We start from the raw sequence: 57,671 nt of genomic DNA on the forward strand, positions 1-57,671 counted from the left end.
ATGCGGAATATGATCCCTATAAGACTTTTCCAACAGACCAATCAGATCATCTGTCCTTGGGCTTTTCTGCGCAGCCCTCTCAAGCTCTTTAACAAAACTCGGCCATTTGCCCTCTTTTAGATCGTCTAAAAGTGGCGTTTTGTGTTTTGTACCTGCCATATAAAACCTCCTTTAAGAGTAATGGTACTTAAAATACATAACCAATTCAGAAGAATAATTATGTTATATACAAATCTAGATACTAATACAAAAAAAGTCAATACAAAACAATAAGTCAAAGTGATTTTTTATTTTTTGTGGTTTTATTCTTTTATTACAGCAAAACCACAAATGTTACTTAATAAGTTAAAATTATTATAATATAATTTTTTATTATAAATATTGATTTTTCTATAAATTTATATAACAAAATTATATTATAAGTGAAACTTTAAAAATTACCAATTAGAAATAAATATCTTTTATTTAAAAAAATGTAATATATGCGGAATATTTTGTTTAAAATTCAACCTGTCAAATATGCAAATATTGGCAAGATGATTTGAAACTAATTTAGAGGTATCTTTGTTTTGTGTCAAAATAAGCTTATCTTTTAAGCTTATTTCGCCGTATATTTCGACAAAATCGTACAATTGTTCTACATCGTTAAAGTAAATCATATCAAAAGACGGAAGCCCTTTTTGTTTATACATACGAGCATCTAACTTTATTTTAAATATCTTATTATTATTGCTTAAAGTTTTTGGTAAATCTACGCAACAATCGTGCCCATAAACAAAACATATATTAAAATTAGACAAACTATCAACATCTTTGGTACATTGCAACCCATAATGTCTAAAAAAATCAAAAACATCATCGTTTTCAGTTATAAGCATTGGAAGCGCTCTGATGTCTATTTTTTGTTCAAATAAAGATTCAATTATAGCTTGAGCTATTTTTATATTAGAGATCGCGATAGCTTGAAAATTTATTATCTTTTCTAACGCTTCTTTATTAATATTGTATTTAATATTTAAATCATATATAAGCGGATTGGCGCCAACATCTTTAAAGTTAAAGCACAATTCATCATCAACTGGACTTGGAAGCAAAACTTTTTTATCTTGGAGTAAACCACTCTTTCTATAATAAAAATTAGAAATTTCTCCTACAATAAAAATACCTGGAGGATTATCAAAAAATAACTGATCCTTCAGATCGTTGATTTTGCTTGTTATGTCTGATAGTGTACCTCTTACTTCAAACTCTTTATCTGTTCCAATATTAAAAGCCAATGCTACTTTTGTTTGAGGTGGATAACCTTCTTTAATTAACGAACTACTAATTTTCCCTATCACCCTAACACCCATAAAAAATATCAATGGTAGATTAACAAATTCATTTTTGCTAAATTCAGCTGTTGCTCCTTTGTGTTTAATAGCAGACAAAACACAAAAGCCCCTATTTATCTCTCTGCGTGTTAATATTATACCGCTTTTTAGAGATAAAGCATTTATAGTACTTATTCCGGGTATGATATTAAAATTTATTTTTAAGTCTTCTAATACTTCAATCTCCTCTGCAAGCCTGCCAAAAATTGACGGATCGCCTCCTTTCAGCCTCCCAACTCTAAAACCCATCCTAACATATTTACTTATTAAATCTGTTATTTTATTTTGGTTTAGTTTGTGGTGCTCACATCTTTTGCCAACATCTATTAATATTGCATTTTCTGGTAGAAAATCCAGCAGAGAATGATCCATTAGGTTATCAAACAGGCATACCTCCAAATTTTTTATTGTGTAAATGGCTTCTTGCGTGGCATATTTTTTGTCACCAACACCCGCACCTATAAAGTAAACACTTTTTATAAAGAATTGACGTAAAAAAAGAAAACGCTCATCTTTGTTTCTAAAAACTACACAACTTGAACCTTCGAAGAATGGTTTTTGTAAATCAATAATTTTAACTTTTTCTATATTAAAGCTACTGATCGCTTTATTCAAAAAACAGCCCGGCAACATAATTACATCAAAATCTTCCAATAATTCATTTATATTTTTGAATTCTTTTATAAAAAAAATATCTGCACCCTTGAAGCGATCCTTACAATAAATCCATTGATTAGTTGTTAATACACCTATTTTATAGTATGGAAGATCCTTTTTTTTATAGATTAAAGCATCAAAGTCGCAATTTTCATACATATTTATAAAGAACCAATCTAGAAATTCTGATTCTAAAGCTGTACAGTGTTTAGCATCAATAATGGCGCAATCAATGGATTTTTCGTGTATAAGAGGAATTATTTGTTCTAAGTTTGTAAAAACTTGAAAATTGAAGTTTAAATCAACAAACTTACCAAAAGAATCTAATCTATCTTTTACATAGCTGATTTTATAAGGATTAGCCAAGCTAATAAAACTTTTTACCTCCATAAAACAATTTTTATCATATTAATTTTTTTTAGTCAAACTTAAAGGAGGCTTTTAGCCTCCTTTGCAATTACTTATCTGGTGTAAGCCACACCCAAAGTGCTAATATCCACCCGATAACTCCACATCCTACTAAATAAACAACCGAACCTGTCATTTGTTACCTCCTAAAACGGCCCCTGCATATGAAGTGGCATAGACCATAGTATTGCTGGTATCGCAAAAGTATACAAAGCCGCAAATGTTACTACCCAGCCAACTAATTTTTCGTTCATCCTGCCCTGCATTAATAAACCAGCCAGGTTCATAGCCACAAACCACACAAAAGCAATAGAAAAATGGTATACCCACCTGCCGCCAATGGGTAAGTCGTACGTTAACCAAAACAAAGCATACGCTAAAGTAAGCCACCCAATTAAAATAGCAATTCCGCCCAAAGATTTTTTAGGCAATGAGAATATCTCAAGTATTCCCAAAACAGTAAAAAAGAATGCATACATGCCAGCAAGGCCTGTTACAAAATTTGTAATAAATCCTAGGCCTTGGGCAGAAATCATTGCAATTAAAAAAGGCCACCACATTAAACCAACTACTAAAGTAATGACTCCTACTGTCTTCTCGTTTGCCTTTTTTCTTTCGGGATCCAAATGCATAAAACCCTGAGACAATAAAGCAAACGCACCTAAATAAATAATTGGGGCAATCCATTTGCCAACAGGCGCTGGAACACCTTGACTTGCATTTGCAAAACCACAAAACACTAGCAACACTGCTGCACATAAAAAAAATACTCTAATACCACGAAAAGAATAAGTTTTTTGACTCATACCGAGTCACCTCCTTAAATAAGAAATAATTAATTGCTTTCTAATCTAAGTTACTTTCTAATTGTATAATTTAGTAATATTATTTTATTTGTCAAGAAAAATATTTAATATTTTGGTAAAATATTTATTAGTATTTCTAATCTTTTTCACATTGAATTTTTTATTATATTAACAGGAATTTTAATTAATTTTTTTTGAAACATATTATAAATCAAATTAAAAAATTATTACAAATGATGCCTGTATTATTTCTTATTTCTTTGTATTTTAATCTTGACTTTTTTAGTAATATTTTATATATTTAGTTTATGAATATCATTTCAAGGGAAGTAGATTATGCTATAAGGATTTTGAGTTTACTGTCACATATCGAAAAAACTACAGTGGATGAAATAAGTAAAATACTATATATACCAAAACCATTTGCACATAAAATCGTAAACAAACTTGTTAGAAAAAATTACCTTATATCTTCTCAAGGAAGAGGAGGATATATTGAATTCAATAAAGAATTAAACATTAATAAAATAAGCGTTCTTGATATAATAAAAGACCTTGATGGCTATAAGCATGTAAATCTATGCACAGATAACCCAGAAGCTTGCGAGCTTAACCCATATTGTTCATTCACATACCATCTACAAAAATTAGAACTTTGCATAAACAAAGCTTTAAACGACTTAAAATTAAAAGATATAATTTTTAAAATTTAAGGAGGTAGGGTTTATGGATGTTGAGTTGCTATCAAGGATACAGTTTGGTTTAACTGCGGGTTTTCACTTTATTTATCCGCCGCTAACTATAGGTTTAGGTGTTTTAATTGCAATTATAGAGTTTATGTACCTTAAAACCAACGATGAAATTTACAGAAAAATGGCGGATTTCTGGGCGAAACTATTTGCTATTAACTTTGTCATCGGCGTTGCCACAGGAATTGTAATGGAGTTTGAATTTGGTACAAACTGGTCAAATTATGCAAGGTTTGTGGGTGATATTTTCGGTTCACCTTTGGCTGCAGAAGGTGTTTTTGCATTTTTCTTAGAAAGTACATTTTTAGGTTTGTATTTAGTTGGTAAAAACAGGCTCTCAAGATTTATGAGATTTTTTTCTTTTTTAATGGTTGCTTTTGGTTCAACGCTGTCTGCCCTTTGGATATTAATTGCAAACTCATGGCAGCAAACCCCAGCGGGCTATAAAGTAGAAGGTGGCAGAGCAGTTTTAACAAACTTTTGGGCAGCGGTTTTTAACCCCACAATGCCTTCTATGTATTTACATACAGTAGATGCCTCTTTTATTACTGGCGCAATGTTTATGGCAGGCGTTAGCGCATATTTTTTAATTAAAGGTAAGAATTTAGAGTTAGCAAAAAGATCGCTTAAATTAGCCGTTGTTTTCGGCGTAATCGTATCGATTTTGCAATTATTCCCATTTGGCGATGAAAGTGCAAGGGTCGTTGCAAAAACACAACCAGAAAAACTAGCATCATTTGAAGGTCTTTTTAAAACGCAAAGCAAGGCGCCATTGTTAGTTTTCGGGGTACCTGATCCTTCGCAAAATAAAATGCTTGTAGAAGTTTCTATACCGGGTGCATTAAGCTATCTTGCAGATCATAATGTTAATGCTGTTGTAAAAGGTATTGATGCATTTCCAAAAGACGATTTGCCCCCTATGACACTAACATTTTATTCTTTTCACTTAATGGTGGCTTTGGGTACATTATTTATACTAACTTTTTTAGTAGGTATTTACTTACTCTACAAGAAAAAAATTTATACTACAAAGCCTTTCTTAACAGTTTTGTGGGCTTTTATACCTCTGCCATACATTGCAAATGAGCTTGGCTGGATTACAACAGAAGTAGGTAGACAACCCTGGGCTGTCTACGGTTTACTTAGAACAAAAGATGCGTTTAGTCCACTGCCTGCTGGTGATGTGTGGTTTTCATTAATAGGGTTTACTCTAGTTTATGCAGTTTTGTTTGGAGTATTTTTGTATTTAACCATACATACCGTAAAATCATTTAAAATGGATTAAGGGAGGCTTAAGATGGATCTCAATATAATATGGTTTTTGCTAGTTGGGATACTAATTATTGGGTATGCTATTTTGGATGGCTTTGATTTGGGTGTAGGATCAGTTTACCTATTTGCAAAATTCAAAGAGCGCGATATTGCACGCAATTCCATTGCTCCTGTATGGGATGGCAATGAGGTTTGGCTAATAACCGGTGGAGGAGCTTTGTTTGCTGCATTTCCAATGGTATATGCTACAGCTTTTAGCGGTTTTTATTTAGCTTTGATTTTGCTTTTATTTGCGCTTATATTTAGGGCTATATCACTAGAGCTTAGAAATAACTTTCAATCTGAATCAACAAAAACATTATTTGACTGGGTATTTTCTATATCAAGTATAGTTGCAATAGTCCTTTTTGGTGTTGCTGTAGGTAATGTGTTGTCCGGTTTAAATGTAGACAAAAGTGGCAATTATGTAGGTACTTTTTTTGATCTTTTAAACCCATATTCAATTTTAGTGGGTGTTTTGGCTTTTTTTATGTTGTCTTATCAAGGCACTGTGTGGTTATTTTTAAAAACAGAAGATGAATTCCAGCAAAAAGTCAAGAATTGGGCAAAAATTTACTGGAGTGGCTATCTTATTTTGTTTGTAATTTGCACGCTTTTAACCTACGTCTTGCACAAAAATTTATTCCACAATTACTTAGCTCACCCATTAATGCTTGTCGTACCGCTTCTTGCGCTTATATTTATGCTTGCATCAATCATCAGAATTCAAAAAAATCAAGCACTTTGCGCAATTATAGCAAGCTCCCTATCAATCGCAATGGTTATTCTAACTGCTTACTTAAGTCTTTTCCCTAACCTAATAATTGCCAAAAATCCCGCATATAGCCTTAATATTTACAACGCAGCTTCCTCTCAATTAACACTTGAAACTATGCTCATCATAGCACTTATTGGCATGCCTATAGTATTGATTTATACGATATATTCGTATAGAGTATTTCATGGCAAAACAAAAATTGAAGAAGGCTATTGATTAGCACTTCCGTGCAAGGGTTGAGTTTATCTCAACCCTATTTGTAAATCAAGGAGGTTTTTTGGTGGACAGACAAGAAGCTTATAATTTGCTGTGTGAATACACAAAATCAGAATCACTAATAAAACACGCTTTGGCAGTAGAACAAGCCATGAGATCTTATGCGCAAAAATTTGGCGAAGATGAAAACAAATGGGCAATGGTTGGCCTTCTGCATGATTTTGATTACGAACAATACCCAACTATGCAGGATCATCCATACAAAGGTGCAGAGATTTTAAGACAAAAAGGCTACCCAGAAGATATTGTTAAAGCAATACTGTCGCATGCAAGCTATACTAATGTTGAAAGAGACACGCTAATGGCTAAAACACTATTTGCCGTAGATGAGTTAAGTGGATTCATTTTGGCTTGTGCTTATGTAATGCCGGATAAAAAAATTGCCAGTCTATCTGTAAAAAGCGTTAAAAAGAAGCTTAAGGATAAAGCGTTTGCGCGAAGCGTTAGCAGAAAAGGCATAAACGATTCCATAATAGAGTTAGATATTGATTTAGACGAACACATAGATTTTCTAATAAAATCGCTAAGCAAGATCGCTGATAAATTAGGTGTGTAAATTAGACGATTTAGAAATAAAAATTTTAAAGTACCATAAACAAAAAGGGTGTGATTATTCCAAATCTTTAGCCAAAGAATTAAATATAAAACTATGCGAAGCGTTTATGGTACACAAAAAACTACTTTCTTTAGGATATTTAGAAAAAGTTAGCTCAAGACTTACAAAATATAAAGTAAATAATAAAACAAAAATCATTAAACATAGAAACCATACCTACTACCAGCTTAGCCAAAACGGTAAACAGTTTCTAAAAGATTTAATAAGCTAGTATTTTATTGACAAAAATTACCAAATTTAGTAAAAATAAAGGTTGACATTAAAAGGAGGCAGTGTATGTTTGCTGTAGTCGAAACTGGTTCAAAACAATATATTGTGAAAGAAGGGGATATTTTAAGAGTAGAAAAACTAAATGTTGCAAAAGGCGATGAAATTGAGTTTGATAAAGTTATTATGGTAGATGACAAAATTGGAAATCCCTATGTTGAAAATGCAAAAGTAAAAGGTACGGTCATCGCTCAAGGCAAAGCAAAAAAAATCATTGTTTTTAAGTTTAAAAGAAGAAAGGGATTTAAGAAAAAAATTGGTCACAGGCAACACTTTACGCAAGTAAAAATTACACAGATTTTAGCGTAAATTAACAAAAAAGCAAAAAGGGGGCATTATATGGCACATAAAAAAGGCCTTGGCAGCAGCAAAAACGGAAGAGATTCGATCGGCAAAAGGCTTGGCGTAAAAAGATCTGATGGACAGTTCGTAAACGCAGGTGAGATAATTGTAAGACAAAGAGGTAGTCACTTTCATCCTGGACTAAATACTAAATTGGGCAAAGACTACACATTGTTTGCCCTTGCAAGCGGAACAGTCAAGTTTGGCGAAAAATTAGGAAAAAAAATAATTAGCGTAATAGCCTAAATAAGATGTTCATAGATTATGCCAAAATTACCATAAAATCAGGAAATGGTGGCGATGGTTGTGTAAGCTTTAGGAGGGAAAAATTTATTCCCAAAGGCGGGCCAGATGGTGGTAATGGCGGCAGAGGCGGAGATGTAGTATTTAAAGCTACAAAGCATGAAAACACTCTATTAAAGTTCCGCTTTCAAAAGTTCTTTATTGCCCAAAATGGCCAAAATGGATCTTCAAATAATAAAACAGGCAGAAATGGTACAGATATTATAATAGAAGTGCCAGTAGGCACAGTGATAAAAGAAAATCAAAGCAATGTTTTAGCTGATCTAGATGCAGATCAAAAAGAGTTTATAGTTAGTTTTGGGGGTGCTGGCGGTAAAGGCAACGCCCACTTTGCAACTTCCACAAACCAAACACCCAAACTTGCAACAAAAGGGAAAAAAACGCAAGAACAAGAAATCATCTTAGAGTTAAAACTCATTGCCGATGTGGGCCTTGTAGGTTTTCCAAATGCTGGAAAATCAAGTTTGCTGCAAGCAATCTCCAACGCAACACCTCAAGTAGCTAACTACCCATTTACAACACTTACACCACATTTGGGGTATGTATCGCACAATGATAAAGAGTTTGTGGTAGCAGATATACCTGGACTAATCGAAGGTGCAAGTCAAGGCAAAGGAATGGGCGTTAGGTTTTTGCGCCATATTGAGCGAACCAAGATTTTAATCTTTATTTTAGATATCACAGATAACCCAAAAGAGCATTTTGAAGTTTTAATAAAGGAACTTAAATCTTACGGGCTTGATTTACAAAGCAAAAAATTTGCAATTGCTTTAAATAAAATTGACCTTATCGATAAGATTAACAAAGAAACCTACAAAAAACAATTTAACCCACACAACGTTTACTTTATCAGTGCGCTTAAAAAAACTAATCTCAAGGAGCTTCTTGATTGGATAAACAAGAATATTTAGATTTTAGCAAATATAACAGAATAGTAATAAAAGTTGGCAGTGCAATAATTACTAATAATTACGATATAGACGAAGATAAGATTAACCAGATAGCTCAAGATGTTTATTATTTAAACAAACAAAATAAAGAAGTGCTTATCGTTTCAAGCGGTGCCGTAGCTTGCGGTATGAAAGTATTAAATATCAAGAAAAAACCAGATAGTATTCCTCTAAGACAAGCACTAGCCAGTATTGGTCAACCTTACCTTATGAGCATATATGCAAAAGCATTTGCACGGTATTCAATCAATACATCACAAGTATTGATAAGCATTGAAGATATTTTGAGCAGAAAACGCTTTTTAAATGCAAAAAATACATTTGAAGCCCTTTTCGGTTTGAAAGTAGTCCCTATAGTAAATGAAAACGATTCTGTTGCCATTAAAGAACTAATGTTTGGTGACAACGATAGCCTTTCTTCACACATTTTAAATCTTATAGAAGGAAATTTACTTATTATACTAACGGATGTAGATGGCGTTTACAATAAAGATCCAAAATTATACAAAGATAGCACACTTATAGAAATTGTTACACAAGAAGAAACTTGGCTAAAAAGCTTAAAAGGCAAAAGCAAACTTGGAGAAGGCGGTATCTCAAGCAAAATAAAATCCGCATTTATTGCTTCACAAGGTGGAAAAACTGCTGTAATAACAAACGGAAAAAGACAAAACCCCATTAAAAGCCTAATTTTCGACAAAGCTTTTCCCAAAACAATTTTTTTGCCCAACGATTACGTTAAATCAAAGGTGTATTGGATTAACAACTGTCTAAGCTTAGGCAAACTCTACATTGATAATGGAGCATTCGAAAGTATAAAAAACCGCAAAGGATTATTAGCAAAAGGCATAAAAACCATTGAAGGTTCATTTTCTAAAGGCAATGTCGTTGATATTGTATTTGAAAATAAACGTGTAGCCAAAGGCATTGTTAACTACGACTCAACTGATATTGAAAAAATAAAAGGTATTCACTCAAGCCAGATTAGTTCTATATTAGGTTATAAAGCTCAAGCCGATGTAATAAGTACAGATAATATAATATTAGTAAACGCTGACAAAGGGGAGCCGTATGCAAAACTACATTGAAAACTTGTGCAAAAAAGCAAAAAAAGCCTCACAAATTCAGTTAAGCGAAAAAAACATCAATGCTGTTTTAGAAGCAGTTGCAAATAGTATTGAAAGAAATAAAAACCAGATTATAGAAGAAAACCGCAAAGATATAGAAGCAAGCAATTTATCAAAAGCATTGATAGATAGACTTACTTTGAATGAAAAAAGAATAGAGTCTATAATTGAATCGCTAAACACCATAAAAAACCTAAAAAGCCCTGTAGGAGAAGTTATAAAAGGCTGGAAATTAAAAAATGACCTTGAAATAGAAAAGGTACGTGTGCCTATAGGTACAATTGCTATAATATACGAAGCAAGGCCTAATGTAACTGTTGATGCATTTGCCCTTTGTTTTAAAAGTTCAAATGCCTGCGTGCTAAGAGGCGGTAAAGAAGCATTTAATACAAACAAATATTTAAGCACACTCATTAGAGATACGCTGGAAACTTTTAATATTAACCCTGATTTTTTGACTTTTATCGACAAAACAGACAGAGAAGCAATCAACCATCTCATTAAAATGGACAAGTATATAGATTTACTAATACCAAGAGGCGGAGAATCTTTAATTACCCACATCTCTTACAATGCCACAGTACCCGTAATACAACACTACAAGGGCTTGTGTCACCTGTATATTGATGAGAGTGCAAATATCGACATGGCAATTGAAATTGCAAACAACGCAAAAGTCCAAAGACCGTCTGTTTGTAATGCTATAGAGACTTTACTTGTTCACAAAAACATTGCAAAAAGTTATTTGCCGCTTTTGGCAAAAAAATTTGAAAGTATTATAGAACTTAGAGGTTGTGAAGAAACACTAAAAATTCTACCTTATGTTAAAAAAGCAACGCAAAAAGATTGGCAAACAGAATACTTAGATTACATTCTGTCAGTTAAAATTGTAAATAACATAGATGAAGCCATAGAACATATAAATCAATATGGATCAAGGCACTCAGAAGCTATCGTTACACAAAATTATGCAAATACTGAGACTTTTTTAAACAAAGTTGACGCGGCTTGCGTTTATGTAAATGCCTCAACACGTTTTAGTGATGGTGGAGAATTTGGTTTTGGAGCCGAAATTGGCATTAGTACTTCAAAATTGCATGCAAGAGGCCCAATGGCACTAGAAGAGCTTACAACGTATAAGTACAAAATTAGAGGAAATGGTCAAATTAGGCAATGAGAGTGGCTTTTTTTGGTGGCACTTTTAATCCCATACATATTGGCCATTTAATCAGTGCAATTGAAATAAAAGAGTATTTTTTTATTGATAAATTTGTGTTTATACCAACTGGTGTTCCGCCTCACAAAAAAAACATTGCTTTAAGCGCAAAAAACAGATACGATATGGTAGCTTTAAGTATAGCTGGACTCGGAGGGTTTGAAGTAAGCGATATAGAAATAAACTCAAAAGAAATAAGTTATACTGTAGATACGATAGATTTGCTTAAAAAACAATACAAAGACAATGAGTTATTTTACTGCATTGGAGCAGATGCTTTTTTGGATATTGATACATGGAAAGGCTACAAAGAGTTATTAAATAAAATTACTTTTATAATCATAACAAGACCAAAATACAGCATAGAGCAAATAAAATTAAAATACCATTGGTTAAAGTTTATAGAAGCAAGAAAAATGGCAAAATATCCCCCAAGAAAACTAAGTGCTTATATTTATTACAGAAAAATAGATATATCATCAAGTCAGATTCGCCGACGCGTTAAAGAACACAAAACCATCAGATATTTCGTCCCGTATAATGTGGAAAAAATGATTTTAGAAAAGGGGTTTTATTTAAATGAATGAAATTTTAAACATTCTGTGCGAAAAAAAAATTGAAAATATCAAAATCATTGATATGAGAAAAAACCAGGTTCTATTTGATTATTTTATTATTGGAATAAGCGACTCTTTGAATCAATCGCTAGCTTGCATTGATGAACTTGACAAATTAAACACCATTAACCATGTTGAAAGTGATGAAAAAGGCGACTGGATACTTATAGATTGTGGATCAACTATTATACACTTATTTAGCGATTCCAAAAGAAAAGAGATTGATCTAGAGTATTTGTGGAAAGATATGCCCATCCATACTTTTGAATGCAAGTAAAGTTTATTTTTGTTGGAAAAAAATTTGAGCTTGATAGGTTTTGTCAAGAGTACATAAAACGTATGAAGGTTTTTTGTGATGTTGAAACCTTATATATAAAATCCTCAACACCAAAGTCCGAAGCACTTGTAACACAAAAAAAGATTAAATCTGACGATTTTGTTTTTGTACTTGATGAGAATGGTAAGCAATTAAACTCTTTTGAACTTGCAAAACTCATAGAAACAATCAACAAACCACTTGTATTTGTGGTTGGCGGTGCATTTGGTATAGACAAAGAAGCGTTTAAAAAAAAATTTTCCCTTTCTCTATCAAAGCTTACACTGCCTCATGCAATAGCAAGGTTAATTATATGTGAAAGTGTTTATAGAAGTTTTACAATCATAAACCATTTACCTTACCATAAAGAATGATATACTGGGTAAAAACTCTATCTCAAACAAAAAAAATAGCAAAAGAATTTGCACAAAACATAAAAAACGCTAAACGGCTGATAATCTTTTTACAAGGGGATTTAGGCACGGGCAAAACAACTTTTGTACGTTTTGTTTTATATTATTTAGGCATAAAAGATTTTAGAGGTAGTCCATCATTTTCTATAGCAAACGAGTACTTGCTAAATGATAAAAAGATTATACACATGGATTTGTATAGGGTTGAAACAAAAGAATCGCTCTTAAATATGGGAATCTGCGAGTATTTTGAAGAAAATGCAATTTTTTTTGTAGAATGGCCGAATTTACTTGAAATAAAACCAGATATTATGATAAAATTTATTTTAACAAATACACAAAGGAGCATGGAAATTGATTGGGGCTCAAACTAATCTATATGCAATTATTGGTAAACCCATAAAACACAGTTTGTCTCCTAAACTTCATAATTCTATGTTTGAAAAATACAATATTGATGCAGTTTATGTAGCCTTTGAAGTAAATAACCTAAAACAAGCCATAGAAGGTATAAGGGGACTTGGCATTAAAGGCATTAACATCACACTACCTTTTAAAAATGAAGCAATTCAACTTGTAGACTATCTAGACCAAGAGGCAAAGATTATAGGCTCAATCAATACTATAAAAAATTTAAACGGCGAGCTTTTTGGATTTAACACAGACTATTTAGGTTTTTTTGAAACTATTAAAGATACAGATTGCTCAAAAAATATATGCATCTTAGGCGCAGGAGGAGCATCAAGTGCTTGCATTTACGCATTTTACAAAAAAGGCGTCAAAACACTTAATATCTACAACAGGACATTTAAGAATGCATTCAAACTAAAAGAACGCTTCAGCGATTTAATTACTTTAAATATTATTGAAAAAAAAGATGTATATAAAAGCGAAATTATTGTTAATACCACATCTGTTAGCTTATCGGAAAATGAGTTTGTGCTGGATTTGAATTTATTAAACAAAAATACACTATTGGTTGATATTGTATATAATTCGCCGCTTATAAAACATGCTAAAGCGTTTGGTATAAATGGCATAGATGGCAATAGAATGTTTGTTTATCAAGCATACTGGGCATTCAAAATCTGGACTGGTATAGAGTTTGACATAAATTACGCATTTGAGGTTATAAATGGTAACCACTAGCCGACAATTGCTTGGCACAATGCTTTTATATGAAAACAAAATCACTCAAGAACAGCTTGACAAGGCCCTACAAAAACAAGCTCAAACAGGTGAAATGCTTGGCAAAATACTCATAGAAGAGCATTTAGTAACTGAAGATGAACTTGTAGAATTTTTATCAAAAAAATATGGCATAGAAACGACTGACCTTTCAAAAATACAGCCGCAAAAAGAAGCTATAAACTCAATACCCAGTGAAGTTGCGCGGAAGCATCGTGTGTTTCCATTCTCGATAGAAAACAATACTTTAAAAGTGGCTTTATGCAGTGTAGAGAATGTTTTTTTGATTGATGAATTGAGGTTTCTTACTGGAAAGAAAATATCAATTTACCTTGTCAAAGAAAGCCAAATAAACGAATATCTCATAAGGTACTACGGCACAAGCAAAGAATTAGAGGTGCTTGTTAGAAATGTAACAGAAAGTATTGATAGCCTTGATAACTCAATAGAGCAAATAGAAAGTCTTGATTTTGATGAAACTTCAAATATAGACGATGCGCCTATTATAAAACTTGCAAACAGCATACTTGAATCTGCAGTCAAAGAAGGAGCATCTGATATTCACTTAGAGCCGTACGAAAATACATTCAGGGTTAGGTTTAGAATTGACGGCAAGGCAAAGACTGTCAATACACCACCAAAAACAATTGCTCCAAATCTTATAACACGCTTTAAGATAATGGCAAAACTCAACATTGCAGAAAAGCGCCTTCCGCAGGATGGAAGGATTAGAATACGAGCCTTTGGCAAACTTATTGATTTAAGAGTTTCAACTGTCCCTACTGTATTTGGAGAAAAGCTTGTTATGAGGCTACTTGACAGGGAAAACATAAAAGTTTCGCTAGACAACATAAATATGAGGCCAACCGACTTACAACGCTTCAAACACGCAATAAGCTTACCCAATGGCGTCGTTATAGTTACAGGCCCAACAGGATCTGGTAAATCCACCACGCTATATGCAGCCTTAAATGAACTAAATAAAGAGGATAGAAACATAATGTCCGTTGAGGATCCCGTAGAGTATAACTTAGAAGGTATAAACCAGGTACAGGTAAAAGAAGACATAGGGTTGACGTTCAGTAGTGTCTTGCGCTCATTTTTAAGGCAAGATCCAGACATAATTATGGTAGGTGAAATAAGAGATACTCAAACAGCAGAAATTGCAGTTCGAGCCGCTCTTACTGGCCACTTAGTTTTATCCACTTTGCATACAAATGATTCTGTATCAGCAATTACTAGGCTTATAGATATGGGTATAGATGGGTATTTGATTGCAAGTTCCCTAAGGTTGGTTTTAGCACAAAGATTGGTTAGAAAAATATGCACTCACTGCAGGCAACCTATCAATTTACCCAAAGAAATCTTATTAAAAGCAGGTTTTGACAAAGCAGATTTAGACGATATAAGGCTTTTTAAAGGCAAGGGCTGTTCACACTGCTTAGACACTGGCTACAAGGGTAGAATGGCTATATTTGAAGTACTACACATAAGCGAAGATATAAGGGAAATGATAATTGAAAACAAAGATGAAAACACAATCAGACAAAAAGCACTTCAAGAAGGTATGCTTACACTAAAACAAGATGGATTACAAAAAGTAAAACAAGGCATAACCACGCTTGAAGAGGTTTTAAGCGCAGCTATAAACTAAGAGAGGTAGCCTATGAAACCAAAAGATTTGGTTGAACTCCTAAGGTATATTTGCTCAATCAAAGCAAGCGATTTGCATATAACGGTGGGCTCTCCCCCACGGGCAAGGATTAACGGTGATCTTGTGAATTTAGAATATGATACACTATTGCCCACAGATACAAGGGATTTATGCTATAGCGTTATGAATGAGCTAAACAGGAAGCGGTTTGAAGAAAATTTTGATGTTGATTTTTCCTTTGGCGTGCCAGAATTAGCTCGATTCAGGGCAAATGTATTTATGCAAAGAGGCTCAGTTGCAGGTGCCTTTAGGATAATACCTCAAGAAATACCTGATTTCAACACTTTGGGCTTGGCACCAATTGTAAAGGAATTTGCAAATCTGCCAAAAGGCTTGGTTTTGATTACCGGCCCAACGGGTTCTGGTAAATCCACCACACTTGCTTCACTGCTAAACTTAATCAATAAATCTAGACCAGTGCATATTATAACACTTGAAGATCCTATCGAGTTTACTTACAAACACGATAGAGCGCTTGTCAATCAAAGAGAAATTGGCACAGATGCGTCAAGTTTTGCGCAAGGCCTAAAACACATCATGCGACAAGATCCAGATGTTATACTAATTGGTGAGATGAGGGATGCAGAAACAATAGGAACTGCTTTGACTGTTGCAGAAACTGGCCATTTAGTATTTGCTACGCTTCACACAAACTCAGCTGCAGAAACCATCACAAGAATTGTAGATGTATTCCCAGCATCACAACAAGAACAAATTAGAGTTCAGCTTTCTACATCACTTCAAGGCATAGTAACACAAAGCCTATTAAAGAAAAAAGACAACTCAGGCAGAGTGGTAGCGGTAGAAATCTTAATACCAAACTCTGCTATAAGAAACCTAATTAGAGAAAACAAAATACCCCAAATTTACTCAACAATGCAAATAGGTCAGGATAAAACGGGTATGAAGATATTTAACCAATCATTATTTGAACTTTACTCTAAAGGCTTGATTTCTTACAATGAAGCGCTAAATACTTCTTTAAATAAAGACGAACTTAAAAACATGATGGATAGAATAAAAATTAATATGAGAGGTTAAAATGGCGTATTTTAGGTGGAAAGGCACCATAAATAATGTGAAGCGAAAAGGCGAAGTTACGGCAGGCAGCAAAGAAGACGCTATAATAAAGTTAAAAAAGCAAAATATCAATGTTTTGTCAATAAAACAGTCAGCGCCACCAATTGAGCTAGATTTTTTAAACAATGCTAAACCAAAAGATATTATGATTATGACAAAGCAACTCTCTATAATGTTAAACGCCGGTATTCCTATAGTTTCAGCATTCAACATCCTTATTGAACAGATAAAAAACCCTAAATTAAAAAAAATTATAAGAAACATAAAAGAAAATATTGAAGCCGGCTCTTCTTTTTCTAATGCGCTAAGAGAACACAAAGATATATTTTCGGACTTATACATAAATATGGTGGAGTCAGGTGAAGCAAGTGGTAACTTGGATGTTGTACTGCAAAGACTTGTGATTACTATGGAAAAAGATCTAGAACTCAAACGCAAACTCAAAGGCGCTTTGATTTACCCCACTATGGTTAGCATAGTAGCCGTTGGTGTTATTGCTTTAATATTAACATTCGTAATACCTACATTTAGCAAAATGTATGCAGACAGCGGTATGCAATTACCATTACTAACTCGCATGGTAATTGGAGCAAGCAATTTTTTAAGAGACTATATAATAATTATACTTCTAATTATTGCTATCATTATTGGCGCTTTTGTTATTGCAAAAAAGAAAAGTATCAAGTTTAGGACATATATAGACTCTGTCTTGCTTAAGCTGCCTTTGCTTGGTACACTTATACTAAAAACATCGATTGCGCGCTTTTCTTCAATTTTATCAATGCTTACCTCAGGTGGTGTGAGCATTCTTGAAGCCATAGATATTGGTGCAAAAACCTCTGGCAACCTTATTATAGAAAATGCTTTAAACAAAGTAAAAGAATCGGTAAAAGAAGGATCTAATCTATCAGAACCTATATCAAAAGCAGGGATTTTCCCAGATATGGTATCTCAAATGATCTCGGTTGGCGAAGAAACTGGAAAGTTAGAAGACATGCTTGTTAAAGTATCCCAATATTATGAAGAAGAAGTAGACAACAGTGTTAAAAATCTAACAACAATGCTAGAGCCTATAATAATAGTATTTTTAGGTGTCATAGTAGGAACGCTTGTTATAGCAATGTATTTACCAATATTTAAAATGGGACAGGCAATCAAGGGCGGATAGCAAAAGTGCTTAAATAACGCGTCAAGCTATCACACACAACAAAAACTATATTTTTATCCCTAAACTCTTGCGTTTTTGCCAATCTGCAAGCTACTGCAAAATTTGCACCACTTGATATGCCTGCTAAAATCCCTTCTTTTTGGGATAGATATTTGCTATACTCTATGGCTTCTTCATCTTCTACTAGCTCAACCCTATCAATAAGACCTAAATCCAGATTTCCCGGTACAAAACCTGCCCCAATGCCCTGGATTGAATGGGGCTTTGGAGTATAGTCAATGTTTTTTAAAAAAGAGCTTATAGCTGGGCTATTTTGTGGCTCAACAGCTACACTAATACAATCTTTTTTAACTTTTTTTAAAAATCTTGAAACACCGGTTATCGTCCCGCCTGTGCCCACGACGCTTACAAAAACATCAATATTGCCATTTAAAGCGTTGAATATTTCTGGGCCCGTAGTTTGTTCATGGGCTTTAGGGTTTGATGGGTTGTTAAACTGGTCTGGCATAAAAAATTTATCAGAGGCCTTTAGAAGCTCATTTGCCTTATCAATCGAACCTTTCGTGCCCAATTTAGCGCTTGTTAAAATTACTTTTGCGCCGAATAACTCCATTAGAGCAATGCGTTCTTTACTCATTGATTCTGGCATTACGGTATTTACACCAAAGCCAAACACCCTACCTAAAAACGATAGTGCAATACCGGTGTTACCGCTTGTTGGCTCAATTATTTGCATCCCTTGTTTTAGTTTGCCGCTATCGATAGCATCTTTAATCATAAAATATGCCGCTCTATCTTTTACAGAAAAAGTTGGGTTTTTTGTTTCAAGTTTCGCAAAAAGCCTAGCATTTGTATCAAATTTAACGTTTAGCTCTACTAATGGCGTTTTCCCCAACGTCTCAATGATTTTCATTTTTCCCCCTATACTTTTAATAATTTTATCATTTGCTGGCCTTTATGTCAAAATTTATTAAAAGGCACTTTACAAGAAACTGTTTTTAAGGTATTATAAAAATATGGAAATTTTTGAGATAGTTAAGTTTGACCAAAATGGATTTGTTCCTGTTATTACACAAGACTTTTACAATAAAGAAGTACTGATGTTTGCATATGCAAACAAAGAAGCTTTACAAAAAACGGTTGAAACAGGATATGCCCATTACTTTTCAAGAAGTAGAAAACAACTATGGAAAAAAGGAGAGGAAAGTGGCAATATTCAAAAGATAAAGCAGATACTATTTGACTGCGACGAAGATTGCGTGCTTTACAAAGTAGAGCAAATTGGTTGCGCATGCCATACATTTCATAGAAGTTGCTTTTTTAGAGAGTATTTTAGGGGACAAGTCATAGAAATAGAGCCTCAACTTGGCGAAAACTTTAAAGAGACTGTTTACAATGTACAAAACTCTACGCTAAACGAATTATACGAAACGATACTGCAAAGAAAAAACGATATGCCACAAAATTCATATACTGCTAAACTATTTTCATCTGGCGTAGAAAAAATCGCAAAAAAAATAAACGAAGAGACATTAGAATTTTTATTTGCATTAAAAGAAAACGATGCTTCACATATTATATACGAAGCAAGTGATTGTTTGTATCATTTATTGGTTGGACTTGCTTACAGAAAAATACCTTTGGATGCAATTCTAGAAGAATTAAAACGCAGAAAAAATTTTTCTGGCGAATTTGAAAAAAAGACGAGATGAATGTAGCAATCATACTGGATGAAACGTGGAATAGTTCTTTAACATTTTTAGGGAAAGTTTTTTTGGAAATCTTAAACAAGTCTTGCCAGGTATCGCTTTTGTGTCAACAGGATAGCTATATTGATAAAGCTGTAAAAACTAACAAATACTATATAAAAAATTTGCGCACAAAAAATCCCATAAATTTTTTTAGAAATTTGAATCAAATAAGGAATTATTTCAATGACATAAAACCACAGCTTGTTTTTACTATCAGGGGTGATGCAACATTTTACGCATGCTTATTAAAAAAACATAATAATTTTAAATTAGTTAGAATATTTGGGGAAAGCAGAAAACCTAAGCTTAACAGACACTGCGTGGATTACGTGTTTTTAAGCCCAAAAAAGTTTGAAAATTTTATAAACATACCACATAAAGTAATAAATGGCGTAGTTGATACAAAAAAATTTACTTATAAAAAAGAGGGGGCTCTAAAGATAAGAAAAGAGTTTGGTATTGATGATTCTGCATTTGTATATGGCTTTATAGGCAGAACATCGCCTGTTAAAGGTATATCTTTGCTCCTTGAGGCTTTTTCAAAGCTAACACGCCAGGCAAAACTTTTTATGCTTGTATACGAAACAGAGATAAAAATAAACGATTTACTGCAAAAAATTAAACAATTAAATTTGCAAGATTGTGTTATAATAGAAAGCAACTATAGAGATGACGTAAAAGATATTATCAGCGCTTTTGATGTAGGTGTTGTAAGCTCAATTGGTTCAGAAGCCATCGCGCGTACAAGCCTAGAATATTTATCAGCGGGCAAGCCCTGCATCGTAACTGATGTTGGTTGTTTAGCTGAAGTAGTTAGTCAAGACTGTGCAATTGTATGCAAACCAAATGTAGCAAGCCTATATCAAGCACTAAATGATATTCAAAGCAAAAACTTAACTCAGATGGGTCAATCAGCTTTGAAAAATGCGCAAATGTATTCTATGGAAAGTCTAAAGTTTTTGATAGATGAGGCTTTAAATGAAATTCAAAATTTATAAAAATAAAATCCAATTTAGGAGGCAACACAATGGATGTTTTTGAACAATCAGATAAATACATAGCCAACACTTATCGCAGGGCAAAGGTTTACTTTAGCAATGGCAAAGGCGTATACTTATATGATGAAAATGGCAATGAATATTTAGATTTTTTGGCAGGCATTGCGGTGAACATACTGGGACATTCGCACGAAATTGTAACAAAAACGATATGCGAACAATCAAAAAAACTTATTCATGTATCAAACCTTTATTACATAAAAGAACAAGCCCAATTAGCACAAATGCTAGTGGAGCACTCATGCACTGATAAAGCATTTTTTTGCAACTCAGGCGCAGAGGCAAATGAAGCAGCTATCAAACTTGCGCGTTTGTATGGAAAAAATAGAAAAACCATCCTGACATTTGAGCATTCATTTCACGGAAGAACCATTACAACACTATCAGCAACAGGTCAAAAAAAATACCAGGAGGGTTTTGAGCCTCTAACACCAGGTTTCATATACGCAAAATACAACGACATAGATGATTTCTACAATAAAATAAACAAAGATGTATGCGCTGTTATGATAGAGTTTATACAAGGTGAAGGTGGCATAAATCAGGCGCAAAATGAATTTATAAAAGAAGCAGTAAACTACTGTCAAAAAAACGATATATTGATAATTGACGATGAAATCCAAAGCGGCATGGGCAGAACTTCGAAGTTTTTTGCCTATGAGCTCTATGATTGCACACCAGATATAATAACAATGGCAAAAGGACTGGCAGCAGGCATACCCATTGGCGCTATGCTTGCAAAAGAGCATGTAGCATCTTTCTTCACACCAGGATCTCACGGATCTACATTTGGTGGCAACCCATTTACCTCTAAAGTGGCAAGTGAAGTTCTAAATTTTATTTTTAGCAACAATGTTTTATCCCATGTAAAAGATATGGGCGATTATTTCATCAGGCAGCTATTGAGTTTAAAAGACAAAAAAGCTTCTATAAAATCTGTAAAAGGCGTAGGTCTAATAGTGGGTATATCAATTGATAAGCCGTGTGAAGAAATTATTGAGAAAGCTTTAGAAAATAAAATATTAATTGGCAAAGCTGGAAGCGATACACTCAGGTTTGAACCACCTTTAATCGTAGAAAGACAACATATAAATAAATTGATCGAGTTTTTAGATTCTATATTATGAAATTTGAAGATGACATCCAAAAAGTTTCGGATATTATAGCTACTGTCTTTGGCATAGGCTACACAGCATACGCACCTGGCACAATAGGGTCTTTGTTTGGAATTTTGATATATATGTTTTTAAAAGAAGCTTCGCTTAGTATTTATTTACTGACTGTATCTTGTTTGTTTGTAGTTGGCACAATTGCCAGCGAAATTGTGGAAAGTGCTTATAATATAAAAGACCCTTCCTTTGTAATCATTGATGAAGTGGTAGGCATGCTTGTAACCTTAGCCTTTGTGAGTTATTCTTTTTGGGCTGTATGGGTGGGTTTCTTATTTTTTAGGATTATTGATATATCAAAAATTCCACCGCTCAATTTTTTGGAGCGCATAGGCGGGGGCCTTGGGATTATGCTTGATGATCTAGCAGGCGGCTTAATGGCTGGCATTTTGCTCTATATTATATTCAAATGAGCTATGCGGTTGTATTTTTGGATATACCATATTCTTGCGATTTTTATCTGGATAAAATCAGTTCTGTCGCAGAACTAAGATCACTTGTGGTATCTTGCAGGGATGATTTTAATGAGATACGCAAATCTATAGAATTTGCATTCCAAACCACAAATGGTTTATTTATAGTTTACCCAAAAAGACTGTGGCATAAACTGCAAAAAATTATGCTTGTTAGTTTTGAGCGCCCAAGCGTATTCAAAGATGAAGCCTATATTGTAGCTTCTGGTTTCAAAAAACTATCAGAAGGCATATTTGCAGATATTGTTTATAAAAAGCCCATAGTCTTTGTGCCACAAGAATTGCAAGAAAACTTTAACTTTGAAAGCTTAAAAAACCTTTTTAACACACAAAACCAAATCATTGGCATTTTTGAAGGCAACATAAACACTCAAAACACAATTTTTACTGATGAAGTGTACTCAATGCTGGAGTTAAATAAAAATGAACTTTTAGAATTAAATATTGATAAAGCAAAAATTTTTACACACAACGCTTTAAGCTGTCATATAGCCTTATATAATACCATAAAGGACAAACCGATAAAAATATCTATCATTGACCTATCAAGCGGTGGTTTTTTTGCATCAAAAATAATGTCAATAGAAAATTTTAGAAAGCATATAACGCTTTGCATTGAAAGCTTTAGCGATAAAGCTTTGGAGTATTTTTTTAGCATTGATGAAAACTATAAAAAAAGGTTTGGAAGTTTCAGCGAAACTTTTGCAAAAGAGTTGTCCAGTTTTTCGTTGACTTTAAGTGACGCTGATTTTGCAATAACCGTTACTAACAATTCTGAGTTTGATAAGTTTTTATTTTTTGCCTATTTTAAAGATAATAGCTATAAAATTATTATTAAGGAATTTAGTGGAGCGTATAATACTATTAGAGAAAAGGTAGCTAATTTTGCAATGCTATTTTTGAGAGAATTTGTATTATCAAAAAATTTATGAGAGTATTTGTTGCAATAGATCTACCTTACAATATAAAAAACACTACAAGGTTATTAATAGAACAACTTCAATCAAAAGATAAAAGTATAAAGTTTGCAAAAATCGAAAATTTGCATATTACTTTAAAATTCTTAGGAGAGCTAACAAACGACAATATTGTGCATATTGAAAATTTTTTAAATAAAATTGCATCAAAAAACAAAGCATTTGAGATCAACTTAAAAGAAAGCGGTGTATTTAAAAGTCTTAAAAATCCAAGAATACTGTGGATAGGCCAAAATCACAATGCAGATTTTGAAAATATCACATCAAACATTGATGAGCTTTTTGCAAAAGAGGATCACATCTGCCATATAACACTTGCAAGGCTAAAAAATATTCCAATCCAAAAAATAAAAGAGCTTTTGGAATTAACAAACTTTTTTATCCAAAACAATCATCTACAATTTAGAGTCGAAGAATTTTTCCTTTATGAGAGCATACTAAAATCAAGCGCCCCTATTTACAAGCAAATAAAAAAATTTAAACTGCAAATATAAAATTTTATTTTATTGACTTTTTTAGAAACATATAGTACTAATTATACGATTGATTAATGAAGCAGGAAATTTTATGAGCACTAAAGAAAAAATTCTGGAAAAGGCAAGCGAATTATTTGCTCAATATGGCTACCAGGAAACCTCTATTAGGAGAATTGCCAAAGAAGCAAAAGCAAACGGTGCAATGATTAGTTACTATTTTGGGAGTAAAAAAGCATTGTATGAAAGCGTTTTGTCTGCAAATATGGATGAGTTTTTAGAAAATGTTTGCAAAATAAAAAATGACGATGAAAGAGAGTTTTTAAAAGAATTTATTAAGATACACATAGATGCGTTAAAGAAAAGAGGCAAATATATTTCATACCTAATGCTAAAAGAAAGTGCAACAAATTTTGAACAGGTTAAATCGCTAAAAGACAAATACTTTGAACCTCTCTCAAAAATATTGATCGATGTTTTAAAAAAAGGCATAGAAAAGAAAATTTTCAAACCATTCAACGAACAAATGATGCTTCAATTACTCATTGGCATAAATGTCATGCTTGCTTTAAAAAATACCCAAAACAACACAGAAGAATTATCAAATGTTGCATACAGCATTTTTATGAATGGAGTACGTACATGAGAATTACGATACAGACAATACGTATCAATTATTATTTTTGTTTACAATCCATTTACATTTCGTTTATATGCAATTTACAATCGCACCCTAACATCAAAATGAAAAATTTAAATGGTGGTGTTTTATGAATCAAGTTTGTCTTGCTCTTGCAAATGATAAATTTAAACTTCTATTTATTAAACCAAATTTAAAACCTATAAATGGATCTACATGAAAGGCCTGCTAAAAATTGCCCTTAAGCTTCTTGCAAACGATAGAGGCAAATTCTTTACACTCATTTTAGGTGTTACATTTGCCGTGTTTTTAATGAACCAAATGACTTCTATGTTTGCTGGTATTATGAGAAAATCCACATCAAATGTTATAAACATCGGCGCAAAGATGTGGGTTATGGATCCATCTGTAGAAAACGACAGAAGCTCTATACCACTGCCAGACTATGTACTTGATTATGTAAGAAGCATCAAAGGCGTTGCTATGGCTGTACCCATTTATTTTGGCTCTGGCCTTGTAAAACTCCCAGATGGTACATACCAGGGTGCTAACATTATCGGTTTGGATGATACCACGCTGTTTGGCAGACCACCTATCATAAAAGGTGATTTAAACAAGATTTACAATTCTGATGCCTTTATAGGTGTTGTGGATGCAGACTATAGACGCATAGGCTCACCTGGCATTGGCTCGGTTTTAAGTATTAACGACCACAGGGCGGTAATTGTGGCACTTGCAAAGCCAGCAAGCGGAGGTCTTTTTGGCACACCTACGCTGTATACCACATACACAAGGGCTACGCAAGACTTGCCTCAGACCAGGTATTCTATGTCCTATATTCTGCTAAACCCAAAAAGTAATGCAAACATTCTATACATTCAAGAACAAGTTAAGAAATTAGGCTATAAAGCACTCACACAAAAGCAGTTTGAAAAAACAATAGAGAACTTCTACACGTATAAAACAGGTATGGGTACAAACATCATGATAATGACTTTGATTAGCTTCATTGTGGGCCTATCCATTGCAGGGCAAACATTCTATGCCTTTGTGCTTGAAAACCTAGAAAAATTTGGCGCTCTAAAGGCAATAGGCGCCAAAAAGTACGAGCTTATGACTATGATTTTGTTTCAAGCCTCAGTCACAAGCTTTATAGGATACGGCTTTGGCATTATGATTTCGTCTTTAATGATCGCTGTTTCTAAAGTAAGGATACCAAACTATGCAGCAGTTGTGACCTACCAAAACATGCTTATTGCCTTTTTAATGGTAGTTGTAATAGCTGGTTTTTCAAGCTACATAGGCATAAGAAAGGTTCTTAAAATAGAGCCTTTTGATGTGTTTAGGGGTTAGCATGAAGACAATATTGGAAGCTAAAAATATAGTCAAGTACTTTGGCTCTGATGAGAGCAAAACATACGCACTAAAAGGCGTAAACCTCACAGCTTATTATGGAGAGGTGCTATACATTGTGGGCCCATCAGGCTCTGGCAAAACTACGCTGTTGAGCATAATCTCTGGGATTTTGCGCCCAAACGAAGGCACAGTAACAGTAAAAGACAAAAATATATGGCAGATGAAAGATGATGATCTTGCAGACTTTCGACTAAACCACATAGGTTTTGTCTTTCAAGACTACCATTTGTTTCCAAAGCTTACCACTACAGAAAATGTAAGCATACCGCTATTCTTAAAAAGGCAAAATTGGGATAAATCCCTAAAAGAAGCAAAGTACTACCTTGAAGTTATGGGGCTTGGCTCAAAAGCAGATTTACCCGTGTATAAACTCTCAGGCGGCGAACAGCAGCGTGTGGCAATAGCAAGAGCGGTTGTATCCAAGCCTGATATATTGATTTTTGATGAGCCTACCGCATCGCTTGATGGCGAAACAGGCAGACAGATTATAGCGTTTGTCAAAGAGCATTTGCTGACACAAGAGCGCACCATAATAATCGTTACGCACGATTCTAGGATATTTGAGTTTGCAAACCGTATTCTTCATATGGAAGATGGCAAACTGAAACAGACAACAGACAATGGAAATCATCTTGATGCACAAAAGTGCGATATTAAATTGGAGGCGGAGGCACAATGAAAACTAAGATTATATTTTTGATTGCAAGCGTTGGTATACTAATTGGCCTTGTAAGCGCCTACATATACAATAAGCGCATAAGCGCTCTACCCCCTGTACATGTAGAAAAAAACCCCTATGAAGCTGGCCTATACGCCACAGGCATTATTGAAAGCTACCAGACAAATGGTGAGAATATAAATATCTTTCCTGATGTATCAGGCAGGGTTACTCAGATTTTTGTAAAAGATGGCCAAAGCGTTAAAAAAAGCGAGCCTCTTTTAAAAATAGACGACACACAGCAAAAAAACATTACACAGCAGGCCTACGCTTCAGTGCAAGCAGCTCTTGCCTACCTAAACGAGCTAAAAGCGCAGCCTCGAAAAGAAACGCTTGAGGTTGCAAAAGCCCAGCTTGAGTATGCTGCAGCCCAATTAAAATCAGCGAAAAACCAATGGGGCAAAGTAGAAAAAGCCTATAATTTAAACCCAAACTCTGTAAGCAAAAACACGTACGATACCACAAAGGATGCATATGAGACAGCCAAAGCAAACTGCCAGGTAGCACTAAAACAATATGACCTAACAAAAGCCGGCGCGTGGATATATGACATACAAAATGCGCAAAGCCAGTATGAAGCAGCTCTAAAGTCCTACCTTGCAAATAAAGCGCTGCTTGATAAGTATACAGTTAGGGCCCCAGTTAATGGTGTAGTGTTAAAAGTGGCTACAGCTGTTGGAAGCTATGTATCACCATCTGGCTCATACGGCACATACACGCAAGGCTATGGACCTGTTGTTGCGCTTGGCAACATTGAAAAAGAAATGGAAGTTAGATGCTATGTGGATGAGATCTTAGTACCAAGGCTGCCAAAACCACAAGATATGATAGCTACTGCTTTTATAAGGGGCACAGATAAGAAAATCCCGCTTGAGTTTGTAAGCCTTCAGCCATACACCACACCAAAGATAGAACTATCAAACCAAAGGACAGAACAAGTAGATGTAAGGGTACTGCCTATAGTGTTTAAGTTTAGAGTGCCAAAAGACTTAACAATTTATCCTGGCATGCTTGTGGATGTATATATAGGAGAAAAGAAATGAGACACAGAATAATTTTAGGTTTAACCTTAGCTGCATTTTTATCATCTTGCGCTTTATATAGTTCGCCAAAGAACGTTAAAGTGCAGATACCTTCTAAATTTGAGTACAAAATAAACTCAACCAACTCTACGCTAAGTCAAAACTGGTGGGAAAACTTCAACGACCCAACGCTTAATAATGTAATCAAAACAGCACTGGAAAACAACTTAAACTACAAAATTGCACTAAAAAATATTCAGATTGCGCAAACCTACGTAGGCCAAAACCAATCAGCCCTTTTGCCAACAATCAACGCCACATACTCATCAACACGCAATAAACCTTCTTTAAACCAAAACCTATCTCCGCTGACTAGCTCAAACAAGATATACAACCTTCATCAGGCAGGGCTATCTGCTTCTTACGAGCTTGATGTGTGGCACCAGATACAAAACAGCGTAAACCAAGCAAAAGCCAATGTAAAGCTCTCACAAGCTGATGCCAATGTAGTCAAGCTTACACTGCTAAGCAATGTAGCTCAAACCTACTTTCAGCTTAGCGCGCTTGATCTTTCCATAGAGAACTTCACCAAACAGCTTGAATCAGCAAGAGAAATTCTCAAACTAAACGAGGATCAATACAAAAGCGGCCTTATCAATATAGAGCCCGTAGAAAATGCAAAAACGCAGACAGAAAACATAAAAACAGTCCTAAACAACCTCATAAAGCAAAAGCAAATTACTCAAAACACACTTGCCTACTACCTGGGTAAATACCCAGAAGATTTTTCTATTAAACCGCTCATCAAAGGATTTGACTCACAAATATATGCAAAGCTAATACCTCCTCAAGTACCCTCTACAGTTTTAACCCAAAGGCCAGATGTAAAAGAAGCCATGTACAATGTGCTCTCTTATGCCTATGCCCAGAAGCAGGCGCTTGCAAACTTCTTTCCTGTGTTTAACTTAACCGCCAACTATGGTTATGCATCTACAAACCTTTCAAACTTTATAGAAAATGCAAGCAACGTCTGGAGCTTTGGGTTAAATATCCTAGCACCCATATTTAATTACAAAAAGAATACAAGCATCTATGAGCGCTCAAAGCTTCAATACGAGCAGGCGGTATTAAACTACAGAAATACCGTGATAAACTCCTTCAACGAAGTTGACAGCGCCCTTGCCTCATACAAAAAAGACAATGAAGCGCTGCTTAGTTATCAAAAAAACTATCAATCGGCCAAAAATCTCTACGATATCTATAAAGCTCAATACGAAGCAGGCACGGTAGATTACATAACATACCTAAACTACAGGATAAATTTGCTCACTGCTCAATACAACTTCATAAACCAAAACCTGCTTGTTAGAGAAGACGTCATTAGCATATACAATGCGCTTGGCATGGGACTATCTTCAGATTAGTTTTGAAACCCCCTATTAAATAAGTTTGGGTAACCTCTTTGAAAGGGTTGCCCAAACTTTAGTGCTTTTTATGATTTGACTTTTTAAAAAAAGTGGCTATAATAAAAAAATGTTGACGCGGGGTAGAGCAGTCCGGTAGCTCGTCGGGCTCATAACCCGGAGGTCGGAGGTTCAAATCCTCCCCCCGCTACCAATGTAGCTTACCAAAATTGTTTCTCATCTATTATATAAACTTATAAGTTTGTTTAAATAAAGTCATTTGACAATTAAGAGAAACTATATAAACTAGCCAGAGGTTAGTTAAATTTTTTTTTGGGGGTATTATGGAGTTATTTAGAAAAAAAACAGTTGAAATGATTGAAGATGACACAAGAGAAGGCCAGCCACATTCATTAAAAAAAGCTCTTAACTGGTTTGACCTAATGTTGCTTGGTATAGGTGGTATTATTGGCACTGGCATTTTTGTAATAACTGGCGTTGCAGCAGCAAAATACGCAGGCCCTGCACTTATTGTATCTTTTGTAATTTCAGGTATTGCAAGTGCTTTTACTGCCTTGTCATATGCAGAGTTTGCATCAAGCTTTCCAATTTCTGGATCAACATATAGCTACAGCTATTTGGCACTAGGTGAAATTGTCGCATGGGTAATCGGGTGGGATTTGATATTAGAATACGCCTTTGCGCTACCTGCTATTGCGCTAGGGTGGTCTGGCTACTTTACTGCCCTTTTGCACTCACTGGGTATAAATGTTCCAGCGCAAATTGCAAATTCTTCGTTTGCGGCAGCTGGAGGTATTATTAATATACCTGCTATGGGTATAATATTATTGCTTACATGGCTTGTATATTTGGGTATTAGAGAAAGCGCAACCTTTAATAATATAGCTGTTATTTTTAAGGTATCCGTGATTTTATTTTTTATAGCAGTGGCTGTGTGGCATATAAAGCCTGTTAATTGGCATCCATTTATGCCATATGGCTGGCATGGAGTTATGTCTGGCGCTGCTATAATATTTTTTGCATATATAGGCTTTGATGCAGTCTCTACTGCTGCAGAAGAATCAAAAAACCCAGCGCGTGATATGCCAATTGGTATTATTGGCTCACTGGCTGTAAGCTCTATTTTATATATAGCTGTGGTTGTTATCTTAACGGGAATTATACCATACAAACTGTTAAATGATCCAGCACCTGTAGCAAAAGGCTTAGAATATATTGGTATGAGCTTTGGAGCTGGACTTGTTTCAATAGGCGCACTTGTGGGCATTACTACTGTATTGCTTGTAATGCTCTATGGCCAAGTTAGGATATTTTTTGCTATGTCAAGGGACGGTCTTTTGCCCCCTTTTTTTTTCAAAGCTACATCCAAAACATAAAACACCATATTTGAGCACATGGTTTGTAGGAATAATAACTTCTTTAATAGCCGGGTTTTTGCCCATTGATGTATTGGCTGAGCTAGTCAATATAGGCACACTATTTGCGTTTTTGCTCGTATCTTTATCTGTAATAATTTTGCGTTACACAAAACCAGAGCTACAAAGAAAATTCAAATGCCCATGGGTGCCACTTATCCCCATTATGGCAATACTATTTAGTGGATACTTGATGATATCGCTACCCATTGAAACCTGGATAAGATTTATTGTATGGTTTATTATTGGTTTTATAATTTATTTTACATACTCAAGGTACAATAGCAGGCTAGTTAAACCGTCTTGACCACCTGTAGTTCGATAATGCTATTATAACAGCATTATTTTTTTATATGGGGATTACAGTGTTTTTTGTTAAATTTGCAAGCGGATTGTTTATTTTATTATGCTTTTTTTCTATTGGCACTGGCTAAACTGTCCCCTTTTTTCTTTTAACACATAGGAATAAAAATTTCTTTGAATTTGGTTCTTTTTGCTGGGGATATTATAAATTCTACTTGTTTATAAAACAACATTTTTGAAAATTTAACATTGCATTTTTGCTATAATTATGATACGCTTTTGGCATAAGTAGAGTTGTTTGTATGTTACCTATGAGGAATTAAAACTAATATGTAGCAATGTTTTTTCTAAAAGCTGCATAATGTTTGTATGTTACTTATTAGGAATTGAAGCGTAGTAGCGCCTGGTTCTGGGGACGTGGATTTCGCGCAGGGGCGTTTTACGGAACCTGGGATGGCAAGGCCATGAATCTGGTCTTTTTCCATGGGATCGGGGTTCATCGACGTGAAGGAGCAAAACAATGGAAAATAACACGCAGTACAATGACTTATCGGATGTTTTCGCGGGTGTGGAAAGTAGCTCGCAGGGACTCAGCAGCGCCGAGGCCCAAGCACGCCTGATAAAATTCGGACCGAATCAGCTGCCCCCTTCTCCGCCCAAGCCCTGGTGGCGACGGTTTCTGGACCAGTTTCGCAACCCCCTCATCGCCATCCTGGTCCTTGCCGCCTTTTTGTCCTGGCTCTTGGGGTATCCCGTTGATAGCGCGGTGATCTGGGCGGTCATCCTCATCAATACGATCCTCGGCTTCGTGCAGGAATACCGTGCGGAAAATGCCGTGGCTGCTCTCCAGTCACTCCTGGATCCTCACGTCTCGGTGCTGCGCGATGGCCGCTGGGAGACCCTGCCTGCCGCCAGGATCGTCCCCGGTGATCTATTGGCCGTGCAAGCAGGGGAACGCATCAGCGCCGACCTCGCCCTCGTCGAGGCGGCCCGCGAATTGGCAATGGATGAATCCATGCTCAGCGGCGAATCCTTACCCGTGCCCAAGGCAGCGATGCCCCGGCAACACCGTGCGGCAGCAGGCGCCGCGGAGGAAACACAACGGCAGAGCATGATCTATGCTGGCACCCTGGTTACCACGGGCAGCGGCCTGGGCATCGTGCTCCGCACCGGTGCCACCACGACGATTGGCCGCATTCAGACCCTGATGACCAGCCTGCCGCCCGTGGAGACCCCGCTGCTGCGGCGGGTCAACCGGCTCGCCGGGAGCTTGAGCGTCGCCGTCCTAGTCCTGGCGGCACTGGCCCTTGCCGTAGGGCTCAGCCATGGCCAGGGTCTGGAAAATACCTTGCTGGCTGCCGTCAGCCTGGCCGTAGCCATCATCCCAGAGGGCTTGCCCGCCGTCATCAGCATCACACTGGCCCTGGGTGTCCAGCGCATGGCCCGCCGCGGTGCCATTCTGCGCCAGTTGCCCGCCGTGGAAACGCTGGGATCGGTCACGGTGATCTGTACGGACAAGACCGGAACCCTCACCGAAAACCGCATGCAGGTGGCCACGGCCCTCCTCGCGGAAAGCACCATCCACGCGCCCTTCACCGTATCCTCGCCTCAGGATCGAGAGGCCCTGGCCAAACTGGCGACGGCAGCGGTGTTGTGCAACGATGCGCACTTGGGTGAACAAGGGGAAGGCCTAGGGGACCCCATGGAACAGGCCCTTCTCCACTTCGCCCATCATCTCGGGCTCATCTCCACAGCGATTCGCGAAACCCACCCACGGCGGGATACCCTCCCTTTCCAGCACGAGCGCAAGTTCATGGCAACCACCCATGACGAGGGACGCGTCTTTCTCAAAGGTGCCCCGGAGGTCATCCTGGACCTCTGCGCATGGGAATGGCATCCCCATGGCCTGGAGGCCATTGACCGGAAAACCTGGCGGGAGCGCATCGATGTCCTGGCGGAGGACGGCATGCGTACCCTTGCCCTAGCCTATGGCCGATCGCCGGAGGGTTCCTGGGAAAACCCCGCCCAAGGTGGATGGACACTCTTGGGGACGGTGGCATTCCTCGATCCGCCGCGGCCCGGTGTCCGGGAAGCCATACAACGCTGCCTGGCGGCAGGTATTCGCATGCAAATGATCACCGGTGATCATCCGCGCACCGCCGCAGCCATCGCCCGCCAACTGGGGTTCATGGCCCCCGGCGATCCCGTCGTCACCCATGGGCAATGGACAGCGGCGCCCCCGGCGGAGCGCCTGCACCTGGCCGCCACCACCAAGGTCTTTGCCCGGGTCAACCCCGAAGACAAACTACAACTGGTGGAAACCTTGCAGCAGCAAGGCGAAATCGTCGCCATGACCGGCGATGGGGTGAACGATGCCCCGGCTCTGCGCCGAGCGGACATCGGTGTCGCCATGGGCCGTTCCGGCAGTGATGTGGCCCGGGAAGCGGCGGCCATGGTCCTGAGCGACGACCACTTTGCCCATATCGTCGATGCCGTCGCCGAGGGACGGAGGGTCTATGCCAATATCCGTAAGACCCTGCAGTTCATGTTGGTAACCAGCTTTGCCCAGGGCCTGGTCGTGTTGCTGGCCGTCTTGGTCGACACCGAGATGCCCATCACACCCTTGCAGATTCTCTGGGTCAACACCCTCACCGCTAGCACCATGGCCCTGGTCTTCGCCTTTATGGGGAGGGACCCCGGCTTGATGCAGCAAGCCCCCCGCCCACCCCAGGAAGCGCTGATACCGCCTGCCCTCTGGCGCCGAATGGCCACCTTCACCGCCCTCACGGTGACCGTGGTATTCCTGACTTTCCACTATGGCCTTCTCGACCACACCCAGATCCAGGCGCGCACCTTGGCGGTGGATACCCTCATGACCATGGAGGCCGCCCTCCTCATCGCCCTCTACGGGCGGCCGCGCCAGGATCGGGGAGATGCGGCGGCCGGCCTGGCCCTGCTCCTGTGCCTGGTCAGCCAGTACCTCTTCGGAGCCTTGCCGGGTCTGCAACGATTATTCACCACCAGCAATCCCGACAGGGCCGACCTGTTCATCCTCCTGGGTGCGGGGATTCTGTCCTACGGAGCAGCGCGTATCCTCTGGGGCACAGACCCCATTGCGGCGTCCGCGAAGGAGGCATCCCAAAAGGCCGATGGCAAGACGCCATAGGCCCGCGCGAGAAAAACGGCTAAAGACCATCTGTACAAACTCTGGAACCGGATGTCGAGCGGAAGCTATTTCCCTAGTGCCGTGCTACGGGTGGAAATACCCAAGAAGAGCGGAGGAATGAGGCCGTTGGGGATCCCGACGGTGCATCCGGAAAAGACGAAGATTGTCTATTGCAAGGACGCGAAACAGGCAAGGCGAGTATGCGTGTACTGAATTCGACTTTCTGGGATTTACGTTCAAACCCCGGTTTGCGAAAAACCGCCAGGGACAATTCTTTATGAGCTTCTCGCCGGCCATAAGCATAAAGGCAGAAATGGCAATCAAGGATGAAATCAGGTCCTGGAAACTGCATAAACGAACAGGTAGCTAACTGGAAGAAATAGCTAAATTCTGCAATCCCCGATTACGAGGATGGTTGCACTACTACGGTAAATACCGACGGTCAGCACTTGCCGGAATATTCGGGATGTTCAATGCGATCTTGGCAAAATGGGTCAAGCTCCGTTTCAAAAAGCTGAAGCGCAATTGGAACAAAGCCTTCGCTTGGCTTATAAAGGTTGCCCGGCAGCACTCGAAGCTCTTCTTCCATTGGGAATGGGGTTATTTTGGTACTGGTCGGATATGAAGAGCCGTATGAATTGAGAGATTCACGTACGGTCCCGTGAGGGGCTGGGGATGAAATTCCCTCGGCCTACTCGACCGGATAGCGCCAATGACGCGCTACCGGTTAAGCATATGTTAGGCTGACGCGCTAGCGCATAAGAAACGTGGGAGAAAACTAATGAAAACTTATCAAGAAATAATCGACTATCTAAATTCAAAGAAGAGACAAAAACACCTTTTAATTGGAAATGGTTTTAGTATGGCTTATAATCCAAGCATTTTCTCATATAATGCGCTGAGCCGATTTGTAGAAAAATCAAAAAATGACTTGCTTAATGAGTTATTCACTGTTATAAAAAATAAAAACTTTGAACTTCTAATGCAACAATTAAATATAAGCAAATCAATTATATCTGCTTTAGGTGGTGATAAAAATCTGATCGATAAAATCGATGAAGCAAGTTTAGTATTGAAAGAATCACTAATTGAAGCTGTAAAAGAACTGCATCCTGAACATGTATTAAAGATACCAGAAGAAGATAGCAAAAAATGTGCTATTTTTTTAAAAGAATATATTGAAAAAGAAGGGAAAATATTTTCAACAAATTACGATCTTTTACTCTATTGGGTTTTAATGAGGAACAAAATTCCAAATGCAATTGATGGATTTGGCCGTGATGTGATTGATCAGGGGCATCCTGTTCCTGAAGATCAAATTGTGTCATCTGGATTGCAATGGGGCAATAATAGGATAAATCAGAATATATTTTACCTTCATGGTGCATTACTATTATTCGATACAGGCATCGAAATAATCAAAGAAAAATATGATGGCGTCAATTATCTCTTGGAGAATATTAAACATAGAATTGCCAATAAAGAGTATCCGATTTTCGTTACTGCTGGCAGCGGGAAAGACAAGCTTAATCATATAATGCATAATAAATATCTTTCATTTTGCTACGAGGCATTGACTAAAATAGAAGGGTCATTGATCACATTTGGTTTTAATTTTGGTGAATATGATGAACACATTATCGAGGCAATTAATAAAGCCGCTAAAAATGGGAGTCAAACTGGAAATAAATTATTAAGCACATATATTGGCGTCTATTCTGAAAAGGATAAAAAGCATATCGAATCCATCGAAACAAAGTTCAAATGCGAAGTACATATATTCGATGCTAAAACTGTTAATATTTGGTAACAGAGAGACCTAACAACTGCTTCAACGTGTGCCACGAAAAGGCACCTTAATTTGTAAGGATGGAGGTACTGAACTACATCATTGATGAGGGTATCCATGCAATAAGGGAGAGGCCCCTCGGGATCGGCTTGCAGGAGCAGGTCTCAAACCGCCACAAGCTGCCTGGATCAAGAGTCCCGGTGGTGAACGTTCTGGTTAAAAGGCTCCGCTGGATGGAGTCAGGTATGGTATCAGGAGACGAACGAAAGTGAACCGCCTGCGAGGTGTCGAAAGGTTGACCGGTGAGATCGAAAATGACGATCGTTGAAGCGTCATGACAAAGCATACAGGGAACCTGATTACTGTGTATGCGGTCTCCGGCATAGAGGCGGCGTGAACCAGGAGACAGGCAATGATGCAAGACGTGGGAACCTGTCGCCGCGATGGCAAGAGAAAACCTCAAGCGGAGGACCCGCGAGAGGGAAAGTATCGATGCGCGGCACAGGGGCGGATCAGCCCGTAGTAGTGAAGAAGTTCCTGTAATGGGGATGGAGCGAAGGGGCTGACGTATTCAGGCTGTCGCAAAGGCCAACCATGTATGGGATGAACCGTTGCGCCAGATATAATTGTGCATTGTCTCATTGAGAGGCAATGGCATGATGGAGTACGAAGAGCCGTATGAATCGAGAGGTTCACGTACGGTTCCGTGAGAGGCTGAAGGTGAAATTCCTTCGGCCTACTCGACCTGATAATTCCTTTTGCCATGAAAATTGCAGTCGCTACGCTCGGCACAAACCGCGCCAAGCCCTGCGGGCGCGGCTTTACAGGTTATGCATATGTTGCTTGACGCCGCTTACGCGGCGCGTAGGAGATAAAATGGCATGGAATGATTCACTAGATGAAGGTTCTCCGGTATATAATTTGGCGATTAGTAACGAAAGAGTAATTCGTTCATTGGCAGGACCAGGATCAGGAAAAAGTTTTGCAATTAAGAGGCGTATTTCTCGATTAATAGAAGAAGGTGTGAACCCTAAGAAAATATTAGCTATCACTTTCACAAGAACATCAGCTTCTGATCTTCGAAAAGAAATATCTAGCATTGAGTTGCCAGGAAGCGATGAAGTCGTTGCATGTACTGTTCATAGCCATGCTATGTCAATAATTGCAAAAGCTAATGTAAAAGATTTTACTGGTAGAAATCCTAGAATGATAATCGATCATGAAATTGAGCCTGCATTTAGAGATATAAAATACCCTCCAGATGCTGATATAAAAACAAAAAAAGAATATTTAGATTTATATCTTTCAGCTTGGGCTAATATGCAACAAGATGATCCTGGTTTGCCAAGAAATCAGATTGAACAGGAATTTCAAGATAAAATAATACAATGGTTAACATATCATCATTCTGTTTTAGTCGGTGAAGTTATACCTATTGCTATTAAGTATCTTCAGAATAATCCTGCAAGCCCGGAAATAGGCCGGTTTGATACAATTCTTGTAGATGAATATCAAGATCTAAATAAAGCAGAACAAGAGTTTATACATTTAGTTAAAGGCGATGCCAGTATATTGATTGTTGGAGATGATGATCAATCAATATATAGTTTTAAAAAAGCACATCCCGAAGGAATAAAACAAATAGATAGTATATATGGGGAATTTCAAGATATAGCTTTTGATACAATACGGAGATGCCCAAAAACAGTAACCCGAATGGCATCAGAATTGATATCTAAGAATTCCAACAGGAGCCTCGGTGCGCTTGTTCCATTTGAAGCTAATCAAGATGGAATAGTTCAAATTGTTCAGTTTAATGATAATGATAAAGAGATTGAGGGGATCTGTAGGATTGTTAAGAACGAATTAGCAAGTGGAGCAATCAATCCTGGCGATGTATTGATTTTAGCTCCAAGAAGGCATATTGGATATAGACTACGAGATAAATTAATCAGTGAAGAAATCCCAGTAAAATCTTATTTTAGGGAAAGTGTAATTAAAAACTTAAATGTAAGGATGGCGTATTCAACACTATATCTTTTAGCCAACCCTAATGATCAAATCTCACTGAGATACTTATTGGGATCAAGATCAGCAGATTATAGAAAAAGGCAATATGACATATTAAAAGAATATGCTGATGGAAATAAAACAAGCATTAAGAATGTTCTGGATAAAGTTATTGAAGGAAAGATTATACTTAAAGGGATTTCAAAAATAACAAAGAAATATAGAGAAATACTACAGTCATTACTGGAATTTAAGGAACAAATTAAAAAGGATGCTGTTAATGCTTTGGAATACTTTATTAATGGTGATCAAGATGAAATAGATTTTTATGAAATAATTGGTATTTATCAAAGAGCAATCAATAAATATCCATATCCTGAGGTGTTTACAGAAGAGCTATTTAGTGACTGGCTCAGCAAGATTGTTAAAGAGCTAAGTGAGTCAATAGCTCAAATTGATAGTCCGGAAGAAATAAACCATGTTCGAATTATGAGTTTACATGCATCTAAAGGATTAAGTGCAAAATTAGTCATTCTTGTTTCAATGATTGATGAGCTAATTCCTTTTTTTTCAGAACCTCCTAAAGATGCAAATGAAGAATTGAGAATTATTGAGGAACAACGAAGATTGTTCTATGTAGCAATTACAAGAACAAAATCTTCGACTGGTTCCTATCCAGGTCGATTAATCATTAGCTCATATATTTGGATCGATGATGGTATTGAAGCATTAAAAATGGGCCTAAAAGCACGATCAGATAAACATTTAAGAGTATCAGCAACAAGATATATTAGCGATTTTGGTAGAACTTCTCCAAAAACAATATTAGGAGAAGATTTAACCTAACAATCGCTTCAACGTGTGCCACGAAAAGGCACCTTAATCTGTAAAAGATGGAGGTACTGAACTACATCATTGATGAGGGAATCCATTGAGGGAATGAAAACCAGTATGGAGGTAAGACCCATATTCCACTGGAGCGAAAGTAGAATAAAAGGCCACTTCGTCATATGCTTCTTATCTTTCCTTCTTGAAAGAACCTTAGAATTTAAACTTAAAGAAAAAAATATAGAATATTCTCCTTGCAGAATAAAAGAAGCTCTAAATTCTATGAATTATTCCGAGATTAAATACAACAACGAGTTCATTTTTATAAAAATGAACTCAAAAGAATTATCCAATAAAATACTTAACGCTCTGCATATAAAGCCTTTCAAAAACCAAATCACTTTAAAAGAACTTTCCGCGCAGTTTTAAAATTTTAAACCGTTAAACTGTAGTGGTAAAAATGATGTGTCTTGCAATAGAAATGCCCTACCTCTATGGATTTTCTGGATGTGAGGTGTCAAAGTCAGGAAAAAAGGTTTTGTTGCGCTCGGTTTATCAACAAACATATTAAAAGCCGAAGTTGCAACAATTGCGGCACTTGCTCAGATAGAATTAATATTTAGATAGTCTTCCAGCCATCTAAAACTAGGTACTTGAAACCAAACACTTTATTAAGCTTAATGGTAAAATCCTCTTTGTCTTGCACAAACTTATCTACATAAACATCAATACCATCTATATTAAGCAAAATATACTTATCTGGGTTTTTGGGTGCGCCGATTGACACTTCAGGGATCGTTTTTACATCTATACATGTATTTGCGACATCATGGTAAGTTATGCTAACCTTTCCACCTTTTTTTAAGATATAATCTTTTGCTGAAGTGTCAATCTTCATAATACACACCCTAAAAATTAAATTTTTTCTACTTCTACGTCGGCTGCAAATGGCCGATACGTCTGTCTTTTTACAAGCCAGTTATACCATTTTAAGAATGAATCAAGAATAACGCCAATAGCAGTTAGCATAATCATAATTGTTAGAATAACAAGCAAAATTTTGCCCTTTGGTAGAAAATTGCCAACAATATTCAAATATGAAGCATACAACGTAGTTACAGACACGAAAGCAAAAGGTATAAATGTTATCCATGCGTATTGAGCCTTACCTAATTTTATCATAACGGTAGTTCCAATAGCTAGTGCCAATGAAGCAAGTAATTGGTTTGATGTTCCAAATAGTGGCCATATAGTAGAAATATCTCCACCATAAACTAGATATCCCCATACAAAAGATATAAGAGCGCTCGTTGTTATAATGCCTGGCCACCAATTTTTATCTTTAAAAGGTGCATATATGCCGCCAAACGCTTCTTGTAGTAAATACCTTCCAACGCGTGTCCCAGCATCCACTGTGGTTAATATAAACATTGCTTCAAAAAGAATTATAAAATGATACATATAAGACATAAGGCTTTCTAATACTGGTATCTTTGAGAATATAAAAGCCATACCCACAGCAAGCGACACTGCACCTCCTGGCCTTCCAGCTACGTTTTCGCCTACCATTGCCGATAAATTTGCTAAATCTACAGGATGCATACCAAGTTTTGCAAAAACAACGGGAGATACATTAATAGCAAAATAATCAGCAGGTATAAGACTTGTTGCCGCAATTAGAGCCATTATAGCTACAAAACCTTCAGCAAGCATAGCACCATACCCAATAGGTAAAATATCTCTTTCGTTTTCTATCATCTTTGGTGTTGTACCAGATGATATCAGCGCATGAAAACCGGATAAAGCACCACATGCAATGGTAATAAACACAAAAGGCCATACTTTGCCAGGCACAATAGGACCGCCACCGTGTATAAACTGTGTGACTGCAGGCATTTTTAGGGTTGGGTTAACAATAATTACACCAATGGCCAAAATAAGCATCACGCCAAGCTTCATATAGGTGCTCAAATAATCCCTTGGCACAAGCAGTATCCAAACGGGCAACACAGCAGCAATAAACCCATAGCTTACAATAATTACGGTCATTTGCTTTTTACTAAATGTAAGTGCGCTTGCTAGACTGCTATGTTGAATGTATGGGCCTACTACGACGCTTGCAATAAGCAATACTACGCCTATAATTGTAGCCTCTAAAACTTTACCTGGCCTAAACCATTTCATGTAAGCACCCATCAAAATTGCAATAGGGATTGTAGCACCGACAGTAAATGTACCCCATGGGCTTTTAAACAAAGCGTTTACAACAACTAAAGCGAGCCCTGCCAAAGCAGTTATTATTATAAATATAACAGCAATTGCAGTCAAAATACCGCTAAATGTGCCAATTTCTTTTTTTGCAATCTCGATTAAAGACAAACCATTATGCCTAACTGATGCAAACAGTATAACCATATCATGTACTGCGCCAGCAACAACTGCACCTATGAGAATCCACAAAGCACCAGGTAAATACCCAAACTGAGCTGCCAACACTGGTCCAACAAGTGGCCCAGCTCCGGCTATTGCTGCAAATTGATGGCCAAACAGCACCCATCTGTTTGTTGGAACATAATCATAACCATTTTCGAGTTTATAAGCAGGTGTCTTTCTGTGCGGATCAGTTATCAAAATCTTTGAAGCAATAAATGCACCATAAAACCGGTACGCTAGTGCGTACAATGCTACAGCTACTACTACCAATGCAATAGCACTCATAAATAAACCCCCCTTAGTGTTATTAATATTAACTTAAATAGTTTATTAAATTTTTGCAATATAAATACAACGAAAATAAGATTTTAGGGGATGAAAAGAAATATATCGAGTTGAAAATAAAAAAAGCAGTCCCAAAGTTAAACTTGGACTGCTTAAGAACTCAAAATTAATCTAATTCTTTAAATGTTTTGTAGATATTTTCAAACGCTGCTTCAAGCCATTCTTTGGCGTCGTCTATGTAAGATGAAACAACATCAGTATTGTCTTCATTGCTATTAAAATAGCTTTTTGATGCAAGGAGTGCAACAGTTGCCAATACAGCTGAATTAAAAAACTTAAACTTTTTAAATAATAACTTCTGTAATAAAGAAACTCCAACTAAAGTAGCACCCGCGATATAGAGCGATTTTGCATTTGTATCTTCTTGCTGGATTAAATCAATTGGAGCAACATAAAGACCGTATTCAGTTAAACTTTGTGCTCTTTCTAATATTAATTCCTTTTTTTCTTCATCAATTGATTTTGAATCAAGTGTAGATTTTAGCTCCAAAAACATTAAGTTCAAATTATTTTTTCCCCATTGATTAATTTCGTTTCTAATTTCTTCTAACAGCTGCTTTGTTGTAGCTTGCTGTTTTGCTTTTGCTTTTAAAGAAACAATAAAATCATTAAGCTTGTCTTTATATACATCAAATATTTCTTTCATTTAAAACTTCCTCCTTAATATCAGAGTTTGGTGAAACTTCTTTAAAAATTTGGCTCTCAAACCTATAAAACTTGCAATTTCTATCATTTATGCAATTATCATTTAGCGACGCCTTCCTACACACCTCCTTTAAAAATTTTTTTTTATCAAAACCCCACTCAACAGCAACTTGAGGTAATAATAAACCGCTTTTACCATAAGTATCGCACGTAACAAGCAAACCATCTCTGCCAATCTCGATTTGCTCCTCAAATGGTTTATTTTGATCAAGCAAAATCATTGGAGAGAGTATTGTAACTTCAAATACTATATTATCTAATTCTTTCGTACTAACACATTCAAACCTTGGATCTTCACAGGCGGCTTTTGTGCTGGCAGAAACACACAATTCTATTAACGGCCCAAATGCATAAGGATAGCCTATGCAACCCCTTAGATTTTCGCCAGGGAAAGTTGATAATGTTATAAATATACCCACAGTTTTGTTAAGATTTTCTGGGTAGGTATGTGGGATAGGTAGGTATTTTTTATTTTTTAAAAAATATTCAACTGATTGTCTTGCAAGTTTGACTAAGAATTTTCCTTCCTCTAAGCTAAACTTTGGCACGCTGTTCATCTACCACCTCTTGGCAACGCCTGCATAAGTGATTTTCGTTTTTTGAAACACTCTCATCAAACTTCCAACATCTATCGCATTTCTCGCCAATAGCTTTTGCTACTTTTACGTTTAAGTCTAAAGATTCATCAGTATAATCCACATAATAATTGTCAACTTTTTTATCAAAAACATGCGATACAATAAAAATATCGGCTAATTTTATGCGATCATCATATATGATACTATTTATCTCACTATTGTTTGAGCTTAAGTAAATACCTGCTTCTAGAGAGTTTCCTATATATTTTTGCTCACGGGCTAATTCTAAAGCTTTAAGTACAGCAAATCTTATTTTACTGATCAAGTTCCATTTTTTTATTAAATTTTCATTTTTGTATTTATCGATAATAGGCACAAAGTATTCCATATGGACACTTTCTTTTTCTGGCTTATTTAATTGATAGGCTTCCTCTGTCGTAAAAGACAAAATCGGCGCCAAAAACCTAATAAGCACATCTGCTATTTCTTTCATAGCAGTTTGGGCAGATAGACGTTTTTTAGAACTAATACTATCACAATACAGCGTATCTTTTAGCATATCTAAATAAAATGAACTAAGCGTATTTATGCAAAAATTTGTAATATTTTGGTAAATTAAATGAAATTCATAGTTTTCGTAAGCCTTAAAAAGTTTTTCTTTTAAGACTTCCAATGCCGCAAGTATCCATTTGTCCGTTTCTTCAAGATCTTCATATTTTAAACTAAGATTTTTTTCAAAATCATTCAGATTACCCAACAAAAATCTAATTGTATTGCGAATTTTCCTGTAACCTTCAATTAAGCGTGTCATAATTTCATTTGAAAGCTTTATATCTTCACGATAATCGGTAGCGCAAGTCCAAAGTCTTAAAATGTCAGCCCCATACTTTTCAATTACACTTTGGGGTGCAATTACATTGCCCAACGATTTACTCATTTTTCGTCCTCTTGCATCCACAACAAAACCATGCGTCAAAACACTCTTGTAAGGGGCTTTACCCAATGTGCCAACAGCTTCTAAAAGTGATGAATGAAACCACCCTCTATGCTGATCTGAGCCTTCTAGGTACATATCAGCAGGCCATTTTATTTTATCGTAAAGCACAGCTTTATGTGAAACACCAGAGTCAAACCAAACGTCAAGTATATCCTCAACTTTCTCAAACTCTTCGCTGCCACATTCACACTTGTAATTTTTTGGTAAAAAATATGAGTTATCTTTTTCAAACCATACGTCAGCACCAAACTGTTCTATGCTTTTTGCCGTAAAATCTAATACTTCCCTATCTTTTACTATTCTACCACACTTTTTGCACCTAAATAAAGCAATAGGTACACCCCATGCACGTTGCCTTGAAATGCACCAATCAGGTCTGTTTTCTACCATAGCATAAATTCTATTTTGACCCCATTTAGGTATCCACTGCACTTTTTTTATCTCATCTAAGGCCTTAACCCTTAAACTGTTTTTTTCCATCGATATAAACCACTGCTTTGTTGCTTTAAATATTACAGGTTTTTTGCACCTCCAGCAGTGTGGGTATGAGTGAACAATCTCTTCTTCTTTTAACAACATTCCTTTTTGTTTTAGCAATTCTATAATTTTTGGGTTAGCCTTAAATACATGTTCGCCAGCGAAATATTGTACATCTTCTGTAAATTTACCATCTTCGTCTACAGGTGAGTACACACTCAAATTATATTTAATCCCCACTTCATAATCTTCTTCACCATGACCTGGCGCAGTATGAACTAAACCCGTACCCATTTCCAGGTTCACATAATCAGACAAAATCATTTTTGAAACTCTATCGTAAAATGGATGAGCAAGTTCATATCCTTCTAATTCTTTACCCTTTATTTCTTTGATAATTTCTGAACCTTTTATCTCAAATTTTTCCATCAATTTATCGTACAACTCTTTGGCAACAAGCAAAACTTCTCTTTCTTTGACTTGAACAAATACATAATCAATGTCTGGCCCTACAGCAACTGCCAAATTAGCCGGCAATGTCCAGGGGGTAGTAGTCCAAATAACTGCACTTACAGCCTTGCCTAAAAACCTTTTATCTTTTGAACCAAGATCGTTTATGAAGTCAAACTTCACATATATCGCACTGGATTTATCCTCTTCGTATTCAATTTCTGCCAAAGCTAGCGAAGTTTTGCAAGACATACACCAATGCACAGGCTTTTTGCTCTCATATATATAGCCATTTTCTAAAAACTCCAATAGCTCCCTATAAATAGTAGCTTCATAACCATAATTCATTGTTAAATAAGGTTTATCCCACTGTCCCAAAACACCTAAACGTTTAAACTCGTCTCTTTGAATATCTATAAACCGCGTTGCATACTCTCTGCAGGCTTTTCTGGTTTTGGCTTTATCCATTGGACCATATTCTTTTTCGACATTATGCTCAATAGGTAACCCGTGACAATCCCAGCCAGGCACATATGGCGACAAATAACCCATCATTGTTTTGCTTTTTATTACCATGTCTTTTAAAATCTTATTTAATGCAGTGCCCATATGTATATGTCCGTTTGCATATGGTGGTCCATCATGCAATACAAACATTGTACTGTTGCTCCTAGATTCTAAAATTTTGTTATATATATCTTTGTCTTTCCAAAATTTTAAGATTTCTAATTCTTTGACTGGTAAATTCGCTTTCATTGAAAAAGAATTTTCAGGCAAGTTTAACGTATCTTTATAATCCATTTTCTTCCCCCCTAATGGTGGCTATAAATTTAGAGTTTAAACTCAAAAATACTTCCTTGATGAGCTTTTCTATATCTTGCTCGGTTAGTGTTTTATCTGGAGAATATAACTCTATCCTAAAATTTAAACTCTTTTTATTACCCATATCGTATATATCAATGAGATTGACTTTATATACAAAATCGAAATCACTTATAGTTTTTTTAATATCGCTTGTCACTTCATTTTTATCAACCACTATATTCAAGTCTCTAACCACTACCGGGAATTTTGGTAACGGCTTAAAATAAAAACTTCTAAACTTCTCAAAACCATCAATTAAAATTTCACCATACAAAATACTAGACTTTAAAAATTTAATATCAAAAACATCGTAAACATCAGGATGCACCTCTCCAAAAAAACCAATATAGTGATTATTATTATAAATAGCTAAAGATTTTTTGGGGTGCATAAACTGCAATTCTTGCACTCTAAACTCTATATTACATTCAAACAAGCCAAAAATACCCTCGAATAAACCTTTTATGTCGTAAAAATCAAACATATTTTTTTGCGTGTACCAGTTTAGTGGTTTAATACCATGCAACATTATGCCAAGTGAATTGTTTTCACTATTTAAATCAAAAATTTTACCAATCTCAAATAAAGCAATTGATTTTATATTGTGGTTTAGATTAAAAATCAAATTCTCCATCAAGCCCAAAAACAATGTGTTTCTCATGCAGTCTTGTTCTTGAGTTAAAGGGTTTTTTAGATACAAAATATTATCGGATCTGCCTAGCTTTGATAAAAGTGTACTATTTACAAAAGAATAATTTATCGTCTCATATAAGCCGCTTGATTTTAACGATTCTCTAACTAAATCCTTTTTATTTTTGATCGGATTACAACGCAAACTAACGCAAGGGTTTGTAGATGGTAATTTATCATACCCGTCAATCCTTGCAACTTCTTCTGCTATATCCTCCATATTTTCAATATCCATGCGGTATGTGGGTATTAATGCAATTAAATTAGGTTCTATTCCCTTTATATCAAAACCCAATTGATAAAACCTGCCCTTGTTATAACTTGAACCCAAAAAATCATTTATCTCATCGACATTAAACATTATTTCTTTTGGTTTTTGTTTGTTAATTTTTTTTGTTATACCAACTACATTTGCAGTTGCATACTGTTGTAATAAATCTATAGCATAATAAGTTGCATACTCGTTTAAGTTTGGATCAACACCACGCTCAAACCTGTATGAACTCTCAGAGCTCAATTTTAACTTTCTTGAAGTTTTCCTTATTCGTTCCGGGATAAAATAAGCACTCTCCAGAACAATATGCCTGGTATTTTCGTCTATTTGGCTGTATTTGCCTCCCATAATACCCGCTATTGCAATAGAGCGATTTTCATCTGATATAACAAGATCATCTTCTAGTTCATACTCAATATCGTTTAGAGCAACAATGCGCTCTTTTTTAAAAGCATTTCTTACAATAATTTTAGTTCCAATTTTGTCTTTATCAAATGCATGCATAGGCTGACCCAAAGCCAACATACAGTAATTTGTTATATCAACAACATTGTTTATGGGTCTTACACCGGATTTTATCAATTTTTGTCTTATATCAAAACAAGATGGCGCTATACTCACTTTTATATTACTTGCAATGTAACTTTGACAATCTTTATCTAAAGTTACGCTGAATTTATTGTCTTCTTTGATTATCTTGCATTCTTTAATTTTTAAGGGCTTATTGTAGTAAATTGAAACTTCTCTTGCTATACCTAAAATACTCAAACAATCCACTCTGTTTGGTGTAATGCTGATATCAAAAATAAAATCCTTAAATACACCTAAATCTTTTAGCTTAGTGCCAACATCAAATTCACTATCAAGAACAAATACATTGCTTGATGATTCTTCTAAGCCAAGTTCGCTTGCAGATAACAAAAAGCCCTCTGAGACAACGCTGTTAAATTTTCTTTCTTTTACTTTGCCCCTAAAGTCCGTCCCAGTTGCTGCTACACCAATTTTGTCGCCAATGTTGAGATGAGAGTCACTCGTTACTATATTTAACTGCTTTTCTCCTATATCAACAGCTAAAGTATAGAGGTTAATTTGGATAGGCTCTCTAGACAAAACCTTGCCAACAACACTATCACAACAAGCCTTTTTAGCATCAAAAACAGATTCTACCTCTAAGCCCGACAATGTAAGTTTATCTGCTAACTCATATGGGTTAACATCTATATCAACAAACTCTTTTAGCCAATTATAAGATACTTTCATACTAAACCTTTTGAATAAAATGAATTGCTAAATTGTTCTAAAAACCTCACGTCATTTTCAAACATCAATCTTATATTATCAATGCCATACTTTAGCATTGCAAATCTCTCTACACCAAGCCCAAAAGCAAAACCTCTAAAACCTTCGTAACCAACATTTTTTAAAACATTCCTATGAACCATCCCGCAACCCAATACTTCCAAATAGCCCGTATTTGAACACACTCTGCAACCTTTCCCACCACATATAACACAACCTATATCAACTTCAGCAGATGGCTCTGTAAAAGGAAAATAACTTGGTCTAAATCTTACTTTTGTTTGGCCAAAAAATTGATTCAAAAATACTTCCAAAATACCTTTTAAGTCAGAAAATCTAATCTTTTTATCTACAGCTAAACCTTCTATTTGGTGAAACATAGGAGAGTGCGTTAAATCTGAGTCCCGTCTGTAAACTCTGCCTGGAGCAATAAACATTAGAGGAGGTTTTTTCTTTAACATAGTTCTAACCTGCACACCGCTTGTTTGAGTGCGTAAGAGTCTATTTTCGTCAATATAAAAAGTATCCTGCATGTCTCGTGCTGGGTGGTTTTTGGGTATATTTAATAACTCAAAGTTGTATAAATCCAACTCAACCTCTGGTCCATCTTCTATACCAAAACCCATAGAAAAAAATATATCTGAAATCTCTTTTATTACGAGATTTATAGGGTGGATACTGCCAAGATTTGGAGTATTTCCATCCAAAAATAAATCAATTTCTTGGCTCAACTCCTGCTGTTTTTTGGCATTTTTAATTTCTTGCAATTTATTTTCAATTTTTTCCGTTACAAATTGCTTTAATTCATTTAAAGTTTTGCCCTTTTGTATCCTATCTTCTTGCGATAAGCTACTCAATTGCTTAAATAAATTTGTTATAAGACCATTTTTGCCTAAAAAGAAACTTTTTACTTGTTTGATATCTTCTTGTGATGTAACCTTTTTTAGTTTTTCATCCAATTGATCTAATATATCATACAACGGATGCCCCCAGACTTGCTACTTTATGCTCTAATTTTGTCTAAAAGCATCTTAAAGCTTTCAGGGTTATTAATTGCAAGTTCGCTTAACATTTTTCTGTTTAACAATATATTTTTTTGCTTTAGAAGGTTCATAAATTGACTGTATGTTAAGCCATTTTCTCTTACGGCTGCATTAATTCTGGCAATCCATAGTCTTCTAAATTGTCTTTTGCGTTCTTTTCTTCCAACGTAAGCATTTGCTAGAGCTCTTCTAACAGACTCTTCTGCATTTTTGAATGTAGAGCGTCTCCTTTGATAAAAACCTTTTGCTAATTTTAATATCTTTTTGTGTCTTCTTCTTCTCACAATTCCAGTTTTTACTCTCAATTTAAACCTCCAAGCATGATTTTAAGATTTCTTGCCATACCACCTTCTATAATGCGGGATTTTCCTAAACATCTTTTTCTTTTTGTAGATTTGTGAGCAAGTAAATGGCTTTTATTAGCTTTTCTTGCTTTTAATAAACCACGTGCTGTGATTTTAACTCTTTTGGCTGCTGATTTTTTAGTTTTAAGCTTCATTACAATATCCTCCACTTATTTTTTTGGTATAAAAGATACACTTAGCCTTCTTCCTTCAAATAATTCCTTACCTTCTAAAACTGCGTAATCTTGTAAATCAATTTTTAACCTATTAGACAAAACAAAAAATAGATTTTTTTTCTCTATCTCTCTACCTTTAAAAAATATACTAAATTTTACTTTATCGCCATCTTTCAAAAACTCTATAGCATTATTGAGTTTTACTTTGTAGTCATTTTCTGCTATATTGAGCCTCATTTTAAGCTCTTTAACTTTCATTATTTTTTGCTTTTTCTTGCTTTTTTCCTCTTTTTTCTGCTTATCGTATTTAAATTTTCCATAGTCCATTATTTTGCAGACAACTGGGTCGGCTGCTGGAGCTATTGCCACTAAATCTAGCTCTGCTTCACGAGCCTTTTCTAAAGCTTCCTTTATGCTTACTATACCTAATTGTTTGCCTTCCTGATCAATCAATCTAACCTTTTCAGCTTTAATGTGCTCATTAATTGGCGCCACATCGTTTTTGGAAACTATAAAACACCCCCTGCTTCACTTTTAACTATTTCTATAAACTCATTTACAGATCTAAAACCCAAGTCACCTATTTTTCTTTTTCTGATAGAAACGCCTTGCGATTCGTACTCCTTTTGACCCACTACTAAAATGTATGGTATCTTTTCTAATTCTGCAAAACGAACCTTTTTGGCAATTGTCTCGTTTCTTTTTTCTATATCTACCCTAATATCAGCATCTTTTAATTGTTTATACACTTTTGTTGCATAGTCTTCAAACTTTTCCGAAATAGGCACTACCCTTGCTTGAATTGGAGCAAGCCATAAAGGAAAATCACCTGCATAATTTTCTATTAAAACAGCAACAAAGCGCTCAATTGAACCAAGTATCACTCTGTGGACCATAACAGGCCTTTTGGGTAAGCCATCTTTGTCTATATATTCTAAATTAAATCTCTCAGGTAGTGTAAAATCGCACTGGATTGTAGCACACTGCCACTTTCTACCTATTGCATCTTTTAGCTTAACATCAATTTTTGGTCCATAAAAAGCACCGTCGCCTTCATTTATCTGATAAGGCCTTTTTGTATTTTCTAAAGCATTAATCAGCGCATTGGTTGCATTTTGCCAATCTTCGTCTGTGCCAATTGATTTTTCTGGTCTTGTTGATATTTCCATTTCATAATCAAAATTAAATATATCCATAGCATATTTCACAAAGTCCAATACGCCAATAATTTCATCATTGAGCTGTTCTTTTGTGCAAAAAATATGTGCATCATCCTGTGTAAACTCTCTAACCCTAAGCAAACCGTGCAGTACGCCGCTTTTTTCGTGCCTGTGCACTACACCTAACTCAAAAAACCTCTTTGGTAGTTCTTTGTAAGACCTTAAACGAGATTTATATACTTGAATATGCCCAAGGCAGTTCATTGGCTTTATACCAAACGAAACATTCTCGACTTCAGTAAAGTACATATTCTCTCTATAATTATCATAGTGACCACTAATTTTCCATAGTTGGGTTTTTAATAATTCCGGACCTTTAACAAACTCATATCCGCGATTAATATGTTCTTTTTTTTCAAATGTTTCAATAATTTCTCTAAGTATAGCCCCTTTTGGGTGCCATATAACAAAACCTGCGCCTACTTCATCGTTTATGCTAAATAAGTCGAGCTCTTTGCCTAGTTTTCTATGATCTCTTTTTTTTACTTCTTCTAGAAAATTCAAGTAATTTTCTAAATCTTCTTTTGTAGCAAATGCTGTGCCGTATATGCGCTGCATGCTGGGGCGTGTTTCATCTCCTCTAAAATAAGCACTTGCAACACTCAAAAGTTTAAAGTGTTTTAAATAACCAGTAGAAGGAATATGAGGACCCCTGCAAAAATCAACAAAATCTCCCTGTTGATAAAGACTTACCTGTTCATCTGGTATGCTTTCTATTATTTCAACCTTATACTCATCATTTTTTTCTTTAAAAAATTTCAACGCTTCTTGTTTGGAAGTATCTTTGCGCTTAAATGGATAATTTGCCCCAACAATTTTTTTCATTTGAGTTTCAACAGATTGTAAATCATCCTGCGTTAGAGGTCTGCCCACATCCACATCGTAATAAAAACCATTTTCTATTGCAGGACCGATAGCAAATTTTGCCTCTTTAAATAATGTTTGAATAGCTTCAGCCATAATATGAGCAGCCGAGTGTCGCAGTATTTCTAAGCCTTCTTGTGAGTTTATATCTATAAATTCTACATCGCTTTCTTTGTCTAAAGTATAGTTTAAGTCCAAAACTTTACCATTAACTTTGGCAGCTACTACATTTTTGAGTTTATGCTCTCGTGTAAAATCAAATAAATTTACACCACTTTCTACTTGCATCTTTACCTCTATATGGTGGGCGCAGGTGGTTTCGAACCACCGGCCACTTGCGCGTCAGGCAAGTACTCTTCCCCTGAGCTATGCGCCCAATTGAAAGTATTCATAGCATTTTATTTAAAAAATGTCAATTTACTTTTATGTTTGGCAAATCCTTCAAAGCTTCTTTAATCAAATTATCTGAAAATTCAATATCTTTAAGATTGCCAGATAGGTAATTATCATAGGCTGCCATATCAAAATGGCCATGACCGCTAAAGCAAATCAAAATATTCTTTTGTTTTTGCTCTTGTTTTGCAATAATGGCCTCATTAATTGCCGCTTTAATTGCGTGAGCTGTTTCTGGTGCTGGAATAATACCTTCTGTTTTTGCAAACAGTACTGCTGCTTCAAACACTTCGTTTTGTTTAAGCGTTGTAGCTTCGATTATGCCATCCTTGTAAAGTCTGCTAATAATAGGTGAGTCACCATGATAGCGCAATCCTCCAGCATGAATACTAGGTGGCATGAAATTATGCCCTAGCGTATACATAAATAGCAACGGCGTCATTTTGGCAGAATCTGCATAATCGTAGGCGTAGGCGCCTTTTGTGAGTGTTGGGCAACTTGCAGGCTCAACTGCAACTACCCTTAACTGCCTACCATTAATCTTGTCTCGCACAAAAGGCAAAGCGATACCACCTAAGTTACTACCGCCGCCACAGGGTGCCAATATAACATCAGGGTATTGGTTAATTAGCTCAAATTGCTTTTTTGCCTCCAAACCAATTATTGTCTGATGAAGCAATACATGGTTTAAAACACTTCCGAGCGTGTAGTGTGTATTTGGACTTTCCAGTGCTGCTTCTATGGCTTCACTTATAGCTATACCCAAAGAGCCATTATTGTTTGGATCTTTTCGTAAAATTTCTCTACCTACATTTGTAGTGTTTGACGGAGATGGAAATATCTGGGCACCCCACACATTTATCATTGATTTTCTATATGGTTTTTGCTCGTAGCTTACTTTTACCATATAAACTTTCACATTTAAGCCAAATATGCTACCTGCAAATGCCAGTGCACTTCCCCATTGGCCAGCACCCGTTTCTGTAGTTAAAGATAAGGTACCTTCTTTTTTGTTATAATAGGCCTGAGCTATTGCTGTATTTGGTTTATGAGAGCCAGCTGGCGATACTGATTCATTTTTATAGTAAATCCTTGCTGGCGTTTTCAGTGCTTTTTCTAAATTATAAGCCCTAACCAAAGGCGTAGGTCTATATATTGCATAAACTTCTCTAATTTCTTGAGGTATCTCTATCTCACTTTTATTGCTTAACTCTTGCTCAATAAGCTCTTTTGCAAATAGTCGCTCTAGATCCTGTGGCTTTAGCGGCTTGCCTGTAGCAGGATGCAATGGCGGATCTATCGGGTTTGGCAAATCAGGCAACACATTGTACCAATACTTTGGCATGTCTGATTCATTAAGTAAAACTTTTTTAACTTCCATCTACTCACTCCTCGCAAACTTATAATGAATTTATAACATTATTGTTAAAAAATTTCAATAGCTAAATAGCAATTAACCAAAAAAATATCTTCTAATAAACATAGAGCTATTCAAATTATACAAATGCCTTTTTGGATCTACTTGCTTAATATAATTCAATTCTTTTAGTTTTTTTATGTGCTTATATACGATTACTTTTGATAAACTTAAATCTTCTGCTATTACTTCTGGATCGCCTTTAATTAATAAGTTATCTGTAGGTATTTTTGAAGCTTCGTTAAAAAACCACCACAGTGTATTGAGCGCACCGCCTAATTCCTTTTCTTTTAGATCTTTTAATATTTGTATAATTGTGGATTTTGGTATATCAATATAGATTGTCATAGATACACCTACTTTTTACCCAGATAGGCTTCTACAATTTTTGGAGAAGATGATAGCTCATCTGCCGTGCCACTTAAAACAATTTTCCCAACTTCCAACACATAACCTCTATTTGCAAATTTTAATGCCGCTTTGGCATTTTGCTCAACCATAAGGATAGTAACCCCGTTGTTTCTAATTTGTTTTACTGTATCAAAAATAATTTTTGTCAAAGTAGGCGATAAACCTAAACTAGGCTCATCTAAAAGCAATAGTCTCGGCTTACTCATTAGCGCTCTACCTACAGCTAGCATCTGCTGCTCGCCGCCCGAAAGCGTACCCGCAAGCTGCTTTGATCTTTCCTTTAATCTAGGAAAAAGATTATAAATCCACTCAAGCGTACTTTTGTCAACTTCTTTTCTAGTATATGCACCAAGTATAAGGTTTTCATGCACTGTTAAAGTGCCAAATATCCTTCTGCCTTCTGGAGCGTGCGATATACCAAGATACACTATTTTGTGAGCTTCCATATGATCAATTCGCTTACCTTCAAATATAACTTCACCTTTTTTGGGCTTTACTAAACCACTAATAGTCCTAAGCGTGGTGGTTTTGCCTGCACCGTTTGCACCGATAAGTACAACTATTTCTCCTGCTTTAACATCAAAAGACAAGCCTTTTAGGGCTGCTACAGAACCATATGACACATTTAAATCTTTTATTTGTAAAATCGTATCCATTATTCACTTCCCAAATACGCTTCTATAACTTGTGGGTTTGATTGTATGTCCTTAGGAATGCCTTCTGCGATTTTTTCACCAAAGTTCATAACTATTATGTATTCTGCAAGACTCATCATCATATCCATATCATGTTCTATCAATAAAATCGTTATACCTATATCTTTAATTTGGTATATTAAATCAACAAGCTCTTGCGTTTCTTTGTTGTTTAAACCTGCTGCTGGCTCATCTAATATAAGCAACTTAGGCTCACTTGCAAGCGCTCTAGCTATTTCTATTTTTCTTTGTATACCATAGGGCAAACTCCCCACGATTGCACTAGTATATTCGCTAAGGTTCAATAAATCAATAAAGTACTTTACTTTTAGCCAGTTTTCTTTTTCATCCCTAAAATACTTTGGCGTCCTAATTAAGCTATCAAACCAGGTTTGACGACATTTTGAATGGCGACCTGCCATAATATTTTCTGCAACACTCATAGAAGGAAACAACCTTATGTTTTGAAATGTCCTTGCAATGCCTAATTTTGTTATAATATGCGGTTTTAAACCAGTAATATCTTTACCATTAAAATGTACACTCCCTTTGTCTGGTTTGTATATGCCTGTTATGCAGTTAAATACAGTGGTTTTGCCTGCACCATTTGGCCCAATTAAACCCAATATTTGATTTTCTTTTATTTCAAAACTCAGATTATTTATCGCAACAATACCCCCAAATGTTTTAAGAACATTATTCAATTGAAGTAACATATCTAACTCTTTCTAAATATATACTTTGGAAGTTTGCCAAACTTTACAGGCCATATACCCTGAGGACGCAGAATCATTGTTAAAATCATCGCTATGCCAAACACAAAGTACCTTGCTGTTGCGAACTCTCTAAAAAATTGAGGTACTACAAACATAACAAATGTACCCAACAGTATGCCAGGTATAGATGATGGTCCACCTACAATAACTATTGTAAAAAATAGCACAGACTGCGTAAAGTTAAATGTCTCTGGGCTAACAGCTGCATACTGCACAGCAAAAATCACACCTGCTAAGCTAGCTAAACCAGCTCCTAGAGCAAATGCTAAAACTTTATAAAACCTTTTGTTTACACCAAAGCTTTCTGCAGCAATCTCGCTTTCTCTTAAATAATGAAACGCTCTTCCCAGTTTACTTTTATCGATATTGTATATAATTAACATTGTAACAAGCAAAATAAGCCATGCAAAATAATATATTGCTTTTTGACTTGCAATGTTTATGCCAAATATCATTGGCGTCCCAATACCGAAAATACCATTTGGCCCGCCTGTTAAGCCAAATACATTATTTTGCAAAGCTTGGTAAAAAATTATATTAAACCCAATCGTAGCAACAAGTAAATAATCACCCCTTAAGTGAATAATAGGCCATGATATAATAATACCGAATAAAGCAGATAACGCTATTGCTATTGGTATAGTATACATAATTGGAATATTGTATGTAGTATTTAGTATTGCTGCAGTGTAGGCACCTATGCCAAAAAAAGTGGCATGACCCATATCAAACATACCCGCTTTACCCAAAACTATATCTTGACTGAGCGCTACAACTGAATATAGAGCAAATGTTGTTCCAATATCCACCCAAGAAGGATCAACAAAATGAGGATAGATAATTGCGATAACAAAAAAAATACCATACCATACAAAACTTTTTTTCATCAAACTTTCTCCGCTACTCTTTCACCTAAAATACCTGTGGGCTTTATAATCAAAATTATTATTAAAAGTACAAATGTTAAAGCTTCAGACCAACCATTTGATACATAGCCTGCAATAAGCACATTAAAAATTCCAAGCAACATACCTCCAAGCATAGCACCAGGAATGTTGCCAATACCACCAATTATTGCAGCAATAAACGCATTAAGCCCGTAAATCCAGCCCATTTGAAAATAAAGCTCACGGTAATAAATGCCTATGAAAAGACCGCCAATAGAGCCCAAAAAAGAACCAAGTGCAAATATGGCTATTATTATGCCATTGACATTTATGCCCATCAATTTTGCAGCATCTTGGTCTATTGCGCTTGCCCTAATTGCGGCACCAATTTTAGTCTTGTTAATAAATATATACAAAGCCAGCATTAAAATAACAGAAAGTAACAGTATAGCAATTTGGGTTGAGTTAATAACAACGCCGCTTATATGCCAACTCGCACTTGGAAACACATTAGATGGAAAAACCTTGATATTTGGACCCCAGATCAACATAATACCGTTTTCTATCGCAAGCGACGCACCTAGCGCGGATACAACAGCACTAAGTCTGGGCGCTCTTCTAAGTGGCCTATAAGCTAACCTTTCTAGAAGAACACCAAATAAAGAAATAAACAAAGCGCTAACAACAAACATCAAAATAATAGCCCATAAATTAGTTATATGCATGCCAAAGGCTTGCATTAGTACGGTCAAACCTATATAGGCCGCAAGGGCCACAAGGTCACCATGCGCAAAGTTGATAAGCTTCATCACGCCATACACCATGGTGTAACCTATGGCCACAAGGGCATAAATACTTCCTATAGCTAAACCATTTACAATCTGCTGTAGAAAAATTTCCATAGTTAGTCTTCTTTGTATACCACTTTGTATTGGTTATTGTTGTAAATTTCGTAAGCCATAAACCTGCTGCCAGCCCTTTCGCCATCTTTTGTAAATGTTATTGGTCCGGTAATACCTTGGAAATTTTTCAAATTATGCAAAAATGCTGCCAATTTTTTTGTATCTGTAGTTTTGGTTTTTTCTATTGCATACATAATTGCCCTTAAACCATCTGCATTAAATAGTGTCCAGATACTTGGTGGCATCATGTGGTATCGTGCCTGATAATCCCTTAAAAACTCTTTTGCTAAAGGATATGGTAGTATATCCGGTCTTGGCACATTAATCATGTAAACACCGTTTGAAGCTTTTCCTGCTAATTTAAAGAACTCTGGGTTATCATTTGAGTCACCGCCAACAAAAGCAGCCTTCATGCCCAGTGAAACTTCTTGAGCTCTAATTAAGCCGCCATCTGTATAGTAACCACTAAAATAGATAACATCTGGATTCATAGATTTGATTTTTGTCAAGATTGGTGTAAAGTTTTGTGAACCAGCTTGAATCTTTCCTCTGTAAATTACATTTCCACCTATTTTCTTTAAAGTTGCCTCTGTAGCATTAGCTAGGTCTGTAGCATAAGTTGAATAATCCGATAAAACAACTATTCTTTTGAAATGTTTGTCTTTAACTAAAAAATCTGCTGTGAATGTGGCCTCTGCACTGTTTGGACATGAGTTTCTAAAAAATGTCCAGTAACCATGTTTTGTTAAAGAATCAGCGGTTGCATCGCTTGTTTGCAAAACACCTGCTCTAGCATAAATTGGCTCGGCTGATTCTGCTGGTGTAGATGAATAAGTGCCTATTACTGCTACAACACCATCATTTACCAGTTTCCTTGCACAAATTGCACCACCTACCGCTGTGCCTTCATCATCACACGTTACAACTTCCAATTTTTTGCCCAATAAACCACCTTTTGCATTTTGCTGCGCCACAAGCATTTTAACTGCGTTATCAATACCTTGACCTTCATTTGCAAAAGAACCCGTAATTGGTGCTTGAACACCAATTTTAATTACACCCGCTGCAAAAACACTGCTTGAAACAAAAACAAAGGCAAGCGAAACTACCACCCATAACAGGTT

General features: G+C 36.3%; 56 protein-coding genes, 2 tRNA genes and 1 pseudogene (2 of these 59 cut by a window edge). 36 read left to right on the plus strand and 23 right to left on the minus strand.

Annotated elements, in window-relative coordinates; genetic code table 11:
- The 3 genes from dsrA to DESAMIL20_RS07090 all read right to left on the minus strand — a co-directional run.
- Positions 1 to 159: the 5' portion of a dissimilatory-type sulfite reductase subunit alpha gene (gene dsrA, locus DESAMIL20_RS07080; protein WP_086034121.1), read on the minus strand. 1,062 nt of this gene lie to the left of the window's left edge; 159 of the gene's 1,221 nt are visible here — the first part of the coding sequence; it begins with the start codon at positions 157 to 159; its stop codon lies beyond the left edge, outside the window.
- Positions 160 to 461: 302 nt separating this feature from the next.
- Entirely contained in the window at positions 462 to 2,420 is a 1,959-nt protein-coding gene (locus DESAMIL20_RS07085) for a uroporphyrinogen-III C-methyltransferase (RefSeq protein WP_086034123.1), read from the minus strand.
- A gap of 164 nt (positions 2,421 to 2,584) precedes the next feature.
- Positions 2,585 to 3,244 carry a hypothetical protein gene (locus DESAMIL20_RS07090; protein ID WP_086034125.1) on the minus strand — a complete coding sequence of 220 codons (660 nt, stop codon included), beginning with the start codon at positions 3,242 to 3,244 and terminating at the stop codon, positions 2,585 to 2,587.
- A 308-nt stretch (positions 3,245 to 3,552) separates the two neighbouring features.
- Between DESAMIL20_RS07090 and DESAMIL20_RS07095 the strand changes: the two genes are divergently transcribed.
- The 18 genes from DESAMIL20_RS07095 (at position 3,553) to DESAMIL20_RS07180 (ending at position 17,675) form a co-directional block, all read left to right on the plus strand.
- Entirely contained in the window at positions 3,553 to 3,957 is a 405-nt protein-coding gene (locus DESAMIL20_RS07095; protein ID WP_086034126.1) for an RrF2 family transcriptional regulator, read from the plus strand.
- A gap of 13 nt (positions 3,958 to 3,970) precedes the next feature.
- Positions 3,971 to 5,278 carry a cytochrome ubiquinol oxidase subunit I gene (locus tag DESAMIL20_RS07100; protein ID WP_086034128.1) on the plus strand — a complete coding sequence of 436 codons (1,308 nt, stop codon included), beginning with the start codon at positions 3,971 to 3,973 and terminating at the stop codon, positions 5,276 to 5,278.
- 12 nt (positions 5,279 to 5,290) lie between these two features.
- Entirely contained in the window at positions 5,291 to 6,298 is a 1,008-nt protein-coding gene (gene cydB / locus DESAMIL20_RS07105; RefSeq protein ID WP_086034129.1) for a cytochrome d ubiquinol oxidase subunit II, read from the plus strand.
- Positions 6,299 to 6,359: 61 nt separating this feature from the next.
- Positions 6,360 to 6,914 (plus strand): HD domain-containing protein, encoded by a 555-nt coding sequence (locus DESAMIL20_RS07110; protein ID WP_409212526.1) that lies wholly within the window; start codon positions 6,360 to 6,362, stop codon positions 6,912 to 6,914.
- Positions 6,907 to 7,185: a DUF2250 domain-containing protein gene (locus tag DESAMIL20_RS07115; protein ID WP_086034132.1), complete on the plus strand. Its 279-nt coding sequence runs from the start codon at positions 6,907 to 6,909 to the stop codon at positions 7,183 to 7,185. The genes DESAMIL20_RS07110 and DESAMIL20_RS07115 overlap by 8 nt, the downstream gene beginning before the upstream one ends.
- Before the next feature lie 65 nt (positions 7,186 to 7,250).
- A complete protein-coding gene (gene rplU, locus DESAMIL20_RS07120) occupies positions 7,251 to 7,550 on the plus strand; it encodes a 50S ribosomal protein L21 (protein ID WP_086034134.1) in 300 nt (99 codons plus the stop codon).
- A gap of 30 nt (positions 7,551 to 7,580) precedes the next feature.
- Complete coding sequence (gene rpmA, locus DESAMIL20_RS07125; protein WP_086034135.1) at positions 7,581 to 7,829, plus strand: 50S ribosomal protein L27; 249 nt, start codon at positions 7,581 to 7,583, stop codon at positions 7,827 to 7,829.
- Positions 7,830 to 7,834: 5 nt separating this feature from the next.
- The gene (obgE, locus tag DESAMIL20_RS07130) at positions 7,835 to 8,797 is read left to right on the plus strand and encodes a GTPase ObgE (protein ID WP_086034733.1); all 963 of its coding nucleotides are present in this window, start codon (positions 7,835 to 7,837) and stop codon (positions 8,795 to 8,797) included.
- Complete coding sequence (proB, locus tag DESAMIL20_RS07135) at positions 8,776 to 9,924, plus strand: glutamate 5-kinase (protein WP_086034137.1); 1,149 nt, start codon at positions 8,776 to 8,778, stop codon at positions 9,922 to 9,924. Before obgE ends, proB begins: the two co-directional genes overlap by 22 nt.
- Positions 9,908 to 11,140, plus strand: coding sequence for a glutamate-5-semialdehyde dehydrogenase (locus DESAMIL20_RS07140; protein ID WP_086034139.1), 1,233 nt, complete (start codon positions 9,908 to 9,910; stop codon positions 11,138 to 11,140). Before proB ends, DESAMIL20_RS07140 begins: the two co-directional genes overlap by 17 nt.
- Complete coding sequence (gene nadD, locus DESAMIL20_RS07145) at positions 11,137 to 11,766, plus strand: nicotinate-nucleotide adenylyltransferase (RefSeq protein ID WP_086034141.1); 630 nt, start codon at positions 11,137 to 11,139, stop codon at positions 11,764 to 11,766. Before DESAMIL20_RS07140 ends, nadD begins: the two co-directional genes overlap by 4 nt.
- On the plus strand, positions 11,759 to 12,073 hold the full coding sequence (gene rsfS / locus DESAMIL20_RS07150) for a ribosome silencing factor (RefSeq protein WP_086034143.1): 315 nt from the start codon (positions 11,759 to 11,761) through the stop codon (positions 12,071 to 12,073). Before nadD ends, rsfS begins: the two co-directional genes overlap by 8 nt.
- Positions 12,064 to 12,486, plus strand: coding sequence for a 23S rRNA (pseudouridine(1915)-N(3))-methyltransferase RlmH (locus DESAMIL20_RS07155; RefSeq protein ID WP_086034144.1), 423 nt, complete (start codon positions 12,064 to 12,066; stop codon positions 12,484 to 12,486). Before rsfS ends, DESAMIL20_RS07155 begins: the two co-directional genes overlap by 10 nt.
- The gene (gene tsaE / locus DESAMIL20_RS07160; RefSeq protein ID WP_086034145.1) at positions 12,483 to 12,899 is read left to right on the plus strand and encodes a tRNA (adenosine(37)-N6)-threonylcarbamoyltransferase complex ATPase subunit type 1 TsaE; all 417 of its coding nucleotides are present in this window, start codon (positions 12,483 to 12,485) and stop codon (positions 12,897 to 12,899) included. Before DESAMIL20_RS07155 ends, tsaE begins: the two co-directional genes overlap by 4 nt.
- Positions 12,880 to 13,674 carry a shikimate dehydrogenase gene (gene aroE / locus DESAMIL20_RS07165; RefSeq protein WP_158090553.1) on the plus strand — a complete coding sequence of 265 codons (795 nt, stop codon included), beginning with the start codon at positions 12,880 to 12,882 and terminating at the stop codon, positions 13,672 to 13,674. The genes tsaE and aroE overlap by 20 nt, the downstream gene beginning before the upstream one ends.
- Positions 13,661 to 15,367 carry a type IV-A pilus assembly ATPase PilB gene (gene pilB / locus DESAMIL20_RS07170; RefSeq protein ID WP_086034149.1) on the plus strand — a complete coding sequence of 569 codons (1,707 nt, stop codon included), beginning with the start codon at positions 13,661 to 13,663 and terminating at the stop codon, positions 15,365 to 15,367. The genes aroE and pilB overlap by 14 nt, the downstream gene beginning before the upstream one ends.
- Before the next feature lie 12 nt (positions 15,368 to 15,379).
- Complete coding sequence (locus DESAMIL20_RS07175) at positions 15,380 to 16,468, plus strand: type IV pilus twitching motility protein PilT (RefSeq protein WP_086034151.1); 1,089 nt, start codon at positions 15,380 to 15,382, stop codon at positions 16,466 to 16,468.
- Position 16,469: 1 nt separating this feature from the next.
- Positions 16,470 to 17,675, plus strand: a complete 1,206-nt coding sequence (locus DESAMIL20_RS07180; protein WP_086034152.1) for a type II secretion system F family protein — start codon at positions 16,470 to 16,472, stop codon at positions 17,673 to 17,675.
- On the opposite strand, the gene cysK is transcribed toward DESAMIL20_RS07180, so the two are convergent.
- Positions 17,662 to 18,588 carry a cysteine synthase A gene (cysK, locus tag DESAMIL20_RS07185; protein WP_086034154.1) on the minus strand — a complete coding sequence of 309 codons (927 nt, stop codon included), beginning with the start codon at positions 18,586 to 18,588 and terminating at the stop codon, positions 17,662 to 17,664. The genes DESAMIL20_RS07180 and cysK overlap by 14 nt on opposite strands.
- Positions 18,589 to 18,691: 103 nt before the next feature.
- Between cysK and hisIE the strand changes: the two genes are divergently transcribed.
- The 18 genes and pseudogenes from hisIE (at position 18,692) to DESAMIL20_RS07275 (ending at position 38,736) form a co-directional block, all read left to right on the plus strand.
- Entirely contained in the window at positions 18,692 to 19,387 is a 696-nt protein-coding gene (gene hisIE / locus DESAMIL20_RS07190; protein ID WP_086034156.1) for a bifunctional phosphoribosyl-AMP cyclohydrolase/phosphoribosyl-ATP diphosphatase HisIE, read from the plus strand.
- Positions 19,384 to 20,424: a glycosyltransferase gene (locus DESAMIL20_RS07195; RefSeq protein WP_086034158.1), complete on the plus strand. Its 1,041-nt coding sequence runs from the start codon at positions 19,384 to 19,386 to the stop codon at positions 20,422 to 20,424. Before hisIE ends, DESAMIL20_RS07195 begins: the two co-directional genes overlap by 4 nt.
- A 29-nt stretch (positions 20,425 to 20,453) precedes the next feature.
- Entirely contained in the window at positions 20,454 to 21,611 is a 1,158-nt protein-coding gene (locus tag DESAMIL20_RS07200; RefSeq protein ID WP_086034160.1) for an aspartate aminotransferase family protein, read from the plus strand.
- Positions 21,608 to 22,066, plus strand: a complete 459-nt coding sequence (locus DESAMIL20_RS07205) for a phosphatidylglycerophosphatase A family protein (protein WP_086034162.1) — start codon at positions 21,608 to 21,610, stop codon at positions 22,064 to 22,066. The genes DESAMIL20_RS07200 and DESAMIL20_RS07205 overlap by 4 nt, the downstream gene beginning before the upstream one ends.
- Positions 22,063 to 23,058 (plus strand): CinA family protein, encoded by a 996-nt coding sequence (locus DESAMIL20_RS07210; RefSeq protein WP_086034163.1) that lies wholly within the window; start codon positions 22,063 to 22,065, stop codon positions 23,056 to 23,058. Before DESAMIL20_RS07205 ends, DESAMIL20_RS07210 begins: the two co-directional genes overlap by 4 nt.
- Positions 23,055 to 23,597 (plus strand): RNA 2',3'-cyclic phosphodiesterase, encoded by a 543-nt coding sequence (gene thpR, locus DESAMIL20_RS07215; protein WP_086034164.1) that lies wholly within the window; start codon positions 23,055 to 23,057, stop codon positions 23,595 to 23,597. The genes DESAMIL20_RS07210 and thpR overlap by 4 nt, the downstream gene beginning before the upstream one ends.
- 73 nt (positions 23,598 to 23,670) lie before the next feature.
- On the plus strand, positions 23,671 to 24,222 hold the full coding sequence (locus DESAMIL20_RS07220; RefSeq protein WP_086034166.1) for a TetR/AcrR family transcriptional regulator: 552 nt from the start codon (positions 23,671 to 23,673) through the stop codon (positions 24,220 to 24,222).
- A gap of 210 nt (positions 24,223 to 24,432) precedes the next feature.
- Positions 24,433 to 25,569 carry an ABC transporter permease gene (locus DESAMIL20_RS07225; protein ID WP_086034168.1) on the plus strand — a complete coding sequence of 379 codons (1,137 nt, stop codon included), beginning with the start codon at positions 24,433 to 24,435 and terminating at the stop codon, positions 25,567 to 25,569.
- A 1-nt stretch (position 25,570) separates the two neighbouring features.
- Positions 25,571 to 26,311 (plus strand): ABC transporter ATP-binding protein, encoded by a 741-nt coding sequence (locus DESAMIL20_RS07230; RefSeq protein WP_086034170.1) that lies wholly within the window; start codon positions 25,571 to 25,573, stop codon positions 26,309 to 26,311.
- The gene (locus DESAMIL20_RS07235; protein ID WP_086034171.1) at positions 26,308 to 27,393 is read left to right on the plus strand and encodes an HlyD family secretion protein; all 1,086 of its coding nucleotides are present in this window, start codon (positions 26,308 to 26,310) and stop codon (positions 27,391 to 27,393) included. Before DESAMIL20_RS07230 ends, DESAMIL20_RS07235 begins: the two co-directional genes overlap by 4 nt.
- The gene (locus DESAMIL20_RS07240; RefSeq protein WP_086034172.1) at positions 27,390 to 28,796 is read left to right on the plus strand and encodes an efflux transporter outer membrane subunit; all 1,407 of its coding nucleotides are present in this window, start codon (positions 27,390 to 27,392) and stop codon (positions 28,794 to 28,796) included. The genes DESAMIL20_RS07235 and DESAMIL20_RS07240 overlap by 4 nt, the downstream gene beginning before the upstream one ends.
- A gap of 116 nt (positions 28,797 to 28,912) precedes the next feature.
- Positions 28,913 to 28,989 (plus strand) — tRNA-Met (locus tag DESAMIL20_RS07245).
- Between the two features lie 130 nt (positions 28,990 to 29,119).
- Positions 29,120 to 30,518: pseudogene (locus tag DESAMIL20_RS07250) on the plus strand (amino acid permease).
- Positions 30,519 to 31,034: 516 nt separating this feature from the next.
- The gene (locus DESAMIL20_RS07255) at positions 31,035 to 33,680 is read left to right on the plus strand and encodes a cation-translocating P-type ATPase (protein ID WP_086034173.1); all 2,646 of its coding nucleotides are present in this window, start codon (positions 31,035 to 31,037) and stop codon (positions 33,678 to 33,680) included.
- Between the two features lie 415 nt (positions 33,681 to 34,095).
- Positions 34,096 to 34,305 carry a hypothetical protein gene (locus tag DESAMIL20_RS10860; RefSeq protein WP_409212527.1) on the plus strand — a complete coding sequence of 70 codons (210 nt, stop codon included), beginning with the start codon at positions 34,096 to 34,098 and terminating at the stop codon, positions 34,303 to 34,305.
- A gap of 156 nt (positions 34,306 to 34,461) precedes the next feature.
- Positions 34,462 to 35,490, plus strand: a complete 1,029-nt coding sequence (locus tag DESAMIL20_RS07265; protein ID WP_086034175.1) for a DUF4917 family protein — start codon at positions 34,462 to 34,464, stop codon at positions 35,488 to 35,490.
- Positions 35,491 to 36,345: 855 nt separating this feature from the next.
- Complete coding sequence (locus DESAMIL20_RS07270; protein WP_158090554.1) at positions 36,346 to 38,325, plus strand: UvrD-helicase domain-containing protein; 1,980 nt, start codon at positions 36,346 to 36,348, stop codon at positions 38,323 to 38,325.
- Between the two features lie 93 nt (positions 38,326 to 38,418).
- On the plus strand, positions 38,419 to 38,736 hold the full coding sequence (locus tag DESAMIL20_RS07275) for a hypothetical protein (protein ID WP_143340260.1): 318 nt from the start codon (positions 38,419 to 38,421) through the stop codon (positions 38,734 to 38,736).
- A 190-nt stretch (positions 38,737 to 38,926) separates the two neighbouring features.
- Here DESAMIL20_RS07275 and DESAMIL20_RS07280 read toward each other — a convergent pair whose 3' ends face one another.
- The 19 genes from DESAMIL20_RS07280 to DESAMIL20_RS07370 all read right to left on the minus strand — a co-directional run.
- The gene (locus tag DESAMIL20_RS07280) at positions 38,927 to 39,205 is read right to left on the minus strand and encodes a CC/Se motif family (seleno)protein (protein ID WP_204218582.1); all 279 of its coding nucleotides are present in this window, start codon (positions 39,203 to 39,205) and stop codon (positions 38,927 to 38,929) included.
- 17 nt (positions 39,206 to 39,222) lie between these two features.
- The gene (locus DESAMIL20_RS07285; protein WP_086034179.1) at positions 39,223 to 41,025 is read right to left on the minus strand and encodes a carbon starvation CstA family protein; all 1,803 of its coding nucleotides are present in this window, start codon (positions 41,023 to 41,025) and stop codon (positions 39,223 to 39,225) included.
- Between the two features lie 166 nt (positions 41,026 to 41,191).
- Positions 41,192 to 41,731 (minus strand): hypothetical protein, encoded by a 540-nt coding sequence (locus DESAMIL20_RS07290; protein WP_086034180.1) that lies wholly within the window; start codon positions 41,729 to 41,731, stop codon positions 41,192 to 41,194.
- Positions 41,715 to 42,347, minus strand: coding sequence for a TIGR00296 family protein (locus tag DESAMIL20_RS07295; protein WP_086034181.1), 633 nt, complete (start codon positions 42,345 to 42,347; stop codon positions 41,715 to 41,717). Before DESAMIL20_RS07295 ends, DESAMIL20_RS07290 begins: the two co-directional genes overlap by 17 nt.
- Complete coding sequence (ileS, locus tag DESAMIL20_RS07300; RefSeq protein ID WP_086034182.1) at positions 42,325 to 45,093, minus strand: isoleucine--tRNA ligase; 2,769 nt, start codon at positions 45,091 to 45,093, stop codon at positions 42,325 to 42,327. Before ileS ends, DESAMIL20_RS07295 begins: the two co-directional genes overlap by 23 nt.
- Positions 45,083 to 47,380: a phenylalanine--tRNA ligase subunit beta gene (gene pheT, locus DESAMIL20_RS07305; protein WP_086034183.1), complete on the minus strand. Its 2,298-nt coding sequence runs from the start codon at positions 47,378 to 47,380 to the stop codon at positions 45,083 to 45,085. Before pheT ends, ileS begins: the two co-directional genes overlap by 11 nt.
- A complete protein-coding gene (gene pheS, locus DESAMIL20_RS07310; RefSeq protein ID WP_086034184.1) occupies positions 47,377 to 48,399 on the minus strand; it encodes a phenylalanine--tRNA ligase subunit alpha in 1,023 nt (340 codons plus the stop codon). Before pheS ends, pheT begins: the two co-directional genes overlap by 4 nt.
- Positions 48,400 to 48,422: 23 nt before the next feature.
- A complete protein-coding gene (rplT, locus tag DESAMIL20_RS07315) occupies positions 48,423 to 48,767 on the minus strand; it encodes a 50S ribosomal protein L20 (RefSeq protein ID WP_086034185.1) in 345 nt (114 codons plus the stop codon).
- On the minus strand, positions 48,764 to 48,961 hold the full coding sequence (gene rpmI, locus DESAMIL20_RS07320) for a 50S ribosomal protein L35 (RefSeq protein ID WP_086034186.1): 198 nt from the start codon (positions 48,959 to 48,961) through the stop codon (positions 48,764 to 48,766). Before rpmI ends, rplT begins: the two co-directional genes overlap by 4 nt.
- A gap of 15 nt (positions 48,962 to 48,976) precedes the next feature.
- Positions 48,977 to 49,477 carry a translation initiation factor IF-3 gene (infC, locus tag DESAMIL20_RS07325; protein ID WP_239393423.1) on the minus strand — a complete coding sequence of 167 codons (501 nt, stop codon included), beginning with the start codon at positions 49,475 to 49,477 and terminating at the stop codon, positions 48,977 to 48,979.
- Between the two features lie 14 nt (positions 49,478 to 49,491).
- Positions 49,492 to 51,354 (minus strand): threonine--tRNA ligase, encoded by a 1,863-nt coding sequence (gene thrS / locus DESAMIL20_RS07330; protein WP_086034188.1) that lies wholly within the window; start codon positions 51,352 to 51,354, stop codon positions 49,492 to 49,494.
- Between the two features lie 13 nt (positions 51,355 to 51,367).
- Positions 51,368 to 51,442, minus strand: a tRNA-Val gene (locus DESAMIL20_RS07335).
- A gap of 36 nt (positions 51,443 to 51,478) precedes the next feature.
- A complete protein-coding gene (locus DESAMIL20_RS07340) occupies positions 51,479 to 52,840 on the minus strand; it encodes a TrpB-like pyridoxal phosphate-dependent enzyme (RefSeq protein ID WP_086034189.1) in 1,362 nt (453 codons plus the stop codon).
- A 72-nt stretch (positions 52,841 to 52,912) separates the two neighbouring features.
- Positions 52,913 to 53,224, minus strand: a complete 312-nt coding sequence (locus DESAMIL20_RS07345) for a winged helix-turn-helix domain-containing protein (RefSeq protein ID WP_086034190.1) — start codon at positions 53,222 to 53,224, stop codon at positions 52,913 to 52,915.
- An 8-nt stretch (positions 53,225 to 53,232) separates the two neighbouring features.
- On the minus strand, positions 53,233 to 53,943 hold the full coding sequence (locus DESAMIL20_RS07350; protein ID WP_086034191.1) for an ABC transporter ATP-binding protein: 711 nt from the start codon (positions 53,941 to 53,943) through the stop codon (positions 53,233 to 53,235).
- Complete coding sequence (locus DESAMIL20_RS07355) at positions 53,943 to 54,698, minus strand: ABC transporter ATP-binding protein (RefSeq protein WP_086034192.1); 756 nt, start codon at positions 54,696 to 54,698, stop codon at positions 53,943 to 53,945. Before DESAMIL20_RS07355 ends, DESAMIL20_RS07350 begins: the two co-directional genes overlap by 1 nt.
- Before the next feature lie 2 nt (positions 54,699 to 54,700).
- The gene (locus tag DESAMIL20_RS07360) at positions 54,701 to 55,645 is read right to left on the minus strand and encodes a branched-chain amino acid ABC transporter permease (RefSeq protein ID WP_086034193.1); all 945 of its coding nucleotides are present in this window, start codon (positions 55,643 to 55,645) and stop codon (positions 54,701 to 54,703) included.
- Positions 55,645 to 56,547, minus strand: a complete 903-nt coding sequence (locus DESAMIL20_RS07365; protein ID WP_086034194.1) for a branched-chain amino acid ABC transporter permease — start codon at positions 56,545 to 56,547, stop codon at positions 55,645 to 55,647. The genes DESAMIL20_RS07360 and DESAMIL20_RS07365 overlap by 1 nt, the downstream gene beginning before the upstream one ends.
- A 2-nt stretch (positions 56,548 to 56,549) precedes the next feature.
- On the minus strand, positions 56,550 to 57,671 hold the 3' portion of the coding sequence (locus tag DESAMIL20_RS07370) for a branched-chain amino acid ABC transporter substrate-binding protein (RefSeq protein WP_086034195.1). 12 nt of this gene lie beyond the right edge of the window; 1,122 of the gene's 1,134 nt are visible here — the last part of the coding sequence; its start codon lies beyond the right edge, outside the window — the gene reads right to left on this strand; it ends in the stop codon at positions 56,550 to 56,552.

Source organism: Desulfurella amilsii, assembly GCF_002119425.1.
Taxonomy (GTDB): domain Bacteria; phylum Campylobacterota_A; class Desulfurellia; order Desulfurellales; family Desulfurellaceae; genus Desulfurella; species Desulfurella amilsii.

Bases quoted from the DNA above. Each gene is read 5' to 3' on its own strand.
- DESAMIL20_RS07085 (WP_086034123.1), bottom strand. From the start codon at position 2,420: ATGGAGGTAAAAAGTTTTATTAGCTTGGCTAATCCTTATAAAATCAGC.
- DESAMIL20_RS07090 (WP_086034125.1), bottom strand. From the start codon at position 3,244: ATGAGTCAAAAAACTTATTCTTTTCGTGGTATTAGAGTATTTTTTTTA.
- DESAMIL20_RS07095 (WP_086034126.1), top strand. From the start codon at position 3,553: ATGAATATCATTTCAAGGGAAGTAGATTATGCTATAAGGATTTTGAGT.
- DESAMIL20_RS07100 (WP_086034128.1), top strand. From the start codon at position 3,971: ATGGATGTTGAGTTGCTATCAAGGATACAGTTTGGTTTAACTGCGGGT.
- cydB (WP_086034129.1), top strand. From the start codon at position 5,291: ATGGATCTCAATATAATATGGTTTTTGCTAGTTGGGATACTAATTATT.
- rplU (WP_086034134.1), top strand. From the start codon at position 7,251: ATGTTTGCTGTAGTCGAAACTGGTTCAAAACAATATATTGTGAAAGAA.
- rpmA (WP_086034135.1), top strand. From the start codon at position 7,581: ATGGCACATAAAAAAGGCCTTGGCAGCAGCAAAAACGGAAGAGATTCG.
- obgE (WP_086034733.1), top strand. From the start codon at position 7,835: ATGTTCATAGATTATGCCAAAATTACCATAAAATCAGGAAATGGTGGC.
- DESAMIL20_RS07140 (WP_086034139.1), top strand. From the start codon at position 9,908: ATGCAAAACTACATTGAAAACTTGTGCAAAAAAGCAAAAAAAGCCTCA.
- nadD (WP_086034141.1), top strand. From the start codon at position 11,137: ATGAGAGTGGCTTTTTTTGGTGGCACTTTTAATCCCATACATATTGGC.
- rsfS (WP_086034143.1), top strand. From the start codon at position 11,759: ATGAATGAAATTTTAAACATTCTGTGCGAAAAAAAAATTGAAAATATC.
- DESAMIL20_RS07155 (WP_086034144.1), top strand. From the start codon at position 12,064: ATGCAAGTAAAGTTTATTTTTGTTGGAAAAAAATTTGAGCTTGATAGG.
- tsaE (WP_086034145.1), top strand. From the start codon at position 12,483: ATGATATACTGGGTAAAAACTCTATCTCAAACAAAAAAAATAGCAAAA.
- pilB (WP_086034149.1), top strand. From the start codon at position 13,661: ATGGTAACCACTAGCCGACAATTGCTTGGCACAATGCTTTTATATGAA.
- DESAMIL20_RS07175 (WP_086034151.1), top strand. From the start codon at position 15,380: ATGAAACCAAAAGATTTGGTTGAACTCCTAAGGTATATTTGCTCAATC.
- DESAMIL20_RS07180 (WP_086034152.1), top strand. From the start codon at position 16,470: ATGGCGTATTTTAGGTGGAAAGGCACCATAAATAATGTGAAGCGAAAA.
- cysK (WP_086034154.1), bottom strand. From the start codon at position 18,588: ATGAAAATCATTGAGACGTTGGGGAAAACGCCATTAGTAGAGCTAAAC.
- hisIE (WP_086034156.1), top strand. From the start codon at position 18,692: ATGGAAATTTTTGAGATAGTTAAGTTTGACCAAAATGGATTTGTTCCT.
- DESAMIL20_RS07195 (WP_086034158.1), top strand. From the start codon at position 19,384: ATGAATGTAGCAATCATACTGGATGAAACGTGGAATAGTTCTTTAACA.
- DESAMIL20_RS07200 (WP_086034160.1), top strand. From the start codon at position 20,454: ATGGATGTTTTTGAACAATCAGATAAATACATAGCCAACACTTATCGC.
- DESAMIL20_RS07205 (WP_086034162.1), top strand. From the start codon at position 21,608: ATGAAATTTGAAGATGACATCCAAAAAGTTTCGGATATTATAGCTACT.
- DESAMIL20_RS07210 (WP_086034163.1), top strand. From the start codon at position 22,063: ATGAGCTATGCGGTTGTATTTTTGGATATACCATATTCTTGCGATTTT.
- thpR (WP_086034164.1), top strand. From the start codon at position 23,055: ATGAGAGTATTTGTTGCAATAGATCTACCTTACAATATAAAAAACACT.
- DESAMIL20_RS07220 (WP_086034166.1), top strand. From the start codon at position 23,671: ATGAGCACTAAAGAAAAAATTCTGGAAAAGGCAAGCGAATTATTTGCT.
- DESAMIL20_RS07225 (WP_086034168.1), top strand. From the start codon at position 24,433: ATGAAAGGCCTGCTAAAAATTGCCCTTAAGCTTCTTGCAAACGATAGA.
- DESAMIL20_RS07230 (WP_086034170.1), top strand. From the start codon at position 25,571: ATGAAGACAATATTGGAAGCTAAAAATATAGTCAAGTACTTTGGCTCT.
- DESAMIL20_RS07235 (WP_086034171.1), top strand. From the start codon at position 26,308: ATGAAAACTAAGATTATATTTTTGATTGCAAGCGTTGGTATACTAATT.
- DESAMIL20_RS07240 (WP_086034172.1), top strand. From the start codon at position 27,390: ATGAGACACAGAATAATTTTAGGTTTAACCTTAGCTGCATTTTTATCA.
- DESAMIL20_RS07255 (WP_086034173.1), top strand. From the start codon at position 31,035: ATGGAAAATAACACGCAGTACAATGACTTATCGGATGTTTTCGCGGGT.
- DESAMIL20_RS07265 (WP_086034175.1), top strand. From the start codon at position 34,462: ATGAAAACTTATCAAGAAATAATCGACTATCTAAATTCAAAGAAGAGA.
- DESAMIL20_RS07270 (WP_158090554.1), top strand. From the start codon at position 36,346: ATGGCATGGAATGATTCACTAGATGAAGGTTCTCCGGTATATAATTTG.
- DESAMIL20_RS07275 (WP_143340260.1), top strand. From the start codon at position 38,419: ATGAAAACCAGTATGGAGGTAAGACCCATATTCCACTGGAGCGAAAGT.
- DESAMIL20_RS07280 (WP_204218582.1), bottom strand. From the start codon at position 39,205: ATGAAGATTGACACTTCAGCAAAAGATTATATCTTAAAAAAAGGTGGA.
- DESAMIL20_RS07285 (WP_086034179.1), bottom strand. From the start codon at position 41,025: ATGAGTGCTATTGCATTGGTAGTAGTAGCTGTAGCATTGTACGCACTA.
- DESAMIL20_RS07290 (WP_086034180.1), bottom strand. From the start codon at position 41,731: ATGAAAGAAATATTTGATGTATATAAAGACAAGCTTAATGATTTTATT.
- DESAMIL20_RS07295 (WP_086034181.1), bottom strand. From the start codon at position 42,347: ATGAACAGCGTGCCAAAGTTTAGCTTAGAGGAAGGAAAATTCTTAGTC.
- ileS (WP_086034182.1), bottom strand. From the start codon at position 45,093: ATGGATTATAAAGATACGTTAAACTTGCCTGAAAATTCTTTTTCAATG.
- pheT (WP_086034183.1), bottom strand. From the start codon at position 47,380: ATGAAAGTATCTTATAATTGGCTAAAAGAGTTTGTTGATATAGATGTT.
- rpmI (WP_086034186.1), bottom strand. From the start codon at position 48,961: ATGAAGCTTAAAACTAAAAAATCAGCAGCCAAAAGAGTTAAAATCACA.
- thrS (WP_086034188.1), bottom strand. From the start codon at position 51,354: ATGCAAGTAGAAAGTGGTGTAAATTTATTTGATTTTACACGAGAGCAT.
- DESAMIL20_RS07340 (WP_086034189.1), bottom strand. From the start codon at position 52,840: ATGGAAGTTAAAAAAGTTTTACTTAATGAATCAGACATGCCAAAGTAT.
- DESAMIL20_RS07345 (WP_086034190.1), bottom strand. From the start codon at position 53,224: ATGACAATCTATATTGATATACCAAAATCCACAATTATACAAATATTA.
- DESAMIL20_RS07350 (WP_086034191.1), bottom strand. From the start codon at position 53,943: ATGGATACGATTTTACAAATAAAAGATTTAAATGTGTCATATGGTTCT.
- DESAMIL20_RS07355 (WP_086034192.1), bottom strand. From the start codon at position 54,698: ATGTTACTTCAATTGAATAATGTTCTTAAAACATTTGGGGGTATTGTT.
- DESAMIL20_RS07360 (WP_086034193.1), bottom strand. From the start codon at position 55,645: ATGAAAAAAAGTTTTGTATGGTATGGTATTTTTTTTGTTATCGCAATT.
- DESAMIL20_RS07365 (WP_086034194.1), bottom strand. From the start codon at position 56,547: ATGGAAATTTTTCTACAGCAGATTGTAAATGGTTTAGCTATAGGAAGT.